Here is a 52,295-nt window from a genome sequence, read left to right as displayed (position 1 = left end):
GCGCGCCGAAATGGCGTGGTTCGAGCTGCAGGGTGCGGTCGATGTCCGCCATCGACTTCCCGTAGTTCTTCATCATGAAATGAACAGTGGCGCGCCGGTTCCAGCCTTCCGCATAGGTCGGCTGCAAAGTCACCACCTGATCGAGGAAATCGAGTGCAACATCGAATTTCTGGTTTTCGATCGCCTTCTGCGACCATTGCATCATCAGGTCGATAGAGGCGCTGCCCGACTGGGACCACTCGCTGCCGATGCGTCCGGCGATGCGCTCGGCCGCCTTTTCATTGCGTTCGCGCTTGAGATCGGCAAACAGCTGATCGAGCCGCGCCTGTTTCGTCTTGACGACCGGAGGTGCTGTCGGCGGAGTTGTGGTCGGATCTTCAGCCCACGCCGGCAGCGAGACAGCGCCGGAAACAAGGAAAGCCGTGAAAAATGCAAAAAGAATCCGCATCGCGGGAATCTAGCCCCCGACGCCGGATCGTCAAACTGAATTTAGCGTGAGAGGCGTATCATGCGAACGGAGGCGCGCAGCCTCCGTCGAAAACTCAACCTTGGCGCGCTTTGTAGCGCGGCGCGGTCTTGTTGATGATGTAGATGCGGCCCTTGCGACGAACCAGCTGGTTGTCGCGGTGACGCGCCTTCAACGCCTTGAGCGAATTCTTGATTTTCATGGTCTTGCCCGTCGGTCTGGGCCCGGTCACGGGCCGAATTATTAAGGCGCGCCCACAGACGCGCCTTTGAACTGTGCGTGGCTCATAGACGAGGAGCGTTGCCCGTGTCAACCGCAAGCGCGTTGCCTAAACGATACGGACCGTTTCGTATCATCAAATATCCGCCACTGGCGTCTTGCGGCGTTGCGCAGGCTTGAGACGGCTGGAATGATGCGGTTGCGAATTGGAGATCGTCATGCGCCGAATTCTTGTGTCCGCCTGTCTTGTCGTCCTCGCGGCAGGTTCTGTTGCCTATGCGCAGGAATGCGACCGCAACGACGACAGCCAGCAGATGATGAACATCTGCGCCGACGCGGACTACAAATCCGCCGACGCCAAGCTCAACAAGGCCTACCAGGATCTCATCGGCGAAAGTGACGCAAAAGCCAGGAAGCTGTTGCAGACGGCGCAGCGCGCCTGGATCGCTTTTCGCGACGCGGAATGCAGCTATTCCGCCGCGGACAGCGAAGGCGGCTCGATCTATCCGATGCTGATATCGGAATGCCTGACGCGGCTGACCGACGATCGCACCAAGCAGCTCACCGCCGATTCGACCTGCGCGGAAGGCGATGTGAGCTGCGCCAGCCCCGACGAGGACGAGAGCGGCGAAATCCAGTAAGCGTAGGTTCTAACTTTGTGTTTGAGCATGATCTTTTCCGAAATCCGGATTCCACTTTTCGCTAGCGCGGACCTTCGGTTCGGGATCATGCTCTAGCTGCGGCGGCTCACGCGCGTAAAATGGCCCATCTTGCGGCCGGGCCGCGCCTCGGCCTTGCCATAGAGGTGCAGCATCAGATCGGGCTCGGCGAGCAGATCAGGAACGCGCCTGACATCGTCGCCGATCAGGTTTTCCATGACGCAGTCGAACTGCCGGGCGGGATTTCCCAGCGGCAGGCCGGCGACGGCGCGGATGTGCTGCTCGAATTGCGAGATGGTGCAGGCGGCCTCCGTCCAGTGGCCGGAATTGTGGACGCGCGGCGCTATCTCGTTGGCCAACAGCGAACCGTCGGCAAGGACAAAGAATTCGACGCCGATGACGCCGACATAGTCGAGCGCTGCAAGGATCTCTGCCGCCGCCGTTTGAGCCGCAGCCGCCGTCTCGGATTTTACTCCGGCCGGCAGCGTCGAGCTGTGAAGAATACCGTTGCGATGGACATTCCACGCTGGATCGTAGGCGGCGAGCGAGCCGTCGCTGCCGCGCGCGGCGATCACCGAAATCTCGCGCTCGAAGGTGACGAAGGATTCCAGGATCAACGGCACGTTGCCCATCGCCTCGCAAGTGCCGGCAAAGCCGCCTGTTTCCATGTTGCGGAAGACACGCTGGCCCTTGCCGTCATAGCCCATGCGGCGCGTCTTCAATATGCCGCTGCCGTTGAACTGTTTCAGCGCAGCCGTCAGTTCCTCGTCATTGTCGACGGGGCTGAAATCCGCGGTCGGTATGCCGATGCCGTTGAGGAATTTCTTTTCCGCCAGCCGGTCCTGCGCCACTTCCAGTGCGCGTGCCGGCGGATAGACCGGCACCGTAGAGGCAAGTGCCGCGGCGGCCGCGACCGGTACGTTCTCGAATTCATAAGTAACGACGGCACTGGCCGCAGCCAGCTCGCTAAGCGCGGCCGCGTCGTCATAGGCGGCGACGATCTGCCGGTTGGCGACCTGTGCCGCCGGGCAATCCGGCTGCGGCTCCAGCACGACGATGCGGTAGCCGAGGCGGGCCGCGGCCATCGCCAGCATGCGGCCAAGCTGGCCGCCGCCGATGATGCCGATGCTCGATCCCGCCGGCAGGCTCACGGCGCGTCCGTGGGCTCGGCGGCCACCTTGGCGGTCTGCGCGGCGCGCCAGCTATCCAGCCGGGCGGCGAGCTTTTCGTCGCTCAGCGCCAGCACCGCGGCGGCCAGAAGTGCAGCGTTGGCAGCGCCGGCCTTGCCGATGGCCAAAGTGCCGACCGGAATGCCGGCCGGCATCTGCACGATTGATAGCAGCGAGTCCTGGCCCGACAGCGTCTTTGATTCCACCGGCACGCCGAACACCGGCAGCGGCGTCATCGCCGCCGTCATGCCGGGCAGATGCGCCGCACCGCCGGCACCGGCGATGATCACCTTGTAGCCGGCCGCCTTGGCGCCCTTGGCGAAGTCATAGAGCCGGTCGGGCGTGCGGTGGGCCGAGACGATCAGGCGCTTGTGCGGAATTCCAAGCGCCTCAAGCGTTTCGGCGGCGTGGCGCATCGTCGCCCAATCGGACTGGCTGCCCATGATGATGGCGACGTCGGCGCGGTGATCGTCCAAGCTTCTGCTCTCCGGCGGCAAAAGCGCGCAGTAGCTGAAATCGAGGGGAGCCGCAAGGATGGCCGGAAACGGCAAAGCCGCTTGTGCCGTCTCCGTGGCTACGCACATGGACAGGGGCGGTCTGTCATCGGGCGGCCGCTGCTCGGAAGCGGTTGACGAAGTCGTCAAGTTCAGGCCGTTCGGTATCGGAAATCGCCCAATAGGAAAAGGCGCTGTCGCTCCAGTGGACCAGCGAGAAGCCACCAGCAGAAAGATCGACCGGTCCGGCTGTCGAGCCGGTTTCCTCGGGCGCGGCGACGAGAGTGATCAGGTGCTCGCGGTGCCTGTAGACCAGTGCCGGCACTGGCTGGTCGGCGATCACCTCGACCCGGCCGCCGAGCAACGCGAAGCCGTCACTGGCAAGGTCAGGTGCCGGCGGCGACAGGCCGACCCTGCCATCCAGCCAAGGTTTGACCGTGTGCCGGTCCGACGAGACGACGTCCACGGGGCTGGCTGCCAGCAGGCTGCGGCGATGGCCGCTGGCGACCGCGGCGGCAAAGCTGTCGGGCGCCCTGCTCAGCATCATCCATTGCGTCGCGCCGCTGGCCAGCACGGCGGTAACGATGATCGACGCCGCCAGCGCGCGCCAGTCGAACGCGCCAAATCGGTGCACCGCTCTGTGTGCCGGCGGCACTCGAGCGGCGGGCGCCGGCGCCGGCAGCACTTTCTCCGTACCGGCTGTCCCGATTGCAGCGATGCGAGCCTTGAAATCCTCACGGACATCGAGCCTCGGCAGCCCGCTGACGACCGTCTGCAGCGCAACGATGCGGGCATGCTCGGCGGCGAGCGCCGGATCGGCCGCGATGCGTCGCTCGACAGCCAATGCTGCTGCTGCGTCGAGCTCGCCATCGACCAAGGCATGGATCATCAGCTCCACGCCCGCCGGGTCATCGGGCAGTCCATCGTTGTGCGCGCTCATGGCGCCCTCCCAAGTTGGGATATCAGCAGACCGCGCGCCCTCGCCAGCCGCGACATCACCGTTCCTAGCGGCACGCCAAGCAGCGTCGCGATCTCGCGATAGCTGAGGCCGTTGATGTCGCGCAGCACCACAGTCTCGCGAAATTGGTGCGGCAGCGCGGCGATCGCCGCCTCGAGTGCGGCCGTGTCGGCCTTGGCGATCAGGCTTGCCTCAGGACTATCCGTATCCGGCAGCCCGGCGCCATATGCAGCCGTCATGTCATCGAGGTCGCTCAGGTCGCCGACGGCGACGATACTGCGCGGCCGGTTGCGCGCCAGCCAGGAGTAAGAGGCGTTGCGCACGATCGCCAGCAGCCAGGCGCGCGCATTGCCGCCGGCATAGCCGGCGATGCCCGCATGCGCCTTCAAACAGGCCTCCTGCACCACATCCTCCGCGTCGGCGGCGTTGCCGGTCAGCCAGCGGGCAAGCGCAAGCGCATCCGCGAGATGGGGCAGAACCACCTCGCGAAAGCGCTCGGTCGCGGCCTCTTGGTTCAACACCGTCGCATCGCCCGGCATCCCGGACAGAACCTTCCGAAAATCCTCACGGAGCGACGGTGATCCTGCCCTGCATGTGCGGGTGAAGCCCGCAGAAATAGGCATAGTCGCCCACTTTGGTGAAGGTGAAGGCATATGTGTCACCGGTGTCAAGCGCCTTGGAGCGAAACGAGGCATCGTTGGCGACCACCAGATGCGGGATGTCGTCGTCATTCTCGAAGGTCACGGTAGTGCCCTGCTTTACCGTCAGCACCGCCGGTGTGAAGGCAAAGTTCTCGATCTTGACCATTGGCTGGTCTGCTGCGTTCAGTGGCATGGCAACCATTATCAGGATCGCCGCCAAACCGAACGTGACAGGGGATACGACCAAGACGCGGGATGGGAAGCGGATCATCGCATTTCCCCTCAGGCCAGCGTGCTGTCGATGATGGCGAGGTCCTGCCCGCCTTGCTTGACTGTCACGCTGCTTGTGCCGAGCAGGCTGCGCAACTGGCCGGCAGGTACCGTCATCGGCCCGGGTGAGGCTGCGGTGCCCGGCGCCGGTTGCGGGAAAGCGGTCGAGCGCGCGGTATGAAAGGTAACGTTGCCTTCGACCTTCTGCATGATCTGGTGGATATGGCCGTTGAGTACGGTGACAGAGCCGAAGCGCTTGAGCAGGGCCAAGGCCTGCGCCGCGTCGTCGGTGCCCCAGCCCCATTCGGGATAAACAGCCCATAGCGGGATGTGGGCAAAGACGACGATTGGCGTCGAGGCGGTGACCGCCTTCAGATCATCGGCCAACCATGCCAACTGGTCGGCGCCGAGATTGCCCAGCCCGCCAGCCTTCAGGTTGACGACGTTGACCAGGCCGATGAAATGGACGCCGTTCTGGTCGAACGAATACCAGCCAGCGCCCTTGGTGCCCTTGCCGTAGCGGTCGAGATAGGCCTGGCCATTGCCGTCATCGATCAGGTCGTGCTCACCGGGCACATAATGCACGTCGAAGCCTGCGCCGCCGATGATCTGGGCAGCGTTGTCGAACTGCGCGGCTTTCGACAAATGGGTGATGTCGCCGGTGTGGATCATGAAGGCGGGCTTTTGCGGCAACGCCTGGATCTTGCCGATGGCCTCCTTCAGCGTGTCGATGGCGTGCGGGTTGGCAGCCTTGTCGAAGCCGATGTGGCTGTCGGAGATCTGGAGGAAAGTGAAGCCGGTGGCCAAGGCCTCGGCGGCTTGCGACGCACCGAGCAGGCTGAGCGAAACCGGCACGCCGGCCGAAATTGTCCACAGCACTCCCGTGCCGGCCCAGATCATGCATTCCAGTGCATGACGGCGGCTGATGCCGTCAGCTTCATTGTCGTGGTGGTGGGTCATACCGGTCTCCTGCACGCCGGAAATGGCGTCTGTTTGGGAGACCAATGGGCGGGGTGGTTTATTCCGCCCGAAGACTAAAAGTTCATTCACACTGCCGTGATGGCGCACTGGCCCGATGCGAAGCCGGCGCTGGAAGGCACTGGCTCGACCACGCTCTGGCGATGTCTAGTCCGGCCAGCGCAGCGCTCCGGCGGACTGCTTGCGAGCGGGTTTCATCGCATCCGCGGGCCGATCGGCAGCACTCAACACCGCTCGCAGGCGTTCGGCAACGATCTCCGCCTCGCCGGGATGGAGATTGCACGGATCAAGGAAGAAGTGACCGCGCTCGACCTCGTGGTTGCGCACGATCACGGGCGGCGAACCCGCCGCAAGCGCCGAGGCGAGGCCGGCGGCGGTGAAGCGGCTTTCCGGCGCAACAAACACCTGCAGGCGGTCGAGAGGATTTCCGGTCGGATCTGGAATGATACGTGCCTCGATGCCAGGCAGGCCCTGCAATGCGGTTTGCCACAGATGCAGTGCGGCGTCTTCCCGCTGGCGAATGCCGGCATGGTCGCGCCGCTCCCAGGCTTCCAGGGCCGCCATAGTGCCGGCAATGCTCTCCTTGCCGACCTTCATGGCGCGCGCAACGCCCCGGTTCTGAAGATAGGCGGCCCGTACCAGATCCTTGCGGCCGGCAACGATGCCGCTTGTCGGCCCTGAGAGAAATTTGTGCCCGCTGTAGACAACAATGTCGGCGCCGCGCGCCAGAAAGCCACGCAAATCGTATTCCGAGGCGGCGTCGACGATCACCGGCACGCCCTTGGCGTGGCAAATCTCGCAGAACTCCTCAAGCGAGAGCATGCCGTATTGCACGGTGTGGTGCGCAACGACGTAGAGGGCTGCCGCCGTCCGGTCCCGGATCGCCTCGGCAACATGATAATCCTGGGTGACGCTGACCGTGCCGGCAGGCACTGCCTTGGCTCCGGCAAGCCGGATCGACTGGTCGATCGGCGCGCCATAATTGACGATGTGACCAAGCTGAACGATGACCTCCGATTTGAGGCCCTCGGTGTCGTCCGGCAGCCGCTCGATCGCAAGAAGGCTGGTCCCGGTCATCGCGCCGGCAATCGCCATTGTTATGCCGCTGGCGCAGCATGCGGTGATGAAGCCGGCCTCGCCGCCGGTAAGGCGTGCAATCACCCTACTTGCGGCGCGCTGCAGATCGTCCATCTCGACCCATTGCGAGGCCATTTCCGACATTGCGGCAATCGCTTCTGGCACGATGATCGAAGCACCGAGTGCCGTCATCGTGCCGGAGACATTGATGATTGGGCGAAGGCCAAGCCGTTCGCGGATTGTCGTGTTGGAACGGTCAGCGGCATAGGTCGTCATCTCTGTAGATCCTGTTTAAGATTTCAGGCGGCGATCTCGACGACCGCCTCGATTTCAACTGTGATGTTGCCCGGCAGCGAGCCGACACCGATCGCGGAACGGGCATGTCCGCCAAGCGTATCAAAGACGGCCGCGAAAAGATCGGAACAGCCGTTCACCACCTTGGGGTGCTCGCTGAATGTCGGCGTCGCATTGACAAAGCCAAGCAGCTTGACGACGCGCACGATGCGGCCGAGGTCGCCGGCCGCGGCATGCATGACGGCGAGCAGGTTCAGGCCGGTCAGACGCGCATGCCCGTAGGCCTCTTCAACGCTGACATCCTCTCCGACCTTGCCGGTGCAGAGCGCGCCATCGGCGCGCAACGGCCCCTGGCCGGAGAGGAAGATCAGCCGTCCGCTCTCGGCATAGGTGACGAAGTTGGCGATGGGCTTCGGCGGCTCGGGCAGTGTCAGGCCCAATTCCGCGAGCCGGATGTAAGGCGTCATAAAAGCTCCTTGCGACAGCTTTCGCCGTCCGATGTCAAAAATGCGAGGCGCGAAACCGCGCCAGGAAACTGCGAAGGCGTTCATTGTCGAACCCCGCCGCCAGAATCTCGGCGGGTGGTCCGACGGCACTGACGCCGCCATCCGCCATGAAAACGATGCGGCTCGATGCGTCGCGCGCAAAAGCCATTTCATGCGTGACCATCAGCATCGTCATGCCGTCTTCGGCGAGGCTGCGCACGACCTCGAGCACCTCGCCAACCAGTTCGGGGTCGAGCGCCGAGGTTATCTCGTCGAGAAGCAATATCTTCGGCTCCATCGCCACGGCGCGGGCGATGCCGACGCGCTGCTGCTGGCCGCCGGAAAGCTCGGCCGGCAGACTGTCGGCTTTGTGGGCGAGGCCTACGCGGCCGAGCCAGTGCTCGGCAATGGTGCGGGCCTCGGCATTGCTCTTGCCGCGCACCTTGCGCAGGCCAAGCATGATGTTGCCGGCCGCAGTCAAATGCGGAAACAGATTGAAGCTCTGGAACACCATTCCGGTCTCGGCTCGCATCGCCGCCAGGTCGCGCTCGCTGCGTCGCTGGCGTGTTCCCGTCTCGCGATAGCCGACTTCTTTGCCGTCGATACGGATCGAGCCGCTGTCGTAGCTCTCCAGGAAGTTGACGCAGCGCAGTAGCGTGGTCTTGCCGCTGCCGGAGGGGCCGATGATAGTCACGACCTCGCCGCGTGTTACTTGCAGGCTGACGGAGCGCAGGACCTCGACGGATGCAAAGGCTTTGGAAACCTCGGTGACATCGAGAAGTGCCGGATTCTGGTGCGAGGCGTTGAACATCGTGCTATTCCCGGATGAAGGAGAAACGCCGCTCCAGGCGCCGGCTGGCCAAGGAGAGGGCGTAGTTGACGGCGAAGTAGACGAGCGCACCGAGAATGTAGAGTGGCATCGCCTCATAGGTGCGGCCGATGACCTGGTTGATTGCCTGCATGAGGTCGGTGATGCCGAGCAGCGAGACCAGCGCGCTGCCCTTCACCGCGTCGGTGACGCCATTGATCCAAGGTGGCAGGAAGCGCCTGAACGCCTGCGGAAAAATGACGTAGACCAGCCGCTGGCGAAAGGTCAGTCCGATCGCCATCGCCGCCTCGGACTGACCCTTGGGAATCGAGCCGACGGCGCCCCTGAGATACTCGACGACTTGTGCGGTCTTGAAGAGGGTGAGGGCGAACACGGCCGCCCAAAAGGATTCCAGATGCAGCCCCACCGCGGGCAGGCCGTAATAGACGAAGAAGATTAGCACCAGGATCGGAATGCCGCGTATGGTGTCGCTGAAGATGCGCACTGCCCAGCGCAGCGGAAAAGGACCATAGACAAGGCCGACGCCCATCAGCACGCCGGCGATGAGCGATAACACCACGACCAGCAGCGACACCCACAAGGTTACGGCAAAGCCTTCGGCGAGGAACGGCAAGGCGTAGATGATCTGGCTCAGCATGTCAGCGCGCCGCCTTGAACCGGCGCTCGACGAGCCGCAGCGCGAAAAGCAGCGTGTAGCCGGTCAACAGGTACATTGCCGTCACCACCAGATAGACTTCGACAATGCGGAACGTGTTGAAGTTGATCCACTGGGCGCCATAGGTGAGTTCGGGTACCGAGATGACCGACGCCACGGACGTATCCTTGAAGAGCGATATGAATGTGTTGGAAAGCGCCGGCAGGGTTATGCGCAGCATCGTCGGCAGGCGCACATCGAGCAGCCTTTGCCATGGCGTCAGGCCGATTGCCTTGCCGGCGTCGAGCTGACCGCGCGGCACCGCCTCGAGCCCCGAGCGAAACACCTCGACCAGGTAGGCGCCGCTGTAGAGCGACAGCGTGGCAATGAATGAGGTTTGCGCGCTGTAGGCAATGTCGACCACCGTCGGCAAGCCGTAGAAGACCAGATAGACGAGCAGGATCAGCGGCACGTTGCGGATGAACTCGACATACCCCGCGATGATGGTCCGCACCGCACGTCCGGCCGACACGTACCAGACCGCCAGAACGAGCCCGATGACGATGCCGATCGCGATCGAGATGACGGCAAGTTCGAGGCTTAGCAGCAGTCCGCCCCAGAGCTTGTCGAAATGCCGCCAGATAAGGTTGAAGTTGAGAGTATAACCCATGCGTCCTCGTCATGGAGGGCTGTGATGAGAGAAGGCGGAAGGACGTTGTCCTTCCGCCTGCTTGCATCAAATGACCGGGAAACCGGGATGGCGCGCCGGCGGCTCCTGTCCGAAATAATCCTTGAACGCAGCGTCGTAGAGTGCCGTTTCATGGCCGAACATGGCGATGGTGAAGGTCTGGTTGACGAAGGTCAGCCAGTCGAGGTCGCCCTGCCGCAGCGCGGCACCATAAAGCATCGAGAACCAGCTCTTGCCGGCATCGAAGTACTTATCCGGATTGCGCGAGGCGAGCCAGCGCACCGTTGACAGATCGACCGCGGCGGCGTCGACGCGCTTCGATTCCAAGGCCTGCAGCACGTTGGCCTGCGTGTCTATCTGCATCACCTGCGACTCCGGCAGGACGATATGCACGTTAGCCTCGGCATCGACATTTTGCAGGATGGAAATCCGCGTCGCCGAACCGCCGGCAAGCAGCTTGTCGAAGGTCTTGTTTTCGGCGTTCGGAAGGGTCAGCAAGGCGATGCCTTCGACGTAGTAGGGTCGGGAGAAGTGGATCAGCTGCGAGCGCTGGGCGGTCATGGTCATGAACTGGATGGTGATGTCGACCTTGTTGGTGGTCACGTTTGGAATGCGCTGAGCCGGATCCTGCATGACGAATTCCACTTTGGTCGGATCGTCGAAAAGCCCCTTGGCGAGAATGCGACCCATGGTGATGTCCATGCCCACCAGTTCGCCGGCGTCGTTCTCGAAATGCCAGGGCGCATTGGTACTGCCGGTGCCGACGATTACCTTGCCGCGCTCGAGGACGGTGCGCAGCAGGCTGTCCGGCGCTGCCTGGGCCGCCGCTTTCTGAACGTCGACCGCGGTAGCGGCGCTCATCACTCCGGCCGTTGCAAGCCCGGCCATTCCCAGTTTCAGAAATTCACGCCTTTTGGATGTGTCGTTCACGGCGACCTCCTTTCGTGTTGTGTTCCCCTTTGGATCAGCAGTACAGGCATCGGTTGCAACTGACGTCATTGTCCCTTACAAGAGACGCCTGTACTCTGTACAAGACAGATTAACATCAGGAATCGATAATGCAAGATGGCAATGCCTTGGCCGCTCGACCGGACGCCGGTCTGGACGAAGACAAGAACTCGGGTTCTCGGGAGAAGGGCCTCAACCGGGTCCTCCAGATTCTGGAGTTTCTCCACACGACCCAGCGTGCGATCGGCATTGGCGACCTTGCCAGAGGGGTGAATGCACCGCGGTCGACGACCTATACGCTGGTGCGCTCGCTGGTCGACGCAGGCCTGCTGGAAATGGCCGGGGACGGCAATCGGGTCTATTTCGGAAAGAAGCTCTACCTCTACGGAATGGACTATGTGCGGGGCAACGACCTGCTCAGGCGAGGGCGCCAGGAAGTCGACCATCTGTCACGCGAGACCGGCGAGACCTCGGAGTTGTGCATGCTGCAAAGCGGCCGCTACACCATCGTCCATTCAAGCCCGGGAACGAGGCCATTCCGGATCAGCTCGGCGACCGGTCTGCAAATACCGCTCCCCTGGACAGCTTCCGGGCGACTGCTGCTCGCCGGCTTCGACAGGGCAGCGATTGAGGATATGGTCTCCGAGGACGATCTCGTGCTGCCGGACGGCCGCAGATTGCAGCTCGACGATTTCATAGACGACATCGCCGTCGCCAAGTCGGCCGGCTACTGCGTCACCTCCGGCCTTGTCGATGCCTACACGAAATGTCTGGCCGCGCCGGTCTTTTCAGCGCCGGGCAGGGTCGAGGCGACGATGTGCCTGGTGGTTCCCATCGATACCTCGACCGAAAAGACCGATGACCTGATAGAGCTGTTGCTCGAGCGCGCCGCGCGGCTTTCGATCGCGGCATAGGCCGCCTTTCCAGCAGGCCAGCGCCGGCGTCCGTTCAAGCGATAATGTCTGGAATGATCTTGTCTTCCAGCGCCATCAGCCTGTCCTTCAGGAAGAGCTTCTTTTTCTTCATGCGCTGGATCTGCAGCGGGTCGCAATTCATGGCAATCATCGCATTGATTGCCGCGTCGAAATCGGCGTGTTCCTGCTTCAGCCGGGAATATTCGAGGCGGATATCTGCCTGTTCCTGATCGGACATTTTTACCGTCTGCACGTCTGCGGCGCCCAAACTATGGGCCTGATTGGGCGGGACCGGGTCTTCTTGCACCGGCGCGCAGCCCATATCACATTTCATATTGGCGTGGAATGCTACCACGCAGCATTCGACATCGGTGCGCGATGGTGGCACACTGTCATTATGCCGTCACAGAAGCGAGCCTGCGGTGGACGTGCCATGACGGCTGCAATCCGAGGAAATCATGAAAGGGAGAACCAATCATGTCTCTTGCATCCCATCTTGATGAGCTGCAGCGGAAACACGGCGACATCGAACGGGAAATCGACGATGCGATGACCCATCCGTCGGTAGACGACCTCGAAATCGTGAATCTCAAGCGGCGCAAGCTGGCGCTCAAGGACGAGATTGAAAAACTGAAGGCGAAACCGACGACCCACTGAAGCCCTTCCAGGACTAGAAGCGCCGCCCGGCGCGCGATCTTTCCGGTGGCATCGCTATGCTGCCGGAAACGCTCGCGGATTTGCGGCAAGCTGCCGTCTTGTTATTTCCGATTTGCTGGGCCTGCGCGCCAGTCGCCATTGACAAGCCATCTTTGCTCCTCCACCTCATGCCCGGACCTTCAAGATTAAAGGCAGCCGGCATGACCGGATATTTTTCCTCACCCTTCCCGCGCCGCAGGTCGGTCGGTGTCGACGTCGGCGGCGTGATGGTCGGCGGCGGCGCCCCAGTCGTCGTCCAGTCGATGACCAACACCGACACGGCCGATGTCGACCAGACGGTCGCGCAAGTGGCGGCGCTGCATCGCGCCGGCTCCGAGATCGTGCGCATAACGGTCGATCGCGACGAAAGCGCTGCCGCCGTACCGGCCATCCGCGAGCGACTGGAGCGGCTCGGCATCGACGTGCCGCTGGTCGGCGATTTCCATTATATCGGCCACAAGCTCCTGGCCGATCATCCGGCCTGCGCCGCGGCCTTGGCCAAGTACCGCATCAACCCCGGCAATGTCGGTTTCAAGGACAAGAAGGACCGGCAGTTCGCGGCAATCGTCGAGATGGCGATCCGATACGACAAGCCGGTGCGCATCGGCGTCAACTGGGGTTCGCTCGACCAGGAGCTGCTGACCCGGCTGATGGATGACAACCAGGCCCAAGGCTTTCCGCTGACCGCGCAGGAAGTGACGCGCGAGGCAATCGTGCAATCGGCGATCCTGTCGGCCGAAATGGCCGAAGAGATCGGCCTTGCGCGCGAGAAAATCATCCTGTCGGCCAAGGTCAGCGGCGTGCAGGATCTGATCGCCGTCTACACCGAGCTTGCCACCCGATCCGACCATGCGCTGCACCTCGGCCTGACGGAGGCCGGCATGGGCTCGAAAGGCATCGTCGCCTCGTCCGCTGCCATGGGCATCCTGCTCCAGCAAGGCATCGGCGACACCATCCGCATCTCGCTGACGCCGGAGCCGAACGGCGACCGCACACGCGAAGTGCAGGTGTCGCAAGAACTGCTGCAAACCATGGGCTTCCGGCAGTTCGTGCCGATCGTCGCCGCCTGCCCGGGCTGCGGCCGCACGACCTCGACCGTGTTCCAGGAGCTTGCCCAGAATATCCAGGCCGACCTGCGCAAGAACATGCCGGTGTGGCGTGAACAATATCCCGGCGTCGAGAACCTCAAAGTCGCGGTGATGGGTTGCATCGTCAACGGTCCGGGCGAATCCAAACATGCCGATATCGGCATTTCGCTGCCCGGCACCGGCGAGATGCCGACCGCCCCGGTGTTCGTCGACGGCAAGAAGGCGGCGACCCTGCGCGGCCCATCGATTGCCGCGGATTTCGAGAAGATGGTCGCCGACTATATCGAACGGCGGTTCGGGCAACACGGCAAAGCCGCGGCGGAGTAGTTCGATGCGGCGTTTGCTCGGCGCGGCGCTGGTTGTCATTTGCGGGCTGATCTGGGCGACAGCCGTTCAGGCCGATCCACCACGGCCCGCCAAAAAGAAGCTGATCGACCAGGTTTGCAACCTGATCGAGACGCATGCCGACCAGAACGGCCTGCCCCGGGATTTCTTTGCCCGGCTGATCTGGAAGGAAAGCCGTTTCGATCCCAATGCGGTCAGCCCCGTCGGCGCTGAGGGCATTGCCCAGTTCATGCCGGGCACCGCCAGGATGCGCGGGCTCGCCAATTCCTTCGACATCGAACAGGCGATCCCGGCCTCGGCAAAATACCTCGCCGAAATGAAATCCGGTTTCGGCAATCTCGGCCTCGCCGCCGCAGCCTACAATGCCGGCGAGAGCCGGGTGACGCGCTGGCTGAATTCCGGCGGCTTCTTGCCGATGGAGACCGAAAGCTACGTTCTGGACGTCATGGGCGAGCCGGCCGACAACTTCACCAATACCGCCTACGCCGGCGTCATCCGGCCGCTCGACAAGAAGGCGAGTTTCGCTGCCGCTTGCCGCGAGCTGCCGGTGATCATGTCCAGAACCGTGCCGATGTCGTCGATCAACATCAAGCCGTGGGGGGTGCAGGTGGCCGGGAATTTCCGTCGCGCCGCGGCGCTCAACCAGTGGAGCAACGTGAAGCGCCGGTTTCCAGCCTTGCTCAGCGGTCGCGATCCGGTGGTCAGCCGGGTGCGCACACCGATCGGCAGGCGCGGCATCTATGCGGTGCGGATCGGCGCCGACACCAAAGCCAAGGCCGACGATATTTGCCAGAAACTGCACAGCGTGGGCGGCGCATGCATCGTGGTGCGCAATCGGTAAGCCATATGTCGGTGCGTTTCGCGCCATTGCTGCCATCTTGCTCCCCGTGGGCACTTCGTCCTCGACACGTGAATCATATTTTCGGCGAACCGTTAGCCAGGTCTTGCATCGTCGTCGATGCGGGGTAAGGTCCCCGCGATTTTTCGCGAAAGGGATCAGCATGGCCGGCTTCAAGACACTGGACGACATCGGCAATATCAGCGGCAAGCGTGTGCTGGTCCGTGTCGACCTCAACGTTCCCGTCACCGAGGGCAAGGTCACCGACGCCACCCGCATCGAGCGCATTGCGCCGACCATCGCCGAGCTCTCCGGCAAGGGCGCCAAGGTCATCCTGCTTGCCCATTTCGGCCGCCCCAAGGATGGACCGGCGGCGGAATTCTCGCTCGAGCCGATCGCCAAGGCGACGGCGGACGTGCTCGGCCGTCCGGTTGGCTTTGCCTCCGACTGCATCGGTGACAAGGCGGCAAATGCCGTTGCTGCCATGAATAACGGCGACGTGCTGCTGCTCGAGAACACCCGCTTCTACAAAGCTGAGGAGAAGAACGACCCGACCTTCACCGAAAAGCTCGCCGCCAACGGCGACATTTTCGTCAACGACGCCTTCTCCGCTGCGCACCGCGCCCATTCGTCCACGGAAGGCCTGGCGAATGTGCTGCCGGCGTTCGCCGGGCGCACCATGCAGGCCGAGCTCGATGCGCTGGAAAAGGGTCTCGGCAATCCTGTCCGTCCGGTTGTCGCCATCGTCGGCGGGGCCAAGGTCTCGACCAAGATCGACCTGTTGATGAACCTGGTGAAGAAGGTCGACGCGCTGGTCATCGGCGGCGGCATGGCCAATACGTTTCTAGCGGCGCGCGGCACCGACGTCGGGAAATCCTTGTGCGAGCATGATCTCGCGACCACCGCCAAGCAGATCATGATCGAGGCAGCCGAGGCCGGCTGCGCCATCATCCTGCCCGCCGACGGCGTTGTCGCCAGGGAGTTCAGGGCCGGCGCCGCCAACGAGACCGTCGCCATAGCAGACGTGCCGGCCGACGGCATGATCCTCGATGTCGGCGCGAAAACCGTGAAAACCATTGCCGAATGGATCGACCGCGCCGCGACGTTGGTCTGGAACGGGCCGCTCGGCGCCTTCGAGATCGAGCCGTTCGACCATGCAACGGTGGCGACGGCCAGGCACGCGGCAGCGCGCACCAGGGCCGGCAGACTGGTCTCGGTCGCCGGCGGCGGCGATACGGTGGCGGCGCTCAATCATGCCGGCGTCAGCGATGATTTCACCTATGTCTCGACGGCCGGCGGCGCTTTCCTCGAATGGATGGAAGGCAAGCCGTTGCCCGGCGTCGACGTCTTGAAGCGCTGAGATCGGCCGCAAGAGCAGCGCGAAGGAGTGCGCCCGCGACTTTCAATCGATTCGCGCTTACCCGGCGAAATGGTTCGACTTGAACCTGCGTTGCTCTGGTGGTCTGCTGGGCGCGGATCAATTCTTTCAGGAGAAGCACGATGAGCGAACGTCTCGAGGACATTGCCGCCGCGATGGTGGCCAATGGCAAGGGCCTGCTGGCTGCCGACGAGAGCTCCGGCACCATCAAGAAGCGCTTCGACGTCATCGGCGTCGAGTCGACCGCCGACAGCCGCCGCGACTATCGCGAGATGATGTTCCGCGCCAGCGATGCAATGACCAAGTACATTTCCGGCGTCATCCTCTACGACGAGACCATTCACCAGAAGGCCGCCGACGGCACACGGCTGGTCGACATCATCAAGGCATCAGGCGCTATCCCCGGTATCAAGGTCGATGCCGGCGCCAAGCCGCTGGCCGGCTTTCCCGGCGACACCATCACCGAAGGCCTGGACGGCCTGCGCGAACGCCTTGCCGACTATTACAAGCTCGGCGCCCGCTTCGCCAAATGGCGCGCGGTGATCGACATCGATGTTGCCAAGGGCGTGCCTTCCGCCACGTCGATCGGCTCGAATGCCCATGCGCTCGCCCGTTACGCCGCGCTTTGCCAGGAGGCCGGCATCGTGCCGATCGTCGAGCCGGAGGTGCTGATGGACGGCGCCCACGACATCGACACCTGCTACGAGATCAGCAAGGCGACGCTGACAAAGTTGTACACCGAGCTCTATGCGGCTCGCGTCGTCCTCGAAGGCACCATCCTGAAGCCGAACATGGTGCTGGCCGGCAAGAAATCAGGCAAGGTCAGCAGCCCCGACGAAGTTGCCGAAAAGACGATAAAACTGTTCCGCGAGACGGTGCCGGCCGCTATTGGAGGCATTGCCTTCCTGTCGGGCGGACAATCTGACGAGGAGGCGACCGCCAACCTCAATGCCATCAACGCCATCGGGCCGCATCCGTGGAAGCTGACCTTCTCCTACGGCCGCGCCTTGCAGGCCGCTCCGCAGAAAGCCTGGGGCGGCAAGGCGGCGAACGTCGCCGCCGCGCAGGCCGCCTTCGCCCATCGCGCCCACATGAACCATCTGGCAGCGCTTGGACAATGGCAGCCGACGCTTGAGCAAGCCGCCTGACGGAATTCAGGTTGCGTTCCCTCCGACCCGGGCCATGTGCCCGGGTTTGTTTGAAAGCAGCAAGGTCTGCAATTTCCTGCTACTGAAAATGCAGCTCTGTGTCGGCATTCCTCGCTGCCGATCGTCCTCCGTGAAAAGAGGAGCAGACCTATGCCAAACAACAAGACCGTGTCGCAGGAAGACTGGTTTCAGGCGCACAAGGCGCATCTGGCGCGCGAAAAGGAATTGACGCGTTTTCGCGACCGCATCGCTGCCGAACGCCGCGAATTGCCGTGGCTGAAGATCCGCAAGGACTATGTCTTCGAGACCGAGCAAGGGCCAAAGAAACTGCCCGACCTGTTCGGCGGCAACAGCCAGCTGATCGTCTACCATTTCATGTTCGGGCCGGGCGCCGATTATCGTTGCGAGGGCTGCTCGTTCCTTGCCGACCACATCGACGGTGCCAACCAGCATCTCAGGCACCACGACGTCTCGCTCGTGGTGGTGGCGCGGGCGCCGCTGGCCGAGCTTCTGCCCTACAAGCAGCGCATGGGCTGGAAATTCGACTGGGTGTCGTCGTACGCTTCGGACTTCAACTTCGACATGCAGGTGTCATTCACCGACAAGCAGATCGCGGCCGGCGACACGACCTACAATTTCGAGCGGCGCGCGCGGCAATCGAAGGATCTTCCCGGCACCAGCGTGTTCTATCGCGACGAGAAAGGCGACATCTTCCTGACCTTCGTCTCGCGCTCCCGAGGCGGCGATCCGCTGATCGGCGCCTATCACTATCTCGACCTGACGCCGAAGGGTCGCAACGAAACCGGTCCCCACCATAGCCTGGTGGACTGGGTGCGGCTGCACGACGAATATGCGGATACGCCCGAGATGCAGGACAGCTGCTGCCATTGACGACGGGCGGTCACCCAAGGTCTTTCGCCTTCGGCCCGACATGCGCTAAGTGCTGTTCGCTTTGCCCTAAAAGGGACTTGTCATGCGGCGCTTTCCGACCCTTCTCACCTGGCTCGCCTTTCCGGTCTATGTCTGGCAAGGACTTGGCGTGCGTCGCCGCACCGCCCGCATGCTGCCGGCACAAGGTCCGGTCATGCACGAGATATCTGGCCTGGCGCCAGCAATCTCGGTTCTGGTGCTTGGCGATTCCTCCGCCGCCTCGGTAGGGATCGGCAATTCCGAAAACGGATTGGCCGCGCAACTGGCAGTTCTGATTGCGCAACGCACCGGCCGCACCGTGCGCTGGCGGGCGGCCGGCTTCAACTCGGCAACCTCTGGCCAGATCCGCGATCATGTGCTGCCCAATCTATCGGCCGATCCGTGGACGCATATCGTGCTGGCCATCGGTACCAACGACACCAAGAATTTTCATTCGGTACCGCGCTTCAAGCGCGAGTTTGGCGGCCTGCTCTACGCGCTGCGCGCCAAATGGCCTGAGGCTCGCGTGGTGTGGTCGCCGGTGCTGGAGTTCACCCGGGCTCCGGCAATGCCGCCGTTGCTCGGCAAGATCCTCGAAATCCGCGCCGTCGAGGTGAACCGGATGGGCGAGCGCCTTTGCCTCGAACGCGGCGCCATACCGGCGCCCCGGCTGCCGATCACGGATGCCGATGCCGGCTTCGCATCGGATGGATTTCACGCTTCGGAAGCCGGCTACCGAGCCTGGGCGGAACATCTGGTCAGCCTGGTGCTCGCCAACGAACCGGGCGTCGCGTAGCGGGCCGCCCGCACTAAAGCGCGTCGCGTTCGATTGGCCTCATCCGACGCGCTTCAGGTTCTTGTTTTTATGCATGTCGTTGTCGCAAAACCGCTGCACATTTTTGCGCGACATGCATTACGTCCAGTGCCCGAGCACCGCCGTAATCGAAATCGCCGCCATCGCCAGCAGCGCCAGCTTCCAGAAATCGCTGCGCCGCTTCAGCCCGGGCCAGCCGAGCGGCTTGATGAGCTGGATGACCATCATGAGGATGATGACGAGCGCGAGAAGTTTCGACATGCAGCCTTTGATCAGCATCGCGGCTGGCTGTCAAAGCGGCTCCGGGATCGCCGGCTTCCACTGCGGCAGGCCTCTTTTCAGCACTGCCTTGTCACTTCGATGGATAAATCGGAACGCCGGTCATGAGAGCCGCACCCTCCTGACAGACTGCTGTCAGCAGGGGTGTGCGATAGTGCCTGCATCGAAAGAGAGGAGACCAGCCATGAACGGTATTACCATTCTGCGTAGCGTGCAGCACTATGTCGGCAAGATCCGGACGATCCGCAATGAGATCCGCACCCAGCGATTCATGAACACCCTGCCGGCGGACATCCGCAAGGATATTGGTTGGCCGGACATGTATGGCGACCGCCGCAATGGCGGCAATTGAGGCAAGCTTTCTGCGTGGCGTTTGGATGCGACCTGGCGACGAGCTGAAATGGGCATGCTGAAGCCTCCTGACAGTATGGTGTCAGGAGGCTCGTGCCATAGTGCGATGGCCGCCGGAGCCGGATGGCCGAGAGGACGATCGATGAAAAGCTGGAACGACAGGCTGAGCACGCCTGGCATCAACGGCATAAGACCGTCGCCACGCACCATCGGCGACGTCGTCGAAGGCCAGCCGATGCTGGTTCCTACAGCTCGCCAGGTTCATGCATTCATCCGCTCCATCCCCGAAGGCATGGACATGAATATCCGCGCTTTGCGCACCGCTCTCGCCATCGAGCACGGTGCCGAGATGACATGTCCGGTCACAATCGGCTATCATCTGCGCACCGTCGCCGAGGCCGCCAACGAGGATCTTGAGCGTGGTATGGCGCTGGGCGACGTTGCGCCGTTCTGGCGGGTGGTCGACGCAAGCACGCCGACAACGAGGAAACTGTCCTTCGGCGCGGCCTTCGTCGCCGCGCAGCGCAAGCGCGAAGGGCTGGAACGATAGACGCCGAGGGACCATACGATGCGCCGCGCCGACAGGCTCTTCCAGATCGTGCAGCATCTGCGTGGTGGTCGTCTGGTCACCGCCCAGAAGCTGGGCACGTGGCTCGAGGTTTCCGAGCGGACGATCTATCGCGACATCGCAGACCTGCAGTCGACCGGCGTGCCGATCGACGGCGAGGCCGGTGTCGGCTACATGATGAGGGAGGGTTTCGACCTTCCGCCGCTGATGTTCACGCGTGACGAGATCGTCGCGCTGGTCGCCGGCGCCCGCATGGTGCGCGCCTTTGGTGGCGCGGCCATGGCGCGAGCCGCCGACGAGGCGCTGGTCAAGATAGGCGCCGTGTTGCCCGACGCCGAAAAGGACCGCATCGCCCGTACCGAGATCCACACGCCGATGTGGGTGGTAAGCGATGCCGCCCGCGAAGCCATCGACCTGATCGAGCGGTCCATCGAGAAACGTCAGGTGCTGACCATCGACTATTCGGATGAGGCCGGCCGCAGCACCGCGCGCGACATCCGCCCGCTCGGCCTGTGGTTCTGGGGCAAGGTGTGGACCTTGGTCGCCTGGTGTGAGATGCGCGGCGATTTCCGCGCCTTCCGCATCGACCGCATCGCCTCGGTGGTCATCGCCGGCCGCACCTTCAAGCCGGAGCGCGGCAAGCAGCTCGCCGATTTCTATCGCGCGGTGGAGCGCAGCGAGGATTACGGCATGGCGCCGGACCGGGCAGCGCGAAGCTGACACGGAAGATCACAAAAAAAAGCCCGCTTGTAAGCGGGCTTTTTGTTTTGGATGCCAGACCTATTCCTCTTCGTCGGCGTCCTTGTCCTTCGACTTCAGCGCCGAAAGCTTGGCGAAGACGGCGTTGGCGTCAAGTTCGCGGTCCTCGTCCTTCGGCTTTTCGGGCGCCGGCACCAGCCGTTCGGTCAAGGCGGCCGGCAGCAGCGTATCGCCGACCGGCTGCGCCTGCTCGCGGCCGCGCGAGGCGCGGTTGATTTCCATATCGAGGTCGATCTGCGACGTCAGGCCGAGCGTCACCGGATCCATCGGCTGGAGATTCGCGGAGTTCCAGTGCTTTCTGTCGCGGATCTGGTCGATCGTCGACTTCGTTGTGCCGACAAGGCGGGCAATCTGCGCATCCTTGAGCTCGGGATGGTTGCGCACCAGCCAGAGGATGGCGTTGGGCCGGTCCTGGCGCTTCGACAGCGGCGTGTAGCGCGGACCCTTGCGTTTGGATTCCGGCACCCGCACCTTGGGATCGGAGAGCTTCAGCCGGTGGTTCGGGTCCTTCTCTGCGCGCGCGATCTCGTCGCGAGTGAGCTGGCCGGTCATGATCGGGTCCATGCCCTTGATACCTTGCGCCGACTCGCCGTCGGCGATCGCCTTGACCTCAAGCGGATGCAGTCCGCAGAACTGCGCGATCTGCTCGAAGGAAAGCGCTGTGTTGTCAACCAGCCAGACGGCGGTCGCCTTTGGCATCAGCAGCGTATTGGCCATTACAAAAATCCTTCTCGTTCGCCCGCGTTCCCGCGCGGGCGGTGGTTTAGAGCCACCAAAATGGGAAAATCGCGGTCTATATAACCGCTCGCTCGCCGTTTCGCAATGTTTTTGGCAGGCGCGCGTCAAGGACGGCACGGCAGCGCGACCAGCAGACCGCGAAGGGTCGGCAGATGACGCCATGCAGTCGAAAGCTTCAAAAAGACAAAGCCCGCCAGACCAAGGTCGGGCGGGCTCGGAACCGGCGACGGAAATCCGTCTGCTGCGGCTCTGGCTTCTAAAGCTTGATCCCGAACCGCGGCTCGGCGTTGCCGAAAAGCAGCGCCCGGTCTTCGAGCGGGATCGTGCTCGAGATCAAAGCCCTTTGCGGGCGACTCTCTCGATGTCGCCGCGGTTGATGCCGAGGTCGTTGAGCTGACGAGCATTCAGCCGGTTCAGTTCGCGCACGGTTTCGTTGTACATGCGCCAGTTACGGAAAGCGCGGATCGGGTTCATGATAGTCCTCCATCGTTTTGATGCCGCGTAAATAGGCATCGGCGATGAAAAATTGAACAGACGCTTTTGCATGGCCGCAATGCGTTTGTTGCATTGCACCATTAAGCTTTCGTTCAGCCTGTTTGCGGGCCGTCAGGCGACATCGAGCACAATCTTGCCGATGTGCTCACCCTCCTCCATCCGCTCATGCGCCCGCCACGCTTCCTTGAGCGGGAAGATCGTATCCATCACCGGCGCAACCTTGCGCGTGCCGAGCAGCGGCCAAACCTGCGCCTCCAGCGCAGCCGCAACTGCCGCCTTGAACTCCACGGTGCGTGGCCTGAGCAGCGATCCTGTGTGCACGAGCCGCTTGGCCATGATCTTGAAGAAATCGGCGCTCGCCACCGTCCCGCCCTGCGTCGCGATCTGGACGATGCGGCCTTCCATGGCTGCAGCCTCATAGTTTCGCGCCACATAGTCGCCGCCGACCATGTCGAGGATGACATTGGCACCCTTGCCGCCGGTTGCCTCCTTGACTGCGGCGACGAAGTCCTCCTCGCGGTAGTTGATCGCCCGGTCGGCGCCGAGCTTGAGGCAGGCGTCGCATTTCTCCTTGTTGCCGGCGGTGGTGACGACATAGGCGCCGAAAGCGGCAGCAAGCTGGATCGCGGTGGTGCCGATACCCGACGAGCCGCCATGCACGAGCAGGGTCTCGCCGCTCTTCAGGCCGCCGCGCTCGAAGACATTGTGCCAAACAGTGAAGTAGTTTTCCGGCAGCGCCGCCGCTTCGGTGTAGGTAAAGCCGGCGGGCAGCGGTAGCACGCTGCCGGCGTGCACTCTGACATATTCGGCATAGCCGCCGCCCGCCGTCAGCGCACAGACCCGGTCGCCGACGCGCCAGCGCGATATCTCGTCACCAAGGGCAGCGACTTCGCCTGCTGCTTCCAGGCCCGGCAGATCCGACGCTCCCGGCGGTGGCGGATAGGCGCCCTTGCGCTGTTGCACGTCCGGCCGGTTGACGCCGGCGGCCCGCACCCGGATCAGGATCTCGCCGGGACCGGGAACCGGTACGTCGCGGGTTTCCGGTTTCAGCACCCGCGGCCCGCCCGGTTCCGATATGGCGATCGCCATCATCTTCGCCGGAATTTTCTGTGCGTTCGCCATGAATTTTCCCGTCGTGCTCCGCCGGTTTCTCGTGCCAGCTCTTGCCCGCCATTTGCATCCATACCCTTGCCCTATGTATGCTCATTGGCAAATCAGGCAAATGGGCAATCACGGAGGAGCGACGATGGCGATCTTCGACGACGAACCCAAGAAGAAAGCGCGCCCGCACGAGATCGGGCAGGATCTGTCGCTGCTTTCCGTCGATGAATTGTCCGAACGGATCGGCATCCTGCGCGACGAGATCGCCCGGCTGGAAGCCGAGCTCAAGACCAAGGGCTCGACCAAGTCGGCGGCAGAGGCGCTGTTTCGCCGCGGGTAGTTACTGCGGGTAATTCCAAAAGCTCGGGCACGCCGCCGAAAAGCCCGAATGCCGCTGTCTCCAGACTTGTGCCCTAAACCCCAGCCGGATTGAAAAATGTTCGCAAGCTACAGACCGATCCTCTCGCTGCTGCGCGGCACCGCGTTCCTGTTGGCGGCATCCGGACTGCACGGTCTGCTGTTGCCGCTGCGCGGCCAGGTGGAGGGCTTCTCGACGGCATCGCTCGGCCTGATGGGCACGGCTTGGGCCGGCGGCTTCGTCACCGGCTGCTTCTTTGCGCCACGCATCGTGCGCCGCGCCGGTCATGTCAGGGCTTTCGGCGCCTTTGCCGCATCGGGAGCGATCGTCGCACTGCTCACCGGCCTGATCATCGACGAATATACCTGGATCCTGCTGCGCGCCTTCACCGGCTTCACCATGGCCGGCGCCTTCATGGTCATCGAAAGCTGGCTCAACGAGAAGGCCACCAACGAAAACCGCGGCACCGTCTTCGGCCTCTACATGATGGTCACCTATGCCTCGATCATGGGCGGTCAGATGATCGTTGCCGGCGGCGATGTGAGATCGGCGTCGCTGTTCATGATCACCGGCATTCTGTTCTGCCTGTCGCTGATCCCGACGGCGGTCTCGACGGCGTCTCACCCCAAGCCGCTGCAGGACGTGTCGCTTGACGTCAAGGGGCTCTACGTCAATTCGCCGGTGTCGGCGATCGCTTGCGTGCTGATCGGCATCGCCAACGGCGCCTGGGGTACACTTGGTGCCGTCTATGGAGCGCGCATCGGCATCTCGACAGCCGAGATCGCGCTGATGATGAGCCTCGTGGTCATCGCTGGTGCCGCCATGCAGCTTCCGGCCGGGCGGCTCTCCGACACGACGGACCGTCGTTTCGTGCTGGCGGGCGCGGCCTTCGGTGCTGCGCTGTTTGCCATCGCCATCTTCCTGTTCGAACCGCGCTCCGGCGTCTTCGTCATCGTCTGCACCGCCGCCTACGGCGCCTTCGCCTACACGCTCTATTCGATCGCGGTGGCGCATGCCAATGACCATGCGCGATCGGAGGACTTCGTCAAAGTGTCGGGCGGCCTGCTGCTGCTTTATGGCTTCGGCACGATGATCGGTCCGCTGGTGGCCGCCGGCCTGATGGGCTGGATGCGCCCTGAGGGGCTGTTCCTGGCCACTGCGCTCGCGCATCTCAGCCTGGCTGGCTATACGCTGCTGCGCATCAGCCGTCGCGCGCCGGTGCCGATCGAAGGCCGCGATGCCTTCAAGACCCAGCCCGCCGATCGCTCGGTGACGCCGGAAGCGTTGCGGCTCGACCCGCGCAGAAAAGCTGAAGCCGACAGTTGAGATTCGAGGCGCTTTGCCCCACAAATAAGGCATGATGCTTTCCGACGCCTTCATGGCGATTGCCGATCCCAACCGGCGCCATCTCTTGGAAGAGCTCCGGCGCGGACCGAAGACCGTCAACGAATTGGCATCCGGCTTGCCGGTGTCCCGCCCGGCCGTTTCGCAGCACCTGAAGGTGCTGCTTGATGCGGGGTTGGTCAACGCCAAGCCGGAAGGCACCAGGCGCGTCTATACGGTCAGCAATGCCGGCTTCCTGAAGCTCAACATCTGGCTTGACCAGTTCTGGGATGCGGAGCAGCTCGGTTCACCCGGAAGCTGAGGGGCATCGTCAGCGCGTCGAGCAACTATGCAGCATCGGGCCTAGAGCAATTCCAGGAAAAGTGTGAAACGGTTTTCCGTACGGAATTGCGCAAAAACAAAGAGATAGAGCGGTTCGGCGTTTCCGTGAAACGATGAACCACTCTAGCCATTGTTGTAGGGGAAGAGCTTGAAATACGGCTGCGCTTCCTCGATCACACGGGCAACCGAGGGGCGTTGCAGCAACCGGTCGTGATAGCGCCTGACCGCAGGATATTCGTCTCCGAACGGCTCGACCTTGTTGGCGCGCGGGGGCGGCAGCGCAGTCGGCCATGGTGAAGCTCGCACCCACCGCCCATGTCCTCGACTGCATGTCCTGTTCAAAGATGGCGTAGGAGCTGCGCAGCTGGGCGCGGGCCTGCTCGACGCCGAACGGATCGGTCTTGCCCTCCGGCCGCAGCCGGTCGCCAACGATCTTCTGCATCGGTTCCTGGACGTAGAAGTCATAGAAGCGGTCGGCAAGCCGGGTCTGACGGGCGAGATCGAGATCGCCGGGGATCAGCTCGACCGGTCCGGGATAATACGCGTTGAGATATTCGATGACGATCGTCGATTCCGGCACGGTCCGGTCCAGCGCCTCATCGCGCAGCACCGGCATCTTGCCGGCCGGCCACAATTTCAGGAACGCCGCGCGCGACTGTTCGTTGCCGAGATCGACGACGACCGATGTGAATGGCGTGCCGTTCTCATAGAGCGCGATCAGCGGTTTCCAGCAGAAGGAGGCCAGCGGATGAAGATGCATCGTCAGGGACATTTTTGCTCCTATCTTTGGTGCTTCGTCTCGCGGGCATCCGGTGTCAAGGTTCGGCCCGCTGCTACGTGGCCCGGCTGTGGGCGACGATCGCATCGATGATCGCGGCCCAATCGTCGGGATGCAGCTCGTGGCCGCCGCCCTCGATCCGGACCAGTCTTGCACCGGCGACCGCGTCGGCAAGAGCGGCGCCATGCTCGGCTGGAAAGATCGGATCGTCGGTGCCGTGGATAACGAGGAGCGGAATCTTCATCTCGTGCAGCCGCCCCGTCCAGTCCTCGCCGCTCCGATCTTCGCCGCCCTTGAGCATGAAGTGATTGGTCGCGCTGAGAAAGCCGCCGGACCGGTCGTAGTCCTGTTCCACGAACGCTCTCGTCCGCGCCTCATCGAACGGATGCGCGGTGCCGGCGAGCGCACGCGCGTTTTTGACCATGAAATCGACCGCTTGGCCACGGTCAGACCAGTCGACCTTGGCGCCTTCGGCCGAATGTTTCCTATAGGCCTCGGTGGTTCCGGGCAAATGCGACGTATCGATGCCCAGGGGCGAGCTGCTGATCACCGTCAGCGAATTGACACGCGGCGGGTATTTCAACGCAACGAGCTGCGCGATCATACCGCCCATCGACATGCCGACCACGTGCGCCTTTCGGATTCCCTGGTCGTCAAGGACGCGGACGGCATCGTCCACCATGTCGTCGAATGTATAAGGCGGCTCGCCCGGCGCGTATTTGGTCGAACGGCCGGTATCGCGATTGTCATAGCGGATCACGAAGCGACCCTCGCCGGCCAGCTTCCGGCAAAACGCTTCGGGCCACCAAAGCATGGAAGCCATCGCGCCCATGATCAACAACACCGCCGGATGGGCCGGATCGCCGAACGTCTGGGATACGATTTCGGGGTGTTCGGCGTTTCTCATGACTTTCCTCCTTGGGCTGCAAATCCGATTGCAAGTTGCAATCAGTTGCACGATATTAAAACCGATACGATAGTGCAACCGGTTTTTGGAGATTCGCATGAACATCGATCGTCGGTCCGGATGCCCCATCAACCTGTCGCTCGAAGTGTTCGGTGACCGGTGGAGCCTGATCATCCTTCGCGACATCATCTTCGGCGGCAGACGCCACTTTCGCGAACTGCTCAACGGCTCGATGGAGGGCATCGCCTCCAACATCCTCGCCGACCGGCTGAAGCGGCTGATGGAGCTCGGCATGCTGACCAAGGCGGACGATCCCTCCCACAAGCAAAAGGCGATCTACAGCCTGACCGAAATGGCGATTACGCTGGTGCCGATCCTGGCGCATCTCGGCGCCTGGGGCCGCGTCTGGCTGCCGGTCAGCGAAGAGCTCTCTATCCGTGCCGAGCTTCTGGAAAAAGGCGGCCCGCCGATGTGGGATAAGTTCATGAACGAGTTGCGCCACGAGCATCTGGGTGCGTCTCCCGCCCCATCTGGACCCACCGTCCGCGCGACTTTGCAGGCCGGATACGATGCGGTAGTCGCCCGCAAGGCGGAGCGAGTCGGCTGCGATCCGGCGCCATGACCAACTTATTTTCCCAATTGCGGGCTGGCTCTGCTATCAAGGGACTGAAGATAATTTACGGATTGGATAACGCTCTTGGTCGAGAACTCTAAGGACACTGCCCGTGCGCGGGCCGATTTGCGTTTCAAGAAACAGGAAGAGGCAGCCACGGTTCGCCAGAAGGCGATGGCGGAATATGTCGCCGAGAGCGACGCTCGCCAAGCCAAGACCAACAAGCTGCGGGCGCTGCGCCTCGCCAAGGAAGCGGAAGACCTGGCCAATGCGCCTCCGGCCCCGGTGAAGAAGCCTCGCGCCAAGAAGAAATAGGCCGGCGCTCCCAGAATGCATGCTTCCTTTCGCACGCGAAACAGTTCACTCGGAGTCTGTTCTGCCGGTTGATAACTGGCGCGTTTAGGAGACGGCCATGACCGCACTGACGCTCGACAAAGCCCTTGAAATCATCGCCGCCGCCTTTGCCAAGGGTGCCGAGCTCAAGCTCAGGCCGCTTGGCGTCTCGGTGCTCGACGCCGGCGCCCATCTGGTCGCGTTCCAGCGTCAGGACGGCGCCTCTTTCCTGCGTCCGCAAATGTCGGCCGGCAAGGCCTATGGCGCGCTCGCTATCGGCATGGGCTCGCGCCGGGTGGAAGCTTTCGCCAAGGAGCGCCCGCATCTGATCGCCGGCGTCTCCGACGTGTCGGGCGGGCGCGTCCTGCCGGTCGTCGGCGGCGTGCTGATCCGCGACAACGCCGGCACGATCATCGGCGCCATCGGTATTTCCGGCGACACGTCCGACAATGATGAAACGGCAGCCATCGCCGGCGTCGAGGCGGCTGGCTTCACCGCTGACCCGGGCTGAGTCGGGATCCTTAACTCATATTGATGTCGCGGGTGGCCGACCGCATCGACACCGAAAAGCCGGCCAGCACGTCGATCAGCGCTATGACCATCAGTGTGAAGAAAACGGAATGGGCGGCGCCCTTCACCAGCAGGAACTCGACCAGATAGGCCACAAAGACGAAGGTCGACAAAAGATGGTCCATGATCGAGGCATTTGTCGTGCGCGTCGACTTCACCACTTCGACGAACAAGAAGATCAGTGCGATCAGCACGATGAGGTCGCCGAGGGTCATCGAGAACACGCCACCCGACATCATCCGGACCGAAAACATTTCGGTGGCCCACGGATCGTCGCCGCTGCCGAATATTCCCAGAAGCCCGAGATTGTAGAGGATGAAAGGCACGATCAGCAGCGGGATGGCACCGAACATGTGGCGGCTCCGGTTGGACTGATCTTTGTAGAGTGCGCCCGGCGTTCGCCGTCAAGAATTTTCGTGCGGCCGATAAACACGGACAAAGACGGCGTGAAACAACAATGTCAGGCCCGGCTGATATGATCAGTTGTCGCAAACGCAAAAAGACCGGCCAATGGCCGGTCGTTTCGCAACCCATAAACCGTCGAAAGCTCTCTCAGCTTTCCTTCGGCTCCAGAACCTGGCGACCGCGATACATGCCGGTCTTCAGGTCGATATGGTGCGGACGGCGCATCTCGCCGGAGTTCTTGTCCTCGACATAGGTCGGGGCCTTCAGTGCGTCGGCAGAACGGCGCATGCCGCGCTTCGACGGAGAGGTTTTTCGTTTCGGAACGGCCATGGATATGCTCCACTACATGGTCAAAACGCCCCGGCGGCCCTCGTGAAAGGGCCACATCAGGGGCCGGAATCTGAGAAAGTCGGGTGCCTATACACGCCCGACGGCGTTTTGGCCAGCGTCGCCGTGTTTTTTTTTGACACTATCGCAGGCAACCGACATAGGCGCCGGCGCGGCCGGCGCGCCGTTCGATCAACGCGGCAAGCCGCCTCAGTCCCGGCCCGGGCTTCGCCGGATTGCGCACGATCGGATTCGGCAAGGTGACGGCAAGCAGCGCTGCCTGCCGGCGCGACAGCTGTTTTGCCGAGACGCCGAAATGATGCTGGGCGGCGGCCTCGATGCCGTAGATGCCCGGTCCCCATTCGGCGATGTTGAGGTAGATCTCCATGATCCGCCGTTTCGACAGCACCGCATCGAAATAGACGGCCAGCGGCAGTTCCACGACCTTACGGACCGAGCCCAACGGCCGCGACCATAGATAAAGATTCTTTACCGTCTGCATGGTGATGGTCGAGGCGCCACGTGTCATCTCGCCGGCGAGCGCATCGTCGACGACGCCGCGCAACTCGCCCAGATCGACGCCGCGATGGAAACAGAACTGCCCGTCCTCCGACATGATGACCGAATATGCCAGCACCGGCGCGACATCGTCGATGGAAACCCAGCGCCGATCGTAGCCAGAAAACGTCGCCAGGTCCTTCAGCATCAATGTCGACACCGGATGCACGAATGTCGGCAGGTACAGGAAGGTCAGCACCACCGGCACCAGCGCCAGCACGACCGCGACGGCGATGCCGCGCCGGACCCAGCGTTGAAGACCGATGCGGCTGCCGCGTCTCGGTCTCGCCATGTCCAACCCTTCGGTTTCGTGATCGACGATCGGTTCCGCCAAGCCACCCAGTCCGCGCTACTCCCTGCCCCCGGCATAATGGCGCTTGGCTTCTTGCGCAACGTCTGAGTGTCGGCTACCGCTCCCGACCATGACGAAAGACGACCAAATGGCGTTCGAAGCTGCACTTATTGCCCGGGCAGTTCCGCTCGAGGCGCTGCTGAGGCGGTTGCTCGACGGACGGACGCTTTCGGGCGAGGTCGCGCGGCCCGAACGCCTGATGGCGGCAATGCGACATGGCGTGCTGAACGGCGGCAAACGACTGCGTCCCTTCCTGGTCATGGAAAGTGCTGCACTGTTTTCAGCCGACGGCGAGGCGGCGCTGCGCGTCGCGGCGGCGCTCGAATGCGTGCACTGCTATTCGCTCATCCATGACGATCTGCCGGCCATGGACGACGACGATTTGCGCCGCGGCCAGCCGACCGTGCACAGGGCTTTCGATGAGGCGACCGCCATTCTTGCGGGCGACGCCTTGCTGACACTTGCCTTCGACATCCTTGCCGACGAGGCGACACTGCTGCCGGCCGAGCGCAGGGCAACGCTGGTGCTGGCACTGGCCCGCGCCGCCGGGGCGGGAAGCATGGTCGGCGGCCAGATGCTCGATCTCGAAGCCGAACAAAGCCGGCCGGACGAGGCCGGTATCATCCGGCTTCAGGCGATGAAAACCGGTGCGCTGATCCGCTTTGCCTGCGAAGCGGGCGCTATCCTTGCCGGCGCGCCGTCGGGCGACCGCGAAAGGCTGGCCGAGTTCGGCTCGGCGATCGGGCTTGCCTTTCAGCTTGCCGACGATCTGCTCGACCTGACCGCCGACGCGCATCAGATGGGCAAGGCAACCGGCAAGGATGCCGCGGCCGGCAAGGCGACGCTGGTCGCGCTGCACGGACCGGACTGGGCGCGGGGCCAGCTCCATGGCCTCGTTGACCAGGCTCATGCGTTGCTCGAACCTTTTGGCGAGCAAGCTGCGCTTCTGAAACAAGCGGCGCAGTTCGTAGCGGCCCGCAACAATTAAGCGCGCCCCTATGGCGCGCCGGAGAATTGGCGACTGATCGGCCGGACGCCCTCGCAACCGGCCGATCGGGATCATTTCCGGCGATGTCGGACCACATGGACCCGCCACACCAGTTGCCGAGCCATTCTTCAGCCTCGCGGCAGGGTTCCGCGGCTCGGGTGGACAGCGGTCAGCCTTCGCCAGTCGTCTTTTCCACCACGGGCTGCGGAACCGGTTCCATCTCGGCCGCCTCGACCGCCTGCGCCTCGGCCGGCTTGCGCCGGTTGCGGATGAAGGCGGCGATGCGGTCGCGGATTTCGCCGGCGCTGAGGAACACCGGAACGCGCGCCACCGGCGCGGTCGGCTCAAAGGACAGGCCAAGGCCGGTGATCCTGCCCTTGTCGTCGACGTCGCGGACGATCAGCTCGATCGGACCGAGCAGCACGCGGTCGGCGTATTCGGCGTGGCCGCCGAGCCGGGTAGTGACCAGGTCGCCAATGCTGAGCTTGCGTTCCGCTTCGGTCAGGCCCGGCGCGTAGGCGGTCTCCAGTTCCTCGGCGGGGCGTGACGGATCGACGGCGAAGGCCCCGAAGAAATCCGCGTCCTCGGGATCGACCACGGCACGGCTGGCGAACAGCTTGTCGAGCAGGCGCGGATAGCGGTCCGGCACGAAGATGTAGACATGGTCGCCGGCCGCGAGCCGACCCATATCCTGGAAGCGCATCGAGCGTCCGTCGCGCAGCACCAGCGACGGCCGCGCCCAGCGCGGAATGCGTTCGCCGCGCGCCACCGGGCTGCCAGGTGCCACGCGGTAGGCGAGAAGCTCATGATGGGCGGAGCCCGGCAGTTCCAATTCGACCTTGTCGAGCGGTCCCAGGCGGGCCGGCACGATAAGGCCGAGACGGCGCGCCAGCGGCCCGACGGTCCATCCCTGGATGATCAGCGAGACCAGCACGATGATGAAGGCAGTGTTGAAGATGAGGCGGCCGTTCTCAAGACCGCCGAGCAGCGGCGTGATGGCAAGCAGGATCGACACGGCACCACGCAGGCCAACCCACGAGACGAAGGCGACTTCCGGGCGTGGCAGACGGAACGGCACCAGGCAGAGCCAGACGGCGATTGGCCGTGCCACAAATACCAGGAACAGGCCGAGCAGCACTGCCGGCACCAGGATCGCCGGAAATTGCGAAGGCGTCGCGAACAGGCCGAGGATCAGGAACATGATGATCTGCGCCAGCCACGACATGCCGTCCTGGAAGCGCTTGAGGATGGTGACGGCCCGGATATCGGAATTGCCGGCAATCAGGCCTGCGAGATAGACCGCCAGGAAGCCGGAGCCGCCGACGGCACCGGCGGCAGCGAACACCATAAGCGACAGCGTCAGCACGAAGATCGGCAGTAGGCCGTGATCGAGATTGAGGCGATCGACAAGGCGCACGATGGCCATGCCGCCGAGAATGCCGATGACCGCGCCGAGCCCCATGTTGACGAGGAAGCCGACGGCAAGATCGGTGACCAGCACCTTGGCCTCGGGGTGGGTATTGGCGGCGATGACCTCGACCAGCGTGATGGTCAGGAAGATGGCGATCGGGTCATTTGTGCCGGATTCCACCTCGAGCGTGGACCGCACGCGCTCGCGCAAATTGATCTCGCCGGCGCGCAGCAGGAAGAACACCGCCGCGGCGTCGGTCGAGGCGACGGCGGCACCGAGCAGGAAGGATTCCAGCCAGGTCAGGTCTAGCAGATAATAGGCGGCGGCGCCGAAGAGCCCGGTGGTCAAAAGGACGCCGAATGTGGCCAGCGACAGCGCCGGCCCGGCGGCCTGCCGCAAGGCGTTGAGCGGCGTGCCGAAGCCGGAATCGAAAAGGATGACCGCCAGCGCCAATGAGCCGGCAAAATAAGCAACTCGGGCATTGTCGAAATGGATGCCGAGACCGTCGGTTCCGGTGGCGAGGCCGATGCAGAGAAACAGCAGCAGGAGAGGGGCGCCGAAACGGAAGGCGATCAGGCTTGAAAACGCGGCGGCAACGACAAGTGCTGCGCCAACGAGCGTCACAAGATAGATACCATGCTCCATTCGTTGGTCGCCCCTAGTCGATATGCTCCGGCATCACGGGAGAGTGGGGCGAAGACATGGCCGCTGCAAGGCAGCAGCGTGGCTTTTTGCCCCACGCTGCCGATCGTCGAAAGTTTTGGCACCCCCGAGCAGCGGAGCGTGCCTCGGCGGTTCGTGCTGCAATGAAAAACGCCCGGACTGAGCCGGGCGTCTCCAGGTCGAGAAGCTGGCTCTCCGATCAGGCGATGGTCTTGCCGAAGGCGACGGCGGTATCGCCCATGCGGTTGGAAAAGCCCCACTCATTGTCGTACCACGACAGCACCGAAACGAAGTTGCCGTCCATGACCTTGGTCTGGTCGAGCGCCACGATCGAGGAATGCGGATCATGGTTGAAGTCGATCGAAACATTGGGGTGACGGGTAACGGCGAGGATGCCCTTCAGCTTGCCGTTCGAGGCGGCGATCACCGCGTCATTGATCTCCTGGACGGTGGTCGGCCGCTTGGCGATGAACTTGAAATCGACGAGCGAGACGTTCGGGGTCGGCACGCGGATGGATATGCCGTCGAGCTTGCCCTTGAGCTCGGGCAGTACCAGGCCGATGGCCTTGGCAGCACCGGTCGAGGTCGGAATCTGCGACAGCGCGGCGGCGCGGGCGCGGTAGAGGTCCTTGTGCATGGTGTCCAGCGTCGGCTGGTCGCCGGTGTAGGAATGGATCGTCGTCATCATGCCCTTTTCGATGCCGACCGCCTCATTCAGCACGGCCGCCAGCGGCGCCAGGCAGTTGGTGGTGCAGGAGGCGTTCGAGATGACGATGTGGTCCTTGGTCAGCTTGTCGTGATTGATGCCATAGACGACGGTGAGATCGGCGCCCTCTGCCGGAGCGGAGACGAGAACGCGCTTGGCACCGGCGGTCAGATGGGCGACGGCCTTGTCGCGGGCGGTGAAGATGCCGGTGCATTCGAGCGCGATGTCGATGCCAAGCTCCTTCCAGGGCAGTTGCGTCGGATCCTTGATCGCGGTGACCTTGAATTTTTCCTTGCCGACGATGATCTGGTCACCGTCAACCGTCACCTCGTGCGGAAAGCGGCCATGCACGCTGTCGAAGCGCAGCAGATGCGCGTTGGTCTCGACCGGGCCGAGATCGTTGACCGCGACGACGTCGATATCCTTGCGGCCGGATTCATGGATGGCGCGCAGGATGTTGCGGCCGATGCGGCCGAATCCGTTGATGGCAACTCTGACGGTCATTGTTCTCTCCCTGGGAGTTGGAGGCCGAAGATCAAGTCCGCAGCTTCATAACGGCGGACGGGCAAAGAATCCAGCCGCCGAGGCGTGGATTTAAATCGATTAGTGCTCCACCGCCCGGCAAAACCGCTATGCCAGCCTTTGCCGGGCGGGGCTCACTTTCATTTGCCATGCAGACGGGCTTCCGCCGCCTTCACCGTTGCCTCGGCTGTGATGCCGAAATGCGGGTAGAGCTGTTCGATGGTGCCGGAGGCGCCGAAGCCGGTCATGCCGACAAAGATGCCGTCGGTGCCGATGAAGTGATCCCAGCCCTGACGGATGCCGGCTTCGATGGCAATCTTGAGCGGCGCATTGCCGATCGTCCTGCTGCGATAGTCGGCGCTCTGCTTGTCGAACAATTCGAAGCACGGCACCGAGACGACGCGGGTCGCGTGGCCGTGCTTTTCCAAGGCCTCGCGGGCGGCCAGCGCGATCTCGACCTCGGAGCCCGAAGCGAAGATCGTCACCGCCGCCTCGCCACTGGCGGCGGCAAGTTCATAGGCGCCGCGGCTGGAGAGGTTTTCCGCAACGAAGTCGTTGCGTACCGTCGGCAGGTTCTGCCGGGTCAGCGCCAATGTCGAAGGCGTCTTTTCCGACTCAATGGCCAACTGCCAGCATTCCGCGGTTTCCACCGCGTCGGCCGGGCGGAAGACATTGTGGTTCGGAATGGCGCGAAGTGCTGCCAGATGCTCGACCGGCTGATGGGTCGGGCCGTCTTCGCCAAGGCCGATGGAATCATGGGTCATGACGAAGATCGAGCGGATGCCCATCAGCGAAGCAAGCCGCATCGCCGGACGGGCATAATCGGAAAAGCACATGAAAGTGCCGCCATAGGCGATAATGCCGCCATGCAATGTCAGCCCGTTGAGCGCGGCCGCCATGCCGTGCTCGCGAACGCCGTAATGAACGTAGCGCTGGCCGTAATCGTCGGCGGTGATGTTCTTGGTCTGGCTGGTCTTGGTGTTGTTGGAGCCGGTCAAATCGGCCGAGCCGCCGATGGTTTCGGGCACGGCGCCGTTGATGACCTCCAGCGCCATTTCCGATGACTTACGGGTGGCGACCTTCGGCTTGTCGGCGGCGAGCTTCTTCTTGTAATCGCCAATGACGGCGTCGAAGCTGGCCGGCAGCGTGCCACTGATGCGGCGTTCGAACTCTGCGCGCAATTTGGCATCAGCCTTGGCAAGGCGGCTTTCCCAGTCGGTGCACGCCTTGACGCCGCTCCGCCCGGCGGTACGCCATGCGTCGAGAATATCGGCCGGAACCTCGAAGGGCGGCGAATCCCAGCCGAAGAATTTTCTGGCACCGGCGATTTCCTCGGCACCGAGCGGCGAGCCATGCGCCTTGTTGGTGCCGGCCTTGGTCGGCGCGCCGAAACCGATCGTCGTCTTGCAGGCAATCATCGTCGGCTTGTCGGAGTGGCGGGCCGCTTCGATGGCATAGGCGATCGCTTCCGGGTCCTGGCCGTCGATATGGCTAGCATTCCAGCCGGACGCCTGGAAGCGGGCGACCTGGTCGGTGTTGTCGGCCAGCGACACCGGGCCATCGATCGAGATGTTGTTGTTGTCCCAGAAGACGATCAGCTTGTTCAGCTTCAGATGTCCGGCAAGCGCGATGGCTTCCTGGGATACGCCTTCCATCAGGCAGCCGTCGCCGGCCAGCACATAGGTGTAGTGGTCGACGAGATCGTTGCCGAAAGCGGCATTCATGATGCGCTCGCCGAGTGCGAAGCCGACCGAATTGGCAAGGCCCTGGCCGAGTGGGCCTGTCGTCGTCTCGATGCCGGCGGCATGGCCGTATTCCGGGTGGCCCGCGGTCCTCGACCCCAATTGGCGGAACTGCTTGATCTGGTCGATGGTGATGTCTTCGTAGCCGGTCAGATAGAGCAGCGAGTAAAGCAGCATCGAGCCGTGGCCGGCCGACAGGATAAAGCGATCGCGGTCCGGCCAATGCGGGTTCTTCGGATCGTATTTGAGAAAGCGGGTGAACAGCACCGTGGCGATGTCGGCGCAGCCCATGGGCAATCCGGGATGGCCGGAGTTTGCCTTCTCCACAGCGTCCATGGCGAGAAAACGGATCGCGTTGGCCATCCGGTCATGTTGTTCGCGCGAAGTCATGCTTCCTCCAAAATGGGGGTTTGGGCCTTGGGAAAGCCGTTGAAAAGGTGCGCGACACATAGCAGGCGCGGCCTTTTAGTCAACAAATCGGTGTGCTTTTGCCGGTCTTGTGATGGCCATGCGCGACTTACATTAGCGTTAGCAGGGGACAGTCGCGACAGCTTTATTGACGTGCGGTTCACACGACGCGTAATGTTTCAGGGATAACGCGTTCTGAACGTGGATGATTCGGTGATGGGCAGGGCGCAGGACGAAAGCCATGACCGGGGAAACGACCCTCAAAGAAGTCATTGCCAGGCTGGGTAAGGCCATCGAAGGGCTGGAAAACGCCGTCGCGGCCAAGCTCGAGCACGAGCGGGACTATTCGGAAGCCGAGGCCGAAGTGCAGCGGATGAACGCCGACCGCTCGCGGCTGGCGCAGGAGCTCGACAATTCCGAGGCTCGCGCCGAACGGCTGGAAGATGCCAACAAGGAAGTGTCGCGAAGGCTGGTGACAGCGATGGAAACCATCCGCGCGGTACTGGACAGGTAGGCCAATGGCACAAGTCACGGTTTCCATCGACGGCAAGCAGTATCGGATGGCCTGCGACGAGGGCCAGGAAGAGCATCTGATCGATCTTGCAGAGCGCTTCGACCGCTATGTCTCGCATCTGAAGGATTCTTTTGGCGAGATCGGCGACCAGCGGCTGACCGTGATGGCCGGCATCATGGTCATGGACGAGCTTTCGGAACTGCAAAAGCGGGTCAAGGGCATGGAAAGCGAAGTGCTGACGCTGCGCAAGACGCGCGACGATGCACTGACCAAGGCCGACAAGAACGATTCCGTGCTGACCGGGGCGCTCGGCGCACTGGCCCAGCGCATGGAAGACCTGGCGACGACGCTGGCAGTGAACAAGGCGTAGCGCGTCGCGTCGCCTCATTGACGCGACGTCACTTAACGGCGGAATGGGCAGCGTCTGAGCCGAACAGTCGTCGGAAATGCCTGCGCGTTTAACCAACCCTCCGGGGCTTTTTCGCCAGCGCGGAAATCGCTGCTGTATTTCCCACCTAAGTGACAAAAATTTTTTGAGGCCGGCCACTATCCTAGCGTCAACAGCCACTTGAAGGATGACGCCGCAGTGTTAGAAAGGCAAGCAGCGCGGCTGGGTCGTTCAATGCCAGCGGCAAGCCAAACAGGTAGGGACACGCCATGAGCCTTCGTATCAACGATATCGCCCCGGACTTCACCGCTGAGACTACGCAAGGACCAATCAGCTTCCATGAATGGATCGGCGACGGCTGGGCTGTATTGTTCAGCCATCCGAAGAACTTTACGCCGGTTTGCACGACCGAACTCGGCACGATGGCCGGGCTCGAAGGCGAGTTCAGGAAGCGCAACGTCAAGATCATCGGCATCTCGGTCGATCCTGTCGAAAGCCATGGAAAGTGGCAGAACGACATCAAGACCGCGACCGGCCATTCGGTGAACTACCCGCTGATCGGCGACAAGGATCTCAAGGTCGCCAAGCTTTACGAGATGCTGCCGGCGGGTGCCGGCGAGAGCTCGGAAGGCCGCACGCCCGCCGACAATGCCACGGTGCGTTCGGTTTACGTCATCGGGCCCGACAAGAAGATCAAGCTGGTTCTCACCTATCCGATGACGACCGGCCGCAACTTCGACGAAATCCTGCGCGCGATCGATTCCATGCAGCTGACCGCCAAGCACCAGGTGGCGACGCCGGCGAACTGGAAGCAGGGCGAGGACGTCATCATCACCGCTGCCGTCTCCAATGAGGATGCCATCAAGCGCTTCGGCGCCTATGAGACGATCCTGCCATATCTCAGGAAAACCAAGCAGCCTTCCGCCTGAGCAGGCAGAGGCGGCACGGAGAATTTTCGGTTTTCCTGGTCGTGTGAGTATGGGGTGCTTGACGGCGCCTGGTTGACGGACAACCATGCCTTTCATTTGCCGTGGCAGAGAAAGTCATTCCTGCCACGGTGAGGATCAAGGGGGCTGGGATTGGACGCATTATCGGCCAGGTCGCAGGTCACCGGCTTCTATGACAAGCCGAGCGGGTCCGTCCAGTATGTGGTCGCCGACATGGCGACCCGCAAATGCGCCATCATCGATCCGGTGCTCGACTTCGACGAAAGGTCCGGTGCAACGGCAACGAAAAACGCCGACGCCCTGCTCGACTTCGTCAGGGAAAGCGGGCTGGAGGTCGAGTGGATCCTCGACACGCATCCGCATGCCGATCATTTCTCCGCCGCCCATTATCTGAGGGGGAGAACCGGAGCGCCGACGGCAATCGGCGAAAAGGTCATCGACGTCCAGAAATTGTGGAAGGTGATCTACAACTGGCCGGAATTCCCCGCCGACGGTTCGCAATGGGACAGGCTGTTCGCCGACGGCGCGCCTTTTTCGGTCGGCGGCCTTCCGGCAAGAGTGCTGTTCTCGCCGGGCCACACACTGGCCTCGATCACTTACGTCATTGGCGACGCCGCCTTCATCCACGACACGCTGTTCATGCCGGACAGCGGCACCGCGAGGACGGACTTTCCCGGCGGCAGTGCCGAGCGGCTCTGGCACTCGATCGAGGACATCCTGGCGCTGCCGGACGAGACACGTCTGTTCGTCGGTCACGACTACCAGCCGGGCGGTCGCGAAGCGCGGTGGGAAAGCACGGTCGCGGAGCAGAAAGCCGGCAACATCCATGTTGCCGGCTGCAAGGCGGAAGCCGACTTCGTCGCGCTCCGCCAGGCCCGCGACAGGACGTTGCCGATGCCGCGGCTGATCCTGCACGCGCTGCAGGTCAATATGAATGGCGGACGCGTGCCGGAACCGGAATCCAACGGGCGGCGCTATCTGAAATTTCCGCTCGATTGCCTGTGAGGAGATGGGTCGCTGGCACTACAGTGCCATTCAGACTCGGCGCCGCCCTCATCGTTCTGCGATGGTCGTCCAAGCTATTGATCCTGATTCGATTTTTGCGATGTTTGAATCCGAGAGGTCCATGCGGGAGGACGGTGGTGGCAGCCGGATGAGGAGCAGCGCAGACGCCAGCCAGTCCAGCGTCAGGGTTTTGTTCGGCGGGCTAAATGTTCATACGTGATTTGCCAAGGATCGCTCTCGGAAGATCTTTCCTCGCCGATCCAATGGAAGCTGGTGGCAGTGATCTCAGTGAAACGCCATCGAGTTTGCAGACCGCGCGAGTCATTGCCGAGCTGGACAATGTCCTTACCCTCGGCCCGCCCGATCTGGCGCGAGTGATCCCGGTTGAGCGGGTCGTTCCATATGATATGCCAGCCATCGATCCCAGGGTCGAAGATGCGCAAGGTCGTACCATACATCGTCGACGGCGCAGGGCGCTTGGGCCTGATCCAAACGTCCTGAATCGCGCGGCCTTCGAGCACCCAGCCAAAATGGCATTCGCCATCCCATTTCTGGATTGTGCCGTCGTCGAGGTAGTGGACCGAGTCCATTTCCCAGCTTCCAATTAGCCATCCATACAGGGCCATGTCTTTCGCTCGGTCGGCTGGCGGACCTTCGGATCCGAGAGCGGCCAGAAACGGAGAAATGGTCATCGTCACACTGCCTTTCGTTTTCAATAAACGAGCTCAACTGCCCGGCGCAGCCCCGGCGGCTCGTTGTCGCGCTGCCTGCCGCGAGCGCCGGGTTGTGGAATGCCGCGGTCGGCGCCGCAACATTGCCGCCACAGCTTGCAGTCTTGCGGTTTTCAGGGCTTGGGGAAAATTGCGGTAATGCCGCTATCGATGCGATCGTCTGGGGGCTACTGAGCAGTTATAGCGGCGGATCGGACATCCGCGAAGGCGCCGCGGAACCGGCAACCCGCTAATGCATGTCGCGCAAAAGTGTGCAGCGGTTTTGCGATAACGACATGCATAAAAACAAGACTCTAAAGCGCGTCGCACAAGGCCGGCCGAACGCGACGCGCTTTAGAAAAAAACGGCGGCGCCAGTTACCTGACGCCGCCGTTATTTGTTTCTACCGGAAGGCCTTACGCCGCCGGCTGCGCCTCGATGGTGCGCAGCGCCTGCGTCTGGCGCTTGGCTGCGGCCTTGACCGCGTCCTGCACCTTCTCGAAGGCGCGCACCTCGATCTGGCGCACGCGCTCGCGGCTGATATCGAACTCGGCCGACAGCTCTTCAAGCGTCAACGGCTCATCGGCGAGGCGGCGCGCCTCGAAGATGCGGCGTTCGCGGTCGTTGAGCACGGCAAGAGCGCCCGACAGCATGCCGCGCCGGTTTTCCAACTCGTCCTGCTCGATCAGCATCTCTTCCTGGCTTTCGTGGTCGTCGACCAGCCAGTCCTGCCATTCGCCGGACTCGCCTTCACTGGCCCGGATGGGCGCATTGAGCGAGGCGTCGCCCGACAGACGACGGTTCATCGACACGACTTCCGCTTCCGAGACGTTCAGCCGGGTGGCAATCTCGGTGATCTGATCGGGCTTCAAATCGCCTTCGTCGAGCGCCTGGATCTTGCCCTTCACCTTGCGCAGGTTGAAGAACAGGCGCTTCTGGTTGGCGGTGGTGCCCATCTTGACCAGGCTCCACGAGCGCAGGATGTATTCCTGGATCGAGGCCTTGATCCACCACATCGCATAGGTGGCGAGACGGAAACCGCGCTCCGGTTCGAATTTCTTGACGGCCTGCATCAGGCCGACATTGCCTTCCGAGATCACCTCACCGATCGGCAGGCCATAGCCGCGATAGCCCATGGCGATCTTGGCGACGAGCCGAAGGTGGCTGGTGACGAGCTTGTGCGCAGCCGTGGTGTCCTCATGCTCGGCATAGCGCTTGGCGAGCATGTACTCTTCCTGCGGCTGAAGCATCGGAAAGCGGCGGATTTCTTCCAGGTAGCGGCTGAGACCGCCTTCGCCGGAAACGATACTGGGTAATGACTGGGCCATGATAGCGCCCCCTCTCTATTGGAGTGATGCCCCCGAAACGCGGCGGGCATGTGGCGCGAATGCCAAAGGCACATTCGCACCAACCGACATATATAGGAACAAAACCAGAAAGACAGGCATTTGTTCAACACGAAACAGTGTGTCACGTTGAAGTGAACAGCGCCGGTCAGGTTTTCAGGTGGTTGGTTCAGAGCTTGCGGAAGCCGTCGACGAGTTCCTCCATGTCCCACGGTATCGGTGCTTCGAACCTCATCGTTAGATGGGTATCCGGATGCCGAAATGCAAGGAGGCGGGCGTGCAAAGCTTGTCGCGGAAACGCTTTTACCTTGCTTCTTAGCGGCTCGGGCAACCGATTGGCCTTGGTGCGGAAAGCCTGGCCGTATTCGGGGTCGCCAATCACCGGATGGCCGATATGGGCCATGTGGACGCGTATCTGGTGAGTGCGACCGGTTTCCAGCCGGCATTCGACCAGGCTCGCCGTGGCGAATTCCTGCTGCTGCTCGCCAAAGCGCTCGACAACGGTGAAATGCGTGACGGCGTGGCGGGCATCGTCGCGGCCTTGCGGCACCACGGCGCGGCGTACCCGGTCGGCGGCGCGGCCGAGCGGCGCGTCGACCGTCCCGGTCGGCCTTGCCGGTATGCCCCAGACCAACGCCAGATACGCGCGCTCGAGATCGCCGGTCAGGCCGTGGTCGGCAAAGGCCTCCGACAACGCCTTGTGGGCGCGATCGGTCTTGGCGACGACCATGACGCCACTGGTCTCCTTGTCGAGGCGGTGGACGATGCCCGGCCGTCTCACCCCGCCGATGCCCGACAGGCTATCACCGCAATGATGGATCAGCGCGTTGACCAGCGTGCCGGTCCAGTTGCCGGCGCCGGGATGCACGACCAGCCCGGCCGGCTTGTTGATGACGATCAGCTCGCTGTCCTCGTAGAGGACGTCCAGCGCAATATCTTCGCCTTGCGGCTCCGCCGGTTCCGGCTCCGGCATGTCGACCGACACGCTGTCACCTTGTGCCATCTTGCGCTTCGTTTCGTCGACCTGCCTGCCGCCGATCCTGACGGCGCCCTGCTTTATCAGCATCTGTACCCGGCTGCGCGACATGTCGGGGCCGAGCCTGGCCGCCAGCCATTGGTCGAGCCGCTGGCCGGCCGCATCAGCGCCCGCCTCCAGGACGATCGGTCCGGCCCCTATTAATTGTCTGACCTCTTCGTTATGAGCGCTCATCGAAAACAGTTCCGGAATCTGCTGCCATGGCCCGGCCGCTTGCCGACGAAGACGAGGAAAAGCCGCTCGACCCCGAGGTCGAAAAGGTGCGGAGGAAGCTCGTCCGCTTCGTCGCCATCAATCTCGGCCTGCTGTTCCTCGCCCTTATGGTGGTGATCGCAGCACTTGTCTACAAAGCGCGCAACGCGCCGCCTACCGCCCCTCCGCTAAGCAGCGACATCCAGGTGCCGATCGGCGAAACGGTCAACGGCGACATCGTGCTGCCGGTCGGCGCCAGGGTGATCAGCCAATCGCTCTCCGGCAATCACCTGTCGATCGACGCCGAGCTGCCCGACGGCAGCCGCGCCATCTTCGTTTATGACATCACCGAGCGCCGCATCGTCGGGCGTTTTTCGATCAGGAACAAATGACCGGTTTTGCCGAACACCGCAGCATTGCCACGGTCGCGCTTGTCGTCGCAAATTATGACGAGGCGATCTCGTGGTATGTCGACCAACTGGGTTTTGTCCTCACCGAAGATGTCGATCTCGGCGGCGGCAAACGCTGGGTCACGATCACGCCGCGCAAAGGGCAGGGCGCGCGGCTGCTTCTCGCCGAAGCATCCGGCGATGCGCAAAGGCACGCCGTCGGCAACCAGACCGGCGGGCGGGTCTTTTTGTTCCTCGAAACCGACGATTTTGCCCGCGACCATGCGCTGATGCTCGAAAAAGGCGTCGAGTTCCGCGAAGCTCCACGCCACGAGGCTTATGGCACGGTCGCGGTTTTCGCCGACCTTTATGGAAATCTCTGGGACCTGATCGAGCAAAAACGCTAGGCTTGTAGCGGATATTTCGTCTGTGCGAGCAGTGGCCTTGAGCCTAGTTGCTTTTTGCCAGCCGTCAGCCTATATCGCCGGTTCTTGAACGCGCCCATCGTCTAGCGGTCAGGACACCGCCCTCTCACGGCGGGAACAGGGGTTCGATTCCCCTTGGGCGTACCAAGTCTCTCCAAACTCTCGGCAAACCATCAATCCGATCCATCGCCTTGGGTCGCGGCGGGTTTGGCTCATTGCCGCTTCCGGCGCAGCGGAGCCGATTGCATTAGCATTGCATCGTGGGTCTTGAGGCACAGCGTTAGCGGCGCGCAGAACGTCGCGCTGAGTCGATGCCACGCGGGGAGGAGCCAGATACAGAAACTACAATCGCAAGGCGTCCATCACGCTGGTCGGCACTGCCTGGAGCCGACCTGAGCTACAGCTGCCGGCGGCGGATCGTTTTGGCGAGCTCGGCGAAGGCGCCTCTCCCTCGAAGGGTGGATGCCGGGAAGGCCCTTAGCACCCGCCAGCGAAGCTGCGCGCGACGCGCATGGCTGGGCTCTAAACGCGCCATACTCCAGTTGCAGTATCGTAGCTTCTTTGCCGTTCGAATTTCTCTCAGTCATGGCTTCGCACGATACCAAGATATGCTGCGAACGACACATCCACGGCGGGCTCAACCATTCGATCTATTCCGGCAAGCCGAAAAGTGTTTGCGCGCCTGCTATTCCTCCGAGCGGATGACTGCCCATGGCGATCATCCGCTCGGTAGTTTCTGCCTCGAACACTGTCGACGCGAGCACCGTCCGTCCCAACGGCTTGCACTGCCCTTCGATGCGGCTGACAAGATTTACAGCCTTGCCGATCGCGGTGAAGTCCAACCTGCCGGCAGTGCCGATATTCCCCCAGAGTATCTCGCCGACATGCAGGCCAATGCCATATCCGAGCTCAGGGCCGCCATTGCGGCGCCGAGTTTGGTTGAGATGATCTATCCCGGCGCGCGTGGCCTTCACGGCGCGTACCGCAGCGTCACATGCGGCATTTGCATCGCGCTCGCCAATCGGGAAAATCGCGAGGACGCCATCACCTATAAACTTGAGAACCTCACCACCAAATGCGTGCACCGCGCCGGCGACGCAATCGAACCAGGCATCAAGTACCAATACGATCTCGTCTGCATCATGAACCTCGGATAGATCGGTGAAACCTCGAAGGTCCGCGCACAGAAGCGCAGCCCGTATCGTCTCTCCCTTTACTCGACGAGAATGACCGTTGAGCACATGTGCTGCACTGCGCTTTCCCAAATATGCCTCGAGCAATGCGCGTTTCGCGGACCGTTCTGCGAGTGCGGTCATCGGAGCCGCAGCAAACCGGGAGATTTGCCGCAGCAGCTCTGACTGCGCCTCATCCGGAGTATGATCGAACGCCCACACCAAAGTCGGTGCGACACCGCCCGCTCGCTCGTCGAACACGATCGCCCGCGTCGTGCCAAGCCACTCCCGCAGCACAAGCCGGGGATCGGCATTCTGGCGGTCGGCGCCTATCCCCAAAGCCTCGACCACTTCACCCCCAGGCGCTCGCCAGAGCCAGATGCGGCGTGAGATAATCGGGTCGGGAGCATCCTGCGCCAGCGCGCCGGCGATGATCGGCAAGCCGTCTTCCATCAAATGCGTTGAGAGCTGCAACAGAAGTCGCCCACCGTCGCCAATATGCGCGGCGTCGTCCAGAAGGAATGAAAGCGAGTTTGCGAGAAGCATCGGTAGAAGGTCACTCGGCACCGCCTTATGCTTACGCCTCGAACATCTTCTTGCAACTCCCCATATTCGCTTCAATCATGCACGGCATTCGATGCGGATGTGACCTGGAGTGAGCGATGGCGGAATCGGTTTACACAGAGATTGAGGTCGCCGCGCCACAAGCGACCGTGTTCGCGCTTTTGACGGATCCGGACCAGATCGTGCGATGGATCGGAACCGAAGCGAATTTGGATGCATCGCCGGGCGGTCTGTTCCTCGTCAATGTCGGTGGTCGCCATATGGCGCGCGGTGAGTTCACCGAGGTGATCCCGGTCCACCGTCTTGCCTACAGTTTTGGCTGGGAAGACAACGAGACCGTGCCGCCCGGCTCCAGCCATGTCGAGATCGACCTGATCGCGAGGGATGCGGGGACACTGATCCGCTTCACGCACAGCGGACTGCCGAACGCAAAGGAGCGTGACAGCCACCGAAGGGGATGGGACCACTACCTCTCAAGGCTGAAGATCACTGCCGATGGGGGACATGTCGATCCCGACGTGCCGATGAAGAATATGTGATTTTCATCTAAGGGCCGCGGATGCCCGTAATCCGAACCAGGCGCGGCATGCGTCAACGAGGCCCCTTTGACCTGCCGTCGCCAAACCGGCCGCTCGGGAAACCTAGCGACCTGCGGGCCGCCGCACCATTACAGCTGCCGGCGACGGATCGTTTCAGCGAGCTCGGCGAAGGCGTCCGCGATCCCGGTGCCGCTCTTGGCGCCTGCGTGGAGTTCTTGAAACTCAGCGCTTCTGGCGCAACGCCTCGGATTGAATTAGCATCCGTTCATCAAAGCTCCGGCCGCACTCCTGCAGGATGCGGAATGCGGAGCGCAGGCGAGCGAGGCCGGGCGCGGTCACATGCCGGGCGCCGATCCAAGCGGGACTGGGCATCCGAACTTCCGTTCGGCGGCAAGACGGCGTGGCCGGGAGGAGTCAGATGCAGAAGCTGCAATCACAAGGCGTCCATCACATCACGCTGGTCGGCGCCGGGCGCCAGACTTCCATCGATTTCTGGGAGGGCGTGCTTGGCATGCCTTTCATCTTCGAGCAGCCCAATCTCGACAAGGCAAGCGAAAGCCATCTCTATTTCGATCCGGGCGACGGCCGGCTGATCACCGTCTTCACCGACGAAAGCCGCACGCCGGTCAAGCGGCGCACGCCAACCGATACTGGCTGCGTCCATCACATCGCTTTCGCGGTGTCGCGCGTCACCTTCTTGCAGGCGGTCGCCCGGCTCAACGAGCGTGAAATCAAGCACAGCGGCGTCAAGGATCGCGGTTTCATGGATTCGATTTACTTCGAGGATCCGCTCGGCCTTCTGATCGAGCTCGCCTCCTATCGTTTCGAGCCGCCCGCGGGCTTCACCCATGCCGACGTGCTGATGAAGGCGCACAAGATCCGCGTCGCGCGCGGCGATTACAACATCGCCGAAGTGCACCTTGCCGATGCGATCCAGGCGCTTGTCGAGCACTTGCGCGCAACCTTGTCGGAGGATCGCGCACCGAAAAATCCATACTGACGACACGCCAAACAAAGGGAGGACATAATGGCAAAGACAGCAACGAAGAGTGCGAAAAAGCCCGCCGCCAAGGCAGCCAAACCAGGAGCGAAGCCGGCGGCCAAAGCCGCCGCCAAGTCAGCGGCGAAAGTGGCAAGGCCGGCGACGAAGGTCTCCGGCAGAAAGCCCGCGAAGGCCAAGGCGAAGCCTGCGAAAAAGCCGGCGCTCACGCTCAGCATGCTGAAGCCCAGCGTCAACAATATGAGCGTTCGGGTGTTTGCACGCGCCGCCGGGCTCGATCATTCCGAAACCGACGTTTGGGGCCTCACGCGCTCGCCCGAATATATGGCGCGAAACCCGGCCCATCTTACGCCGATGATCGAGGACAAGGGCCTGCCGAGAGGTGTCTTGTGGGAAAGCTGCGCCATCATGCAGTATCTCGCCAACAAGCACGGGCTGGAGAAATTATATCCCAAGGCGCCGGCCAAGCGGGCAATGATCGACAGCGCCATGTTCTACCTGATCGGCACGCTCTACCCCTATGTGGCGCGCGCCACATATCCTGTACTGAATTTCCCGCAATATGCCGGCGAGGTCGGCCACAGCGACGCCCACCCCGACAAGAAGTCGGAAGCCCAGAAGGCCGCTATAGAAGCGATAGCCGAGCCGCTGGAGGTGTTTCACAGCTTCTTCAGGAACGGCAAGCCGTTCATCGGCGGCAAGAACCCGTCGATCGCCGACATCCGCCTGGCGGCGACGCTCGAATTCCTCGCCGTCATCGACTATGCGCTGCCCCAATGGGCAAAAGACTATATGGCGGCGATCGAGAAGAAGCTCGGCAAGGCCTATGCCGAGCCGGCCGGCGACGTGCGCGGCTATATCGCCTATGTGAGGTCGCAGGCCAACGCATGAGGCACGTGCAGGCCGGCGATCGTCCGCACGTTCTGCGGGAGCCGGTAATGATCTGGGGTAATTCTTTCTTACTCTCCCCTGTTTGCACGATGTGGGGAGCTTAAGGTTTCGTTAACCGAAACCCTTTCTACTGGTATCCACCTCCAGCTTGCGACCACGGATGTACTGGCGCGGATGGAAAGCAAAGGTCGGCTGCTCGCCGGCCTTTGCTTATTGCAGCCCTGCCGAAGTTTGCGGCTGACGGCGCTTCACGACGCCTGAATGGCTGATGAAGCGCGTTGCCGGCATCTTGTCATCGCCGATGTCGGCCCTACCATCGAAGTTAGTCACGTCGTCGAGGGCGGTTCAAGGACAGAGGCCCTGCCATGAAAAGCATTGCTGGAATGATCGTGATCGCAGGCGCCATGCTGGTGGGCGCAACCGGTCAATCGAATGCAGCGACGCTCAACACCATGCCCGAGGTCGGGGCTGCCATCCAGGCGTGCTGGACCCCTCCGGCGAATGCCGGGAATTCCACCGTCACCCTGAGCTTCAGCTTCAGGCGCGATGGCACGCTGATCGGCCGGCCCAAGCCGACCGCCATCCGCGTCGCCGGCGAGGAGAAGACGCGCCAAGCTTTTGTCGACGCGGCGGTCGCGGCCGTGGACCATTGCCTGCCGTTGAGCTTTTCACCGGCGTTGGCTCAAGGCATCCCGGGCAAGGTGTTCACTCTGCAATTCAACTCGCCCAAACAAGAACAGGCTGCACCGCGAGTGAAGGCTTCGCCTTGATCTTTTCCAAAAACCGGATTCCACTTTTCGGGATCTAGTGCATGTCGCGCAAAAGTGTGCAGCGGTTTTGCGACAACGACATGCATTAGACAAGAACCTAAGCGCGTCGCATGAGGCCCGGTCGACCGCGATGCGCTTTAGTGGCGCCTTCGTCTGGCCTCGACATGTCGCGCCAGTTCCGGCATCTCGAAGACATAGTCGCTCCAGGCCGATTCCGGTATCTGGCCGGCGAGATAGCACTCCAGCAAAAGCCTCTGCTCGTGGTCGAGTGGCCTCGGTGCGCGTTCATGGTCCAACCCAAGTGAATGGAACAGATTCCTGGTCAGGTCCGCGACAGTGAAGTGGATCGACATTTGCGGTCTCCTCCTTTGGCCGCTCAACGCCGATCCCAGGGCTAAGGTTTCAGCAACGGCCGGCCGGTAACGCCGGATTGATCGCGATGCCGAACCCGCCGCGCGCATCAAAACTTCGCCGTGGCGGGCGTCCGCCGGCGTTGCTGCCGGTTCGTCTCAATCTTGAAATAAAAATGTAATATTGAATTTACACGAGTGGATCTAATACACTAGAGCTAAAGTCTCTGGTGGCGATTTGATCTACTCCAATTAGGAAAGACTGATTTAGCTAGTACTTATCCATAGTCGACAAAGAAATCCTGTTCTCGGTGCAACAAGGATAATGGTCGTTCCAATGACACGCTTCTGGCCCCTCACGATTCTGATGCTGGTGTCGGCAATAGCCGTTGCGCTCGGCACATCCTTCTCCTACGCGGATAGCTGCGGTGCCATCAGGAGCCAATTGCTTTCGGCGGGGCGCAGCGGCGGGACCAGCCCCGAGCTTGCCCAACTGCGCCGGCAACTCGCCGCGATTCAAAAGCTTGAGAGACAACGCAGATGCACGGCGAGAACGGCCGGCTTCTTCTTCAATCCCTGCGCCGACCTGGTCAGCAGCAAGGCGGAGGTGCAACGGCAGATCGCCAGACTGTCGAATTCGAGCAGGGACACGTCCGGATTGAAGGCCAGGTTTGTCGCGCTGGGCTGCGCCGCCCCTGCTGCCAAGAAACAGCCGGCGCAGCAACGCACGGCACCCAAGGCCCAGTCCGCAGGCACAACAATTGGCGGCAATCGGATGCTGTTTTGCGTTCGCTTGTCGGACGGATATTTCTTCCCCGCGCCAAAATCGCAGTTCGCCAAGAGCGACGATCTGAAGGAAATGGTCGATCAGTGTCGCTACATCTGCGACGATGCCGGCGTCGACCTCTATACGCTGAGCGACGCCACTCGCGAGACCGAGGAGATGGTCGCGCTCGAGTCGGGAAAACCCTATGTGGAGCTACCTGCCGCGTTCCGGTACCGCGACGACGCGAACTTCAAGGCCTGCGACGTCAAGCGCTATTATCGGCGCGTCGCCGAGCTCAGGGCACGAACCGTGACACCGGCCAACATGACCAATGCCATCATACCGTTGCCGACGGCAAAGCCGGATTTTGGCATCGTCGCGGAAATTCCTGAATCCGGGATCGAAACCGCCGGTGCCGTTCCGCAAGAGGCAAAAACGCAGGCTGCCGAAGTGCAGGGGGTTGCCCAGCATCAGTCGATCGAAAGAGCGATCGGCGCGCGGCCGGTGAGAGTGGTCGGGCCGGCCTTCTTCCCGGCGGACTGACCAAGGCGGGCGATGTTCCGAGACGGCCGGATCGGATAGCCGCTTCAAGGCCTGGAGCCGTGCGCATCGACCGACGTCGGCTGGTTATTCGCAGACCATGCGGGCCCGTTTGCCGGGCTCGCTGACATTCTTGCAAGTTAGCGGCTTCGTCGGCTCCGGCGACAGCATGGGCGGGTTGTTGGTGACCCTCCTCCGAGGCGCTGCAACGGAAGCCGCGCTCCTGCGCACCGCCGGCCTTTTCGGCGTTTGCGGCGCCACTGGAAAGACGTCGGTCTCCAGTTGCGACTGTTCGGCTTGCGCCTGCGGCGAAGGCCTGTCCCAGAAACGGCGAACATCGAGCGGCTTGGGAATGATGACGGTGCCGTCATAGCTGCGCGCGCAGCCGCTTCCCAGAGGCAGCGCCAGGCACAGGAAGACAGGCAGAATCCGTCGAGACATCAGCAATACCCCTGCAAGCTTATAACGCTGCTTCGGCCTAACCGACAACCGGCGGAATAGGGCGAAGGGAGTAGATACCGTGAAGTAGAGTCGTCGCATTTCCAGTCGAAGGCGTTGCTCGAAGATCCAGCGCCGGGTCGGGCGCGGATGGAGGTCCAGCGCGAGTTAGAACCTTGCGATTCGTCAACGCTTCCAGCGTAAGGTCATGGTGCGATCGCACCATACCAAAGCCGCGCTCAGTGGCGACAATGGGATATTCGAAGTTCCGCTCCTCCAGTTACGGGCGGGAGCAGCGACCGCCGGCAAGAAACAGGGTCAGATTTACCCCAACGGACCTGTTTCGGCGATGGCGCGGCCATGACACGTTCTGGCTGCATGCAACGCGCTCCCGTCCGGCTTTTTTTCTTTTAAAGCCGGTGGCTACGATCGCCGAGCAGACGATGCCGGCCGGAATTCAAGCAAGCTGCTGATTCCAGCGGCAAACCGCGGCCCATGCCGACAAAGCCCGCGGCCGCTCCTTCTTACCCGGCTGGACGACGTTACCGGAGCGACATGAAACTGTCATGCGACTGTAATAATCGGGGGCTATTGGCCTCAGCGGGCGCCGGAGGAATGGCGCCGAGAGACCATATTCCGAACAGGAGCAGGCCACATGAGACATTTCATCCGCTCGGCGGCCGTTGCGATTGCAATGGCTGCGGCGACGACCACCCTCACCCTGTCCGCCGCGCTCGCCGCGGACATCTCCGGCGCCGGCGCCACCTTCCCCTACCCGATCTATGCGAAGTGGGCCGACACCTACAAGAAAGACACCGGCATTGGCCTTAACTACCAGTCGATCGGTTCCGGCGGCGGCATCAAGCAGATCAAAGCCAAGACCGTTACCTTCGGCGCTTCGGATGCGCCGCTCAAGGGCGACGAGCTTGAAGCGTCCGGACTGGCTCAATTCCCGATGGTGATGGGCGGCATCGTTCCCGTCGTCAATCTCGAAGGCATCAAGCCGGGCGAGTTGGTTCTCGACGGCCCGACGCTGGCCGACATCTTCCTCGGCAAGATCACGAGCTGGGATGACGAAGCGATCAAGAAGCTTAATCCCGACGTCAAGCTGCCTTCGCAGGCGATCGCGGTCGTTCACCGTTCCGATGGTTCGGGCACGACGTTCAACTTCACCTATTACCTCGGCGACGTCAGCGCGGACTGGAAAGAAAAGGTCGGCGTCGACAAGGCCGTGGAATGGCCGGTCGGCATCGGCGCCAAGGGCAATGAGGGCGTTGCCAACAACGTCTCCCAGACCGGCGGCGCGATCGGTTATGTCGAATATGCCTACGCCAAGCAGAACAAGCTCACCCACACCGATATGATCAACAAGGACGGCAAGAAGGTCGAGCCCGCCGCGGCGGCGTTCTCGGCGGCAGCGGCCAATGCCGACTGGAGCTCGCAGCCGGGCTATGGCGTCATCCTCGCCAACGAGCCGGGCGCCGAGTCCTGGCCGATGACGGCGGCAACGTGGATCCTGCTCTACAAGAAGCCGGATGATGCCGCGACCACCGGCGAAGCGCTCAAATTCTTCGCCTGGGCATACGACAAGGGCGACGAGATGGCCGGCGAGCTGGACTACGTTCCGATGCCCGACAAGGTGGTCGAGAGCGTCAAGGCCATGTGGGCCAAGGAAGTTGTCGGCGACGACGGCAAGCCGCTCTACTCGGCTATGTAATCTCCTCCAGGGAGGGCGTCGACGGCGCCCTCCCTGTTGCCTTTAATCGCGAGGACCCAA

64 protein-coding genes, 1 tRNA gene and 1 pseudogene (2 of these 66 cut by a window edge) are annotated in these 52,295 nt (G+C 62.5%); 33 read left to right on the top strand and 33 right to left on the bottom strand.

Annotated features, from left to right (window positions below; all coding sequences use genetic code 11):
• Both NKI54_RS13030 and ykgO read right to left on the bottom strand, forming a co-directional pair.
• On the bottom strand, window positions 1–448 hold the 5' portion of the coding sequence (locus NKI54_RS13030) for a tetratricopeptide repeat protein (RefSeq protein WP_352454860.1). 152 nt of this gene lie to the left of the window's left edge; the window shows 448 of its 600 coding nt (coding positions 1–448); the start codon lies at window positions 446–448; its stop codon lies beyond the left edge, outside the window.
• Window positions 449–542: 94 nt separating this feature from the next.
• On the bottom strand, window positions 543–668 hold the full coding sequence (gene ykgO / locus NKI54_RS13025) for a type B 50S ribosomal protein L36 (RefSeq protein ID WP_006203764.1): 126 nt from the start codon (window positions 666–668) through the stop codon (window positions 543–545).
• A 235-nt stretch (window positions 669–903) separates the two neighbouring features.
• On the opposite strand from ykgO, the gene NKI54_RS13020 reads away from it, so the two are divergent.
• On the top strand, window positions 904–1,326 hold the full coding sequence (locus NKI54_RS13020) for a lysozyme inhibitor LprI family protein (protein ID WP_352634170.1): 423 nt from the start codon (window positions 904–906) through the stop codon (window positions 1,324–1,326).
• Between the two features lie 92 nt (window positions 1,327–1,418).
• On the opposite strand, the gene NKI54_RS13015 is transcribed toward NKI54_RS13020, so the two are convergent.
• The 12 genes from NKI54_RS13015 to NKI54_RS12960 form a co-directional block, all read right to left on the bottom strand.
• On the bottom strand, window positions 1,419–2,495 hold the full coding sequence (locus NKI54_RS13015) for a 5-(carboxyamino)imidazole ribonucleotide synthase (RefSeq protein ID WP_352634168.1): 1,077 nt from the start codon (window positions 2,493–2,495) through the stop codon (window positions 1,419–1,421).
• On the bottom strand, window positions 2,492–2,989 hold the full coding sequence (gene purE / locus NKI54_RS13010; RefSeq protein WP_023678468.1) for a 5-(carboxyamino)imidazole ribonucleotide mutase: 498 nt from the start codon (window positions 2,987–2,989) through the stop codon (window positions 2,492–2,494). The genes NKI54_RS13015 and purE overlap by 4 nt, the downstream gene beginning before the upstream one ends.
• A 124-nt stretch (window positions 2,990–3,113) precedes the next feature.
• On the bottom strand, window positions 3,114–3,947 hold the full coding sequence (locus NKI54_RS13005; protein WP_352589876.1) for an anti-sigma factor family protein: 834 nt from the start codon (window positions 3,945–3,947) through the stop codon (window positions 3,114–3,116).
• Window positions 3,944–4,504 carry a sigma-70 family RNA polymerase sigma factor gene (locus tag NKI54_RS13000; protein WP_352817726.1) on the bottom strand — a complete coding sequence of 187 codons (561 nt, stop codon included), beginning with the start codon at window positions 4,502–4,504 and terminating at the stop codon, window positions 3,944–3,946. Before NKI54_RS13000 ends, NKI54_RS13005 begins: the two co-directional genes overlap by 4 nt.
• A 25-nt stretch (window positions 4,505–4,529) precedes the next feature.
• Window positions 4,530–4,772, bottom strand: a complete 243-nt coding sequence (locus tag NKI54_RS12995) for a cupredoxin domain-containing protein (RefSeq protein WP_502896695.1) — start codon at window positions 4,770–4,772, stop codon at window positions 4,530–4,532.
• Between the two features lie 116 nt (window positions 4,773–4,888).
• Window positions 4,889–5,836 (bottom strand): metallophosphoesterase family protein, encoded by a 948-nt coding sequence (locus NKI54_RS12990; protein WP_023678472.1) that lies wholly within the window; start codon window positions 5,834–5,836, stop codon window positions 4,889–4,891.
• Window positions 5,837–6,001: 165 nt separating this feature from the next.
• The gene (locus NKI54_RS12985) at window positions 6,002–7,207 is read right to left on the bottom strand and encodes an aminotransferase class V-fold PLP-dependent enzyme (RefSeq protein ID WP_031212142.1); all 1,206 of its coding nucleotides are present in this window, start codon (window positions 7,205–7,207) and stop codon (window positions 6,002–6,004) included.
• Window positions 7,208–7,230: 23 nt separating this feature from the next.
• The gene (locus NKI54_RS12980; protein WP_023678474.1) at window positions 7,231–7,692 is read right to left on the bottom strand and encodes a RidA family protein; all 462 of its coding nucleotides are present in this window, start codon (window positions 7,690–7,692) and stop codon (window positions 7,231–7,233) included.
• A 34-nt stretch (window positions 7,693–7,726) separates the two neighbouring features.
• Window positions 7,727–8,521 (bottom strand): amino acid ABC transporter ATP-binding protein, encoded by a 795-nt coding sequence (locus tag NKI54_RS12975; protein WP_352634165.1) that lies wholly within the window; start codon window positions 8,519–8,521, stop codon window positions 7,727–7,729.
• A 4-nt stretch (window positions 8,522–8,525) separates the two neighbouring features.
• The gene (locus NKI54_RS12970; RefSeq protein WP_023678476.1) at window positions 8,526–9,176 is read right to left on the bottom strand and encodes an amino acid ABC transporter permease; all 651 of its coding nucleotides are present in this window, start codon (window positions 9,174–9,176) and stop codon (window positions 8,526–8,528) included.
• A gap of 1 nt (window position 9,177) precedes the next feature.
• Window positions 9,178–9,843 (bottom strand): amino acid ABC transporter permease, encoded by a 666-nt coding sequence (locus NKI54_RS12965; RefSeq protein WP_023678477.1) that lies wholly within the window; start codon window positions 9,841–9,843, stop codon window positions 9,178–9,180.
• 66 nt (window positions 9,844–9,909) lie between these two features.
• Window positions 9,910–10,791, bottom strand: a complete 882-nt coding sequence (locus tag NKI54_RS12960) for a transporter substrate-binding protein (RefSeq protein WP_031212143.1) — start codon at window positions 10,789–10,791, stop codon at window positions 9,910–9,912.
• Between the two features lie 128 nt (window positions 10,792–10,919).
• Here NKI54_RS12960 and NKI54_RS12955 point away from each other — a divergent pair, with 128 nt between their 5' ends.
• On the top strand, window positions 10,920–11,723 hold the full coding sequence (locus tag NKI54_RS12955; RefSeq protein WP_352589863.1) for an IclR family transcriptional regulator: 804 nt from the start codon (window positions 10,920–10,922) through the stop codon (window positions 11,721–11,723).
• Between the two features lie 34 nt (window positions 11,724–11,757).
• Here NKI54_RS12955 and NKI54_RS12950 read toward each other — a convergent pair whose 3' ends face one another.
• A complete protein-coding gene (locus tag NKI54_RS12950) occupies window positions 11,758–11,961 on the bottom strand; it encodes a YdcH family protein (RefSeq protein WP_023678480.1) in 204 nt (67 codons plus the stop codon).
• A gap of 239 nt (window positions 11,962–12,200) precedes the next feature.
• Between NKI54_RS12950 and NKI54_RS12945 the strand changes: the two genes are divergently transcribed.
• The 7 genes from NKI54_RS12945 to NKI54_RS12915 all read left to right on the top strand — a co-directional run bounded on the left by NKI54_RS12945 (window position 12,201) and on the right by NKI54_RS12915 (window position 18,921).
• Complete coding sequence (locus NKI54_RS12945; protein ID WP_023678481.1) at window positions 12,201–12,380, top strand: YdcH family protein; 180 nt, start codon at window positions 12,201–12,203, stop codon at window positions 12,378–12,380.
• Window positions 12,381–12,580: 200 nt separating this feature from the next.
• A complete protein-coding gene (gene ispG, locus NKI54_RS12940) occupies window positions 12,581–13,834 on the top strand; it encodes a flavodoxin-dependent (E)-4-hydroxy-3-methylbut-2-enyl-diphosphate synthase (protein ID WP_352634163.1) in 1,254 nt (417 codons plus the stop codon).
• A gap of 4 nt (window positions 13,835–13,838) precedes the next feature.
• Entirely contained in the window at window positions 13,839–14,693 is an 855-nt protein-coding gene (locus NKI54_RS12935) for a lytic transglycosylase domain-containing protein (protein ID WP_352634161.1), read from the top strand.
• A gap of 160 nt (window positions 14,694–14,853) precedes the next feature.
• A complete protein-coding gene (locus tag NKI54_RS12930) occupies window positions 14,854–16,050 on the top strand; it encodes a phosphoglycerate kinase (RefSeq protein ID WP_352634159.1) in 1,197 nt (398 codons plus the stop codon).
• Window positions 16,051–16,190: 140 nt separating this feature from the next.
• A complete protein-coding gene (locus NKI54_RS12925; protein WP_352634157.1) occupies window positions 16,191–17,216 on the top strand; it encodes a class I fructose-bisphosphate aldolase in 1,026 nt (341 codons plus the stop codon).
• A gap of 150 nt (window positions 17,217–17,366) precedes the next feature.
• Window positions 17,367–18,107, top strand: coding sequence for a DUF899 domain-containing protein (locus tag NKI54_RS12920; protein WP_352634155.1), 741 nt, complete (start codon window positions 17,367–17,369; stop codon window positions 18,105–18,107).
• An 82-nt stretch (window positions 18,108–18,189) separates the two neighbouring features.
• The gene (locus NKI54_RS12915; protein WP_352634153.1) at window positions 18,190–18,921 is read left to right on the top strand and encodes an SGNH/GDSL hydrolase family protein; all 732 of its coding nucleotides are present in this window, start codon (window positions 18,190–18,192) and stop codon (window positions 18,919–18,921) included.
• Between the two features lie 117 nt (window positions 18,922–19,038).
• On the opposite strand, the gene NKI54_RS12910 is transcribed toward NKI54_RS12915, so the two are convergent.
• A complete protein-coding gene (locus NKI54_RS12910) occupies window positions 19,039–19,200 on the bottom strand; it encodes a hypothetical protein (protein WP_352454847.1) in 162 nt (53 codons plus the stop codon).
• A 202-nt stretch (window positions 19,201–19,402) separates the two neighbouring features.
• Between NKI54_RS12910 and NKI54_RS12905 the strand changes: the two genes are divergently transcribed.
• The 3 genes from NKI54_RS12905 to NKI54_RS12895 all read left to right on the top strand — a co-directional run bounded on the left by NKI54_RS12905 (window position 19,403) and on the right by NKI54_RS12895 (window position 20,857).
• A complete protein-coding gene (locus tag NKI54_RS12905; RefSeq protein WP_023678489.1) occupies window positions 19,403–19,570 on the top strand; it encodes a hypothetical protein in 168 nt (55 codons plus the stop codon).
• Between the two features lie 141 nt (window positions 19,571–19,711).
• The gene (locus tag NKI54_RS12900) at window positions 19,712–20,119 is read left to right on the top strand and encodes a hypothetical protein (RefSeq protein ID WP_352574803.1); all 408 of its coding nucleotides are present in this window, start codon (window positions 19,712–19,714) and stop codon (window positions 20,117–20,119) included.
• Window positions 20,120–20,137: 18 nt separating this feature from the next.
• Window positions 20,138–20,857, top strand: coding sequence for a helix-turn-helix transcriptional regulator (locus NKI54_RS12895; protein ID WP_023678491.1), 720 nt, complete (start codon window positions 20,138–20,140; stop codon window positions 20,855–20,857).
• A gap of 60 nt (window positions 20,858–20,917) precedes the next feature.
• Here NKI54_RS12895 and NKI54_RS12890 read toward each other — a convergent pair whose 3' ends face one another.
• The 3 genes from NKI54_RS12890 to NKI54_RS12880 all read right to left on the bottom strand — a co-directional run bounded on the left by NKI54_RS12890 (window position 20,918) and on the right by NKI54_RS12880 (window position 23,251).
• Window positions 20,918–21,613 (bottom strand): DUF1013 domain-containing protein, encoded by a 696-nt coding sequence (locus NKI54_RS12890; protein WP_292655650.1) that lies wholly within the window; start codon window positions 21,611–21,613, stop codon window positions 20,918–20,920.
• Between the two features lie 354 nt (window positions 21,614–21,967).
• Window positions 21,968–22,108: a DUF1127 domain-containing protein gene (locus tag NKI54_RS12885; RefSeq protein ID WP_352621537.1), complete on the bottom strand. Its 141-nt coding sequence runs from the start codon at window positions 22,106–22,108 to the stop codon at window positions 21,968–21,970.
• 132 nt (window positions 22,109–22,240) lie between these two features.
• Window positions 22,241–23,251 carry an NAD(P)H-quinone oxidoreductase gene (locus tag NKI54_RS12880; protein ID WP_036238914.1) on the bottom strand — a complete coding sequence of 337 codons (1,011 nt, stop codon included), beginning with the start codon at window positions 23,249–23,251 and terminating at the stop codon, window positions 22,241–22,243.
• Window positions 23,252–23,375: 124 nt separating this feature from the next.
• Here NKI54_RS12880 and NKI54_RS12875 point away from each other — a divergent pair, with 124 nt between their 5' ends.
• The 3 genes from NKI54_RS12875 to NKI54_RS12865 all read left to right on the top strand — a co-directional run bounded on the left by NKI54_RS12875 (window position 23,376) and on the right by NKI54_RS12865 (window position 25,233).
• Window positions 23,376–23,570, top strand: a complete 195-nt coding sequence (locus NKI54_RS12875) for a DUF1192 domain-containing protein (RefSeq protein ID WP_023678495.1) — start codon at window positions 23,376–23,378, stop codon at window positions 23,568–23,570.
• A gap of 96 nt (window positions 23,571–23,666) precedes the next feature.
• Window positions 23,667–24,914 carry an MFS transporter gene (locus tag NKI54_RS12870; RefSeq protein WP_023678496.1) on the top strand — a complete coding sequence of 416 codons (1,248 nt, stop codon included), beginning with the start codon at window positions 23,667–23,669 and terminating at the stop codon, window positions 24,912–24,914.
• Window positions 24,915–24,945: 31 nt separating this feature from the next.
• Window positions 24,946–25,233, top strand: a complete 288-nt coding sequence (locus tag NKI54_RS12865; protein WP_023678497.1) for an ArsR/SmtB family transcription factor — start codon at window positions 24,946–24,948, stop codon at window positions 25,231–25,233.
• A gap of 143 nt (window positions 25,234–25,376) precedes the next feature.
• Here NKI54_RS12865 and NKI54_RS12860 read toward each other — a convergent pair.
• Window positions 25,377–26,025 (bottom strand): annotated as a pseudogene (locus tag NKI54_RS12860) (glutathione S-transferase family protein).
• Between the two features lie 61 nt (window positions 26,026–26,086).
• A complete protein-coding gene (locus NKI54_RS12855) occupies window positions 26,087–26,938 on the bottom strand; it encodes an alpha/beta fold hydrolase (protein ID WP_352571983.1) in 852 nt (283 codons plus the stop codon).
• A gap of 97 nt (window positions 26,939–27,035) precedes the next feature.
• Here NKI54_RS12855 and NKI54_RS12850 point away from each other — a divergent pair, with 97 nt between their 5' ends.
• The 3 genes from NKI54_RS12850 to NKI54_RS12840 all read left to right on the top strand — a co-directional run bounded on the left by NKI54_RS12850 (window position 27,036) and on the right by NKI54_RS12840 (window position 28,395).
• Window positions 27,036–27,560: a winged helix-turn-helix transcriptional regulator gene (locus NKI54_RS12850; protein WP_352451127.1), complete on the top strand. Its 525-nt coding sequence runs from the start codon at window positions 27,036–27,038 to the stop codon at window positions 27,558–27,560.
• A 75-nt stretch (window positions 27,561–27,635) separates the two neighbouring features.
• A complete protein-coding gene (locus NKI54_RS12845; protein ID WP_023678501.1) occupies window positions 27,636–27,866 on the top strand; it encodes a hypothetical protein in 231 nt (76 codons plus the stop codon).
• 97 nt (window positions 27,867–27,963) lie between these two features.
• The gene (locus NKI54_RS12840; protein WP_023678502.1) at window positions 27,964–28,395 is read left to right on the top strand and encodes a GlcG/HbpS family heme-binding protein; all 432 of its coding nucleotides are present in this window, start codon (window positions 27,964–27,966) and stop codon (window positions 28,393–28,395) included.
• Between the two features lie 10 nt (window positions 28,396–28,405).
• Here the strand turns inward: NKI54_RS12840 and NKI54_RS12835 are convergent, their stop codons facing one another.
• The 3 genes from NKI54_RS12835 to NKI54_RS12825 all read right to left on the bottom strand — a co-directional run bounded on the left by NKI54_RS12835 (window position 28,406) and on the right by NKI54_RS12825 (window position 30,087).
• Window positions 28,406–28,807, bottom strand: a complete 402-nt coding sequence (locus NKI54_RS12835) for a hypothetical protein (RefSeq protein WP_023678503.1) — start codon at window positions 28,805–28,807, stop codon at window positions 28,406–28,408.
• Between the two features lie 199 nt (window positions 28,808–29,006).
• Window positions 29,007–29,189: a 50S ribosomal protein L32 gene (gene rpmF, locus NKI54_RS12830; protein ID WP_006203806.1), complete on the bottom strand. Its 183-nt coding sequence runs from the start codon at window positions 29,187–29,189 to the stop codon at window positions 29,007–29,009.
• A gap of 139 nt (window positions 29,190–29,328) precedes the next feature.
• The gene (locus tag NKI54_RS12825; protein ID WP_031212144.1) at window positions 29,329–30,087 is read right to left on the bottom strand and encodes a biosynthetic peptidoglycan transglycosylase; all 759 of its coding nucleotides are present in this window, start codon (window positions 30,085–30,087) and stop codon (window positions 29,329–29,331) included.
• Window positions 30,088–30,166: 79 nt separating this feature from the next.
• Between NKI54_RS12825 and NKI54_RS12820 the strand changes: the two genes are divergently transcribed.
• Window positions 30,167–31,084, top strand: a complete 918-nt coding sequence (locus NKI54_RS12820; protein ID WP_023678505.1) for a polyprenyl synthetase family protein — start codon at window positions 30,167–30,169, stop codon at window positions 31,082–31,084.
• 169 nt (window positions 31,085–31,253) lie between these two features.
• Here NKI54_RS12820 and NKI54_RS12815 read toward each other — a convergent pair whose 3' ends face one another.
• From NKI54_RS12815 to tkt, 3 genes are all read right to left on the bottom strand, one after another.
• On the bottom strand, window positions 31,254–33,140 hold the full coding sequence (locus tag NKI54_RS12815; RefSeq protein ID WP_023678506.1) for a potassium/proton antiporter: 1,887 nt from the start codon (window positions 33,138–33,140) through the stop codon (window positions 31,254–31,256).
• A gap of 217 nt (window positions 33,141–33,357) precedes the next feature.
• A complete protein-coding gene (gene gap / locus NKI54_RS12810) occupies window positions 33,358–34,368 on the bottom strand; it encodes a type I glyceraldehyde-3-phosphate dehydrogenase (protein ID WP_023678507.1) in 1,011 nt (336 codons plus the stop codon).
• 158 nt (window positions 34,369–34,526) lie between these two features.
• The gene (gene tkt / locus NKI54_RS12805) at window positions 34,527–36,518 is read right to left on the bottom strand and encodes a transketolase (RefSeq protein WP_352457950.1); all 1,992 of its coding nucleotides are present in this window, start codon (window positions 36,516–36,518) and stop codon (window positions 34,527–34,529) included.
• Between the two features lie 259 nt (window positions 36,519–36,777).
• Here tkt and NKI54_RS12800 point away from each other — a divergent pair, with 259 nt between their 5' ends.
• The 4 genes from NKI54_RS12800 (at window position 36,778) to NKI54_RS12785 (ending at window position 39,390) form a co-directional block, all read left to right on the top strand.
• Window positions 36,778–37,050, top strand: a complete 273-nt coding sequence (locus NKI54_RS12800; protein WP_006200774.1) for a DUF4164 domain-containing protein — start codon at window positions 36,778–36,780, stop codon at window positions 37,048–37,050.
• Between the two features lie 4 nt (window positions 37,051–37,054).
• Window positions 37,055–37,420, top strand: a complete 366-nt coding sequence (locus tag NKI54_RS12795; RefSeq protein ID WP_254816554.1) for a cell division protein ZapA — start codon at window positions 37,055–37,057, stop codon at window positions 37,418–37,420.
• A gap of 287 nt (window positions 37,421–37,707) precedes the next feature.
• The gene (locus NKI54_RS12790; protein WP_023720958.1) at window positions 37,708–38,367 is read left to right on the top strand and encodes a peroxiredoxin; all 660 of its coding nucleotides are present in this window, start codon (window positions 37,708–37,710) and stop codon (window positions 38,365–38,367) included.
• A gap of 150 nt (window positions 38,368–38,517) precedes the next feature.
• Window positions 38,518–39,390: an MBL fold metallo-hydrolase gene (locus NKI54_RS12785; RefSeq protein WP_352691640.1), complete on the top strand. Its 873-nt coding sequence runs from the start codon at window positions 38,518–38,520 to the stop codon at window positions 39,388–39,390.
• A gap of 182 nt (window positions 39,391–39,572) precedes the next feature.
• Here the strand turns inward: NKI54_RS12785 and NKI54_RS12780 are convergent, their stop codons facing one another.
• From NKI54_RS12780 to NKI54_RS12770, 3 genes are all read right to left on the bottom strand, one after another.
• Window positions 39,573–40,082, bottom strand: coding sequence for a hypothetical protein (locus NKI54_RS12780; protein ID WP_031212145.1), 510 nt, complete (start codon window positions 40,080–40,082; stop codon window positions 39,573–39,575).
• Window positions 40,083–40,516: 434 nt separating this feature from the next.
• The gene (rpoH, locus tag NKI54_RS12775; RefSeq protein ID WP_023678514.1) at window positions 40,517–41,428 is read right to left on the bottom strand and encodes an RNA polymerase sigma factor RpoH; all 912 of its coding nucleotides are present in this window, start codon (window positions 41,426–41,428) and stop codon (window positions 40,517–40,519) included.
• Between the two features lie 187 nt (window positions 41,429–41,615).
• Window positions 41,616–42,656, bottom strand: coding sequence for an RluA family pseudouridine synthase (locus tag NKI54_RS12770; protein ID WP_352634141.1), 1,041 nt, complete (start codon window positions 42,654–42,656; stop codon window positions 41,616–41,618).
• Between the two features lie 26 nt (window positions 42,657–42,682).
• On the opposite strand from NKI54_RS12770, the gene NKI54_RS12765 reads away from it, so the two are divergent.
• The 3 genes from NKI54_RS12765 (at window position 42,683) to NKI54_RS12755 (ending at window position 43,635) form a co-directional block, all read left to right on the top strand.
• On the top strand, window positions 42,683–43,066 hold the full coding sequence (locus NKI54_RS12765) for a fimbrial protein (protein WP_352634139.1): 384 nt from the start codon (window positions 42,683–42,685) through the stop codon (window positions 43,064–43,066).
• On the top strand, window positions 43,063–43,470 hold the full coding sequence (locus NKI54_RS12760; RefSeq protein WP_352634137.1) for a VOC family protein: 408 nt from the start codon (window positions 43,063–43,065) through the stop codon (window positions 43,468–43,470). The genes NKI54_RS12765 and NKI54_RS12760 overlap by 4 nt, the downstream gene beginning before the upstream one ends.
• A 90-nt stretch (window positions 43,471–43,560) precedes the next feature.
• A tRNA-Glu gene (locus NKI54_RS12755) sits at window positions 43,561–43,635 on the top strand.
• Window positions 43,636–44,138: 503 nt separating this feature from the next.
• Here the strand turns inward: NKI54_RS12755 and NKI54_RS12750 are convergent.
• The gene (locus NKI54_RS12750) at window positions 44,139–45,206 is read right to left on the bottom strand and encodes an adenylate/guanylate cyclase domain-containing protein (protein WP_352691638.1); all 1,068 of its coding nucleotides are present in this window, start codon (window positions 45,204–45,206) and stop codon (window positions 44,139–44,141) included.
• A 116-nt stretch (window positions 45,207–45,322) separates the two neighbouring features.
• Between NKI54_RS12750 and NKI54_RS12745 the strand changes: the two genes are divergently transcribed.
• The 4 genes from NKI54_RS12745 to tolA all read left to right on the top strand — a co-directional run bounded on the left by NKI54_RS12745 (window position 45,323) and on the right by tolA (window position 48,424).
• On the top strand, window positions 45,323–45,763 hold the full coding sequence (locus tag NKI54_RS12745; RefSeq protein ID WP_352691636.1) for an SRPBCC family protein: 441 nt from the start codon (window positions 45,323–45,325) through the stop codon (window positions 45,761–45,763).
• Window positions 45,764–46,181: 418 nt separating this feature from the next.
• The gene (locus tag NKI54_RS12740; RefSeq protein WP_352691634.1) at window positions 46,182–46,763 is read left to right on the top strand and encodes a VOC family protein; all 582 of its coding nucleotides are present in this window, start codon (window positions 46,182–46,184) and stop codon (window positions 46,761–46,763) included.
• Window positions 46,764–46,790: 27 nt separating this feature from the next.
• Entirely contained in the window at window positions 46,791–47,654 is an 864-nt protein-coding gene (locus NKI54_RS12735; RefSeq protein ID WP_352574823.1) for a glutathione S-transferase family protein, read from the top strand.
• 383 nt (window positions 47,655–48,037) lie between these two features.
• On the top strand, window positions 48,038–48,424 hold the full coding sequence (gene tolA / locus NKI54_RS12730) for a cell envelope integrity protein TolA (RefSeq protein WP_352691632.1): 387 nt from the start codon (window positions 48,038–48,040) through the stop codon (window positions 48,422–48,424).
• 137 nt (window positions 48,425–48,561) lie between these two features.
• On the opposite strand, the gene NKI54_RS12725 is transcribed toward tolA, so the two are convergent.
• Window positions 48,562–48,777 carry a hypothetical protein gene (locus tag NKI54_RS12725; RefSeq protein ID WP_023678527.1) on the bottom strand — a complete coding sequence of 72 codons (216 nt, stop codon included), beginning with the start codon at window positions 48,775–48,777 and terminating at the stop codon, window positions 48,562–48,564.
• A 334-nt stretch (window positions 48,778–49,111) separates the two neighbouring features.
• Here NKI54_RS12725 and NKI54_RS12720 point away from each other — a divergent pair, with 334 nt between their 5' ends.
• Entirely contained in the window at window positions 49,112–50,083 is a 972-nt protein-coding gene (locus tag NKI54_RS12720) for a DUF2865 domain-containing protein (RefSeq protein WP_352691630.1), read from the top strand.
• A gap of 84 nt (window positions 50,084–50,167) precedes the next feature.
• On the opposite strand, the gene NKI54_RS12715 is transcribed toward NKI54_RS12720, so the two are convergent.
• Window positions 50,168–50,521 carry a hypothetical protein gene (locus NKI54_RS12715; protein WP_352457960.1) on the bottom strand — a complete coding sequence of 118 codons (354 nt, stop codon included), beginning with the start codon at window positions 50,519–50,521 and terminating at the stop codon, window positions 50,168–50,170.
• Window positions 50,522–51,173: 652 nt separating this feature from the next.
• Here NKI54_RS12715 and pstS point away from each other — a divergent pair.
• Together pstS and pstC are read left to right on the top strand one after the other, a co-directional pair.
• Window positions 51,174–52,235, top strand: coding sequence for a phosphate ABC transporter substrate-binding protein PstS (pstS, locus tag NKI54_RS12710; protein WP_352574829.1), 1,062 nt, complete (start codon window positions 51,174–51,176; stop codon window positions 52,233–52,235).
• 59 nt (window positions 52,236–52,294) lie between these two features.
• Window position 52,295, top strand: a 1-nt sliver of a protein-coding gene (pstC, locus tag NKI54_RS12705) for a phosphate ABC transporter permease subunit PstC (RefSeq protein WP_352691628.1). It continues 989 nt past the right edge of the window; just 1 of its 990 coding nucleotides falls inside the window; the start codon is cut by the window's right edge — 1 of its three bases falls inside, at window position 52,295; the stop codon falls past the right edge of the window.

This window comes from Mesorhizobium sp. M0663, from assembly GCF_040320585.1.
Classification (GTDB): Bacteria; Pseudomonadota; Alphaproteobacteria; order Rhizobiales; family Rhizobiaceae; genus Mesorhizobium.
This window is presented reverse-complemented; position numbering and strand designations above follow the sequence as displayed.

Excerpts from the sequence above, each read along its gene's own strand:
- ykgO (WP_006203764.1), bottom strand. The coding sequence starts at position 668 with ATGAAAATCAAGAATTCGCTCAAGGCGTTGAAGGCGCGTCACCGCGAC.
- NKI54_RS13020 (WP_352634170.1), top strand. The coding sequence starts at position 904 with ATGCGCCGAATTCTTGTGTCCGCCTGTCTTGTCGTCCTCGCGGCAGGT.
- NKI54_RS13005 (WP_352589876.1), bottom strand. The coding sequence starts at position 3,947 with ATGAGCGCGCACAACGATGGACTGCCCGATGACCCGGCGGGCGTGGAG.
- NKI54_RS13000 (WP_352817726.1), bottom strand. The coding sequence starts at position 4,504 with ATGCCGGGCGATGCGACGGTGTTGAACCAAGAGGCCGCGACCGAGCGC.
- NKI54_RS12995 (WP_502896695.1), bottom strand. The coding sequence starts at position 4,772 with ATGGTCAAGATCGAGAACTTTGCCTTCACACCGGCGGTGCTGACGGTA.
- NKI54_RS12990 (WP_023678472.1), bottom strand. The coding sequence starts at position 5,836 with ATGACCCACCACCACGACAATGAAGCTGACGGCATCAGCCGCCGTCAT.
- NKI54_RS12985 (WP_031212142.1), bottom strand. The coding sequence starts at position 7,207 with ATGACGACCTATGCCGCTGACCGTTCCAACACGACAATCCGCGAACGG.
- NKI54_RS12980 (WP_023678474.1), bottom strand. The coding sequence starts at position 7,692 with ATGACGCCTTACATCCGGCTCGCGGAATTGGGCCTGACACTGCCCGAG.
- NKI54_RS12975 (WP_352634165.1), bottom strand. The coding sequence starts at position 8,521 with ATGTTCAACGCCTCGCACCAGAATCCGGCACTTCTCGATGTCACCGAG.
- NKI54_RS12970 (WP_023678476.1), bottom strand. The coding sequence starts at position 9,176 with ATGCTGAGCCAGATCATCTACGCCTTGCCGTTCCTCGCCGAAGGCTTT.
- NKI54_RS12965 (WP_023678477.1), bottom strand. The coding sequence starts at position 9,843 with ATGGGTTATACTCTCAACTTCAACCTTATCTGGCGGCATTTCGACAAG.
- NKI54_RS12955 (WP_352589863.1), top strand. The coding sequence starts at position 10,920 with ATGCAAGATGGCAATGCCTTGGCCGCTCGACCGGACGCCGGTCTGGAC.
- NKI54_RS12950 (WP_023678480.1), bottom strand. The coding sequence starts at position 11,961 with ATGTCCGATCAGGAACAGGCAGATATCCGCCTCGAATATTCCCGGCTG.
- NKI54_RS12945 (WP_023678481.1), top strand. The coding sequence starts at position 12,201 with ATGTCTCTTGCATCCCATCTTGATGAGCTGCAGCGGAAACACGGCGAC.
- ispG (WP_352634163.1), top strand. The coding sequence starts at position 12,581 with ATGACCGGATATTTTTCCTCACCCTTCCCGCGCCGCAGGTCGGTCGGT.
- NKI54_RS12935 (WP_352634161.1), top strand. The coding sequence starts at position 13,839 with ATGCGGCGTTTGCTCGGCGCGGCGCTGGTTGTCATTTGCGGGCTGATC.
- NKI54_RS12930 (WP_352634159.1), top strand. The coding sequence starts at position 14,854 with ATGGCCGGCTTCAAGACACTGGACGACATCGGCAATATCAGCGGCAAG.
- NKI54_RS12925 (WP_352634157.1), top strand. The coding sequence starts at position 16,191 with ATGAGCGAACGTCTCGAGGACATTGCCGCCGCGATGGTGGCCAATGGC.
- NKI54_RS12920 (WP_352634155.1), top strand. The coding sequence starts at position 17,367 with ATGCCAAACAACAAGACCGTGTCGCAGGAAGACTGGTTTCAGGCGCAC.
- NKI54_RS12915 (WP_352634153.1), top strand. The coding sequence starts at position 18,190 with ATGCGGCGCTTTCCGACCCTTCTCACCTGGCTCGCCTTTCCGGTCTAT.
- NKI54_RS12910 (WP_352454847.1), bottom strand. The coding sequence starts at position 19,200 with ATGTCGAAACTTCTCGCGCTCGTCATCATCCTCATGATGGTCATCCAG.
- NKI54_RS12905 (WP_023678489.1), top strand. The coding sequence starts at position 19,403 with ATGAACGGTATTACCATTCTGCGTAGCGTGCAGCACTATGTCGGCAAG.
- NKI54_RS12900 (WP_352574803.1), top strand. The coding sequence starts at position 19,712 with ATGAAAAGCTGGAACGACAGGCTGAGCACGCCTGGCATCAACGGCATA.
- NKI54_RS12895 (WP_023678491.1), top strand. The coding sequence starts at position 20,138 with ATGCGCCGCGCCGACAGGCTCTTCCAGATCGTGCAGCATCTGCGTGGT.
- NKI54_RS12890 (WP_292655650.1), bottom strand. The coding sequence starts at position 21,613 with ATGGCCAATACGCTGCTGATGCCAAAGGCGACCGCCGTCTGGCTGGTT.
- NKI54_RS12885 (WP_352621537.1), bottom strand. The coding sequence starts at position 22,108 with ATGAACCCGATCCGCGCTTTCCGTAACTGGCGCATGTACAACGAAACC.
- NKI54_RS12880 (WP_036238914.1), bottom strand. The coding sequence starts at position 23,251 with ATGGCGAACGCACAGAAAATTCCGGCGAAGATGATGGCGATCGCCATA.
- NKI54_RS12875 (WP_023678495.1), top strand. The coding sequence starts at position 23,376 with ATGGCGATCTTCGACGACGAACCCAAGAAGAAAGCGCGCCCGCACGAG.
- NKI54_RS12870 (WP_023678496.1), top strand. The coding sequence starts at position 23,667 with ATGTTCGCAAGCTACAGACCGATCCTCTCGCTGCTGCGCGGCACCGCG.
- NKI54_RS12865 (WP_023678497.1), top strand. The coding sequence starts at position 24,946 with ATGATGCTTTCCGACGCCTTCATGGCGATTGCCGATCCCAACCGGCGC.
- NKI54_RS12855 (WP_352571983.1), bottom strand. The coding sequence starts at position 26,938 with ATGAGAAACGCCGAACACCCCGAAATCGTATCCCAGACGTTCGGCGAT.
- NKI54_RS12850 (WP_352451127.1), top strand. The coding sequence starts at position 27,036 with ATGAACATCGATCGTCGGTCCGGATGCCCCATCAACCTGTCGCTCGAA.
- NKI54_RS12840 (WP_023678502.1), top strand. The coding sequence starts at position 27,964 with ATGACCGCACTGACGCTCGACAAAGCCCTTGAAATCATCGCCGCCGCC.
- NKI54_RS12835 (WP_023678503.1), bottom strand. The coding sequence starts at position 28,807 with ATGTTCGGTGCCATCCCGCTGCTGATCGTGCCTTTCATCCTCTACAAT.
- rpmF (WP_006203806.1), bottom strand. The coding sequence starts at position 29,189 with ATGGCCGTTCCGAAACGAAAAACCTCTCCGTCGAAGCGCGGCATGCGC.
- NKI54_RS12820 (WP_023678505.1), top strand. The coding sequence starts at position 30,167 with ATGACGAAAGACGACCAAATGGCGTTCGAAGCTGCACTTATTGCCCGG.
- NKI54_RS12815 (WP_023678506.1), bottom strand. The coding sequence starts at position 33,140 with ATGGAGCATGGTATCTATCTTGTGACGCTCGTTGGCGCAGCACTTGTC.
- gap (WP_023678507.1), bottom strand. The coding sequence starts at position 34,368 with ATGACCGTCAGAGTTGCCATCAACGGATTCGGCCGCATCGGCCGCAAC.
- tkt (WP_352457950.1), bottom strand. The coding sequence starts at position 36,518 with ATGACTTCGCGCGAACAACATGACCGGATGGCCAACGCGATCCGTTTT.
- NKI54_RS12800 (WP_006200774.1), top strand. The coding sequence starts at position 36,778 with ATGACCGGGGAAACGACCCTCAAAGAAGTCATTGCCAGGCTGGGTAAG.
- NKI54_RS12795 (WP_254816554.1), top strand. The coding sequence starts at position 37,055 with ATGGCACAAGTCACGGTTTCCATCGACGGCAAGCAGTATCGGATGGCC.
- NKI54_RS12790 (WP_023720958.1), top strand. The coding sequence starts at position 37,708 with ATGAGCCTTCGTATCAACGATATCGCCCCGGACTTCACCGCTGAGACT.
- NKI54_RS12780 (WP_031212145.1), bottom strand. The coding sequence starts at position 40,082 with ATGACCATTTCTCCGTTTCTGGCCGCTCTCGGATCCGAAGGTCCGCCA.
- rpoH (WP_023678514.1), bottom strand. The coding sequence starts at position 41,428 with ATGGCCCAGTCATTACCCAGTATCGTTTCCGGCGAAGGCGGTCTCAGC.
- NKI54_RS12770 (WP_352634141.1), bottom strand. The coding sequence starts at position 42,656 with ATGAGCGCTCATAACGAAGAGGTCAGACAATTAATAGGGGCCGGACCG.
- NKI54_RS12765 (WP_352634139.1), top strand. The coding sequence starts at position 42,683 with ATGGCCCGGCCGCTTGCCGACGAAGACGAGGAAAAGCCGCTCGACCCC.
- NKI54_RS12760 (WP_352634137.1), top strand. The coding sequence starts at position 43,063 with ATGACCGGTTTTGCCGAACACCGCAGCATTGCCACGGTCGCGCTTGTC.
- NKI54_RS12750 (WP_352691638.1), bottom strand. The coding sequence starts at position 45,206 with ATGCTTCTCGCAAACTCGCTTTCATTCCTTCTGGACGACGCCGCGCAT.
- NKI54_RS12745 (WP_352691636.1), top strand. The coding sequence starts at position 45,323 with ATGGCGGAATCGGTTTACACAGAGATTGAGGTCGCCGCGCCACAAGCG.
- NKI54_RS12740 (WP_352691634.1), top strand. The coding sequence starts at position 46,182 with ATGCAGAAGCTGCAATCACAAGGCGTCCATCACATCACGCTGGTCGGC.
- NKI54_RS12735 (WP_352574823.1), top strand. The coding sequence starts at position 46,791 with ATGGCAAAGACAGCAACGAAGAGTGCGAAAAAGCCCGCCGCCAAGGCA.
- tolA (WP_352691632.1), top strand. The coding sequence starts at position 48,038 with ATGATCGTGATCGCAGGCGCCATGCTGGTGGGCGCAACCGGTCAATCG.
- NKI54_RS12725 (WP_023678527.1), bottom strand. The coding sequence starts at position 48,777 with ATGTCGATCCACTTCACTGTCGCGGACCTGACCAGGAATCTGTTCCAT.
- NKI54_RS12720 (WP_352691630.1), top strand. The coding sequence starts at position 49,112 with ATGACACGCTTCTGGCCCCTCACGATTCTGATGCTGGTGTCGGCAATA.
- NKI54_RS12715 (WP_352457960.1), bottom strand. The coding sequence starts at position 50,521 with ATGTCTCGACGGATTCTGCCTGTCTTCCTGTGCCTGGCGCTGCCTCTG.
- pstS (WP_352574829.1), top strand. The coding sequence starts at position 51,174 with ATGAGACATTTCATCCGCTCGGCGGCCGTTGCGATTGCAATGGCTGCG.